The 56351-nt window shown below is 68.0% G+C and carries 50 protein-coding genes and 1 pseudogene (1 of these 51 running past the window's edge); 23 read left to right on the top strand and 28 right to left on the bottom strand.

The annotated features are described in order from the left end of the window. Positions 1 to 1337 carry the final stretch of a ribonuclease E gene (rne, locus tag HOP52_RS08730; RefSeq protein ID WP_238976990.1) on the top strand. The gene continues 1867 nt to the left of window position 1, outside the view, so only the last 1337 of its 3204 coding nucleotides appear in the window; its start codon lies off the left edge, out of view; it ends in the stop codon at positions 1335 to 1337. Positions 1338 to 1479: 142 nt separating this feature from the next. Here rne and murB read toward each other — a convergent pair whose 3' ends face one another. From murB to HOP52_RS08685, 9 genes are read right to left on the bottom strand one after another with little or no spacing between them, the layout of a single operon-like run. Next, positions 1480 to 2493, bottom strand: a complete 1014-nt coding sequence (murB, locus tag HOP52_RS08725; protein WP_238976989.1) for a UDP-N-acetylmuramate dehydrogenase — start codon at positions 2491 to 2493, stop codon at positions 1480 to 1482. Then, positions 2490 to 2969 (bottom strand): low molecular weight protein-tyrosine-phosphatase, encoded by a 480-nt coding sequence (locus HOP52_RS08720; RefSeq protein ID WP_238976988.1) that lies wholly within the window; start codon positions 2967 to 2969, stop codon positions 2490 to 2492. Before HOP52_RS08720 ends, murB begins: the two co-directional genes overlap by 4 nt. Positions 2970 to 2971: 2 nt before the next feature. After that, positions 2972 to 3787 carry a 3-deoxy-manno-octulosonate cytidylyltransferase gene (gene kdsB / locus HOP52_RS08715; RefSeq protein ID WP_238976987.1) on the bottom strand — a complete coding sequence of 272 codons (816 nt, stop codon included), beginning with the start codon at positions 3785 to 3787 and terminating at the stop codon, positions 2972 to 2974. Continuing rightward, on the bottom strand, positions 3784 to 3993 hold the full coding sequence (locus HOP52_RS08710; RefSeq protein ID WP_238976986.1) for a Trm112 family protein: 210 nt from the start codon (positions 3991 to 3993) through the stop codon (positions 3784 to 3786). The genes kdsB and HOP52_RS08710 overlap by 4 nt, the downstream gene beginning before the upstream one ends. Before the next feature lie 56 nt (positions 3994 to 4049). Then, complete coding sequence (gene lpxK / locus HOP52_RS08705) at positions 4050 to 5063, bottom strand: tetraacyldisaccharide 4'-kinase (RefSeq protein WP_238976985.1); 1014 nt, start codon at positions 5061 to 5063, stop codon at positions 4050 to 4052. Then, positions 5063 to 6811: a lipid A export permease/ATP-binding protein MsbA gene (msbA, locus tag HOP52_RS08700; protein WP_238976984.1), complete on the bottom strand. Its 1749-nt coding sequence runs from the start codon at positions 6809 to 6811 to the stop codon at positions 5063 to 5065. The genes lpxK and msbA overlap by 1 nt, the downstream gene beginning before the upstream one ends. Next, entirely contained in the window at positions 6808 to 7236 is a 429-nt protein-coding gene (locus HOP52_RS08695) for an ExbD/TolR family protein (RefSeq protein WP_238976983.1), read from the bottom strand. The genes msbA and HOP52_RS08695 overlap by 4 nt, the downstream gene beginning before the upstream one ends. Beyond that, positions 7233 to 7946 carry a MotA/TolQ/ExbB proton channel family protein gene (locus tag HOP52_RS08690; RefSeq protein ID WP_238976982.1) on the bottom strand — a complete coding sequence of 238 codons (714 nt, stop codon included), beginning with the start codon at positions 7944 to 7946 and terminating at the stop codon, positions 7233 to 7235. Before HOP52_RS08690 ends, HOP52_RS08695 begins: the two co-directional genes overlap by 4 nt. A gap of 44 nt (positions 7947 to 7990) precedes the next feature. Beyond that, complete coding sequence (locus tag HOP52_RS08685; RefSeq protein ID WP_238976981.1) at positions 7991 to 10276, bottom strand: DNA internalization-related competence protein ComEC/Rec2; 2286 nt, start codon at positions 10274 to 10276, stop codon at positions 7991 to 7993. A 162-nt stretch (positions 10277 to 10438) separates the two neighbouring features. On the opposite strand from HOP52_RS08685, the gene HOP52_RS08680 reads away from it, so the two are divergent. Continuing rightward, a complete protein-coding gene (locus tag HOP52_RS08680; RefSeq protein ID WP_238976980.1) occupies positions 10439 to 10978 on the top strand; it encodes a DUF2062 domain-containing protein in 540 nt (179 codons plus the stop codon). A gap of 22 nt (positions 10979 to 11000) precedes the next feature. Here HOP52_RS08680 and HOP52_RS08675 read toward each other — a convergent pair whose 3' ends face one another. Next, positions 11001 to 11714: an ABC transporter ATP-binding protein gene (locus tag HOP52_RS08675; protein ID WP_238976979.1), complete on the bottom strand. Its 714-nt coding sequence runs from the start codon at positions 11712 to 11714 to the stop codon at positions 11001 to 11003. A gap of 28 nt (positions 11715 to 11742) precedes the next feature. Beyond that, positions 11743 to 12984 (bottom strand): lipoprotein-releasing ABC transporter permease subunit, encoded by a 1242-nt coding sequence (locus tag HOP52_RS08670; RefSeq protein WP_238977170.1) that lies wholly within the window; start codon positions 12982 to 12984, stop codon positions 11743 to 11745. A 175-nt stretch (positions 12985 to 13159) separates the two neighbouring features. Here HOP52_RS08670 and HOP52_RS08665 point away from each other — a divergent pair, with 175 nt between their 5' ends. The 3 genes from HOP52_RS08665 to HOP52_RS08655 all read left to right on the top strand — a co-directional run bounded on the left by HOP52_RS08665 (position 13160) and on the right by HOP52_RS08655 (position 16100). Next, a complete protein-coding gene (locus HOP52_RS08665) occupies positions 13160 to 13780 on the top strand; it encodes a hypothetical protein (protein ID WP_238976978.1) in 621 nt (206 codons plus the stop codon). Positions 13781 to 13924: 144 nt separating this feature from the next. Further along, positions 13925 to 14968: an agmatine deiminase family protein gene (locus tag HOP52_RS08660; protein WP_238976977.1), complete on the top strand. Its 1044-nt coding sequence runs from the start codon at positions 13925 to 13927 to the stop codon at positions 14966 to 14968. A gap of 229 nt (positions 14969 to 15197) precedes the next feature. Further along, positions 15198 to 16100 carry a carbon-nitrogen hydrolase gene (locus HOP52_RS08655; protein ID WP_238976976.1) on the top strand — a complete coding sequence of 301 codons (903 nt, stop codon included), beginning with the start codon at positions 15198 to 15200 and terminating at the stop codon, positions 16098 to 16100. Between the two features lie 168 nt (positions 16101 to 16268). On the opposite strand, the gene HOP52_RS08650 is transcribed toward HOP52_RS08655, so the two are convergent. From HOP52_RS08650 to HOP52_RS08635, 4 genes are all read right to left on the bottom strand, one after another. Beyond that, entirely contained in the window at positions 16269 to 17216 is a 948-nt protein-coding gene (locus HOP52_RS08650) for a Nudix family hydrolase (RefSeq protein WP_238977169.1), read from the bottom strand. A 76-nt stretch (positions 17217 to 17292) separates the two neighbouring features. Next, positions 17293 to 18522, bottom strand: a complete 1230-nt coding sequence (argJ, locus tag HOP52_RS08645) for a bifunctional glutamate N-acetyltransferase/amino-acid acetyltransferase ArgJ (protein ID WP_238976975.1) — start codon at positions 18520 to 18522, stop codon at positions 17293 to 17295. A gap of 52 nt (positions 18523 to 18574) precedes the next feature. Beyond that, the gene (gene secA, locus HOP52_RS08640) at positions 18575 to 21316 is read right to left on the bottom strand and encodes a preprotein translocase subunit SecA (RefSeq protein ID WP_238976974.1); all 2742 of its coding nucleotides are present in this window, start codon (positions 21314 to 21316) and stop codon (positions 18575 to 18577) included. A gap of 95 nt (positions 21317 to 21411) precedes the next feature. Then, positions 21412 to 21780 carry a hypothetical protein gene (locus HOP52_RS08635; protein WP_238976973.1) on the bottom strand — a complete coding sequence of 123 codons (369 nt, stop codon included), beginning with the start codon at positions 21778 to 21780 and terminating at the stop codon, positions 21412 to 21414. Positions 21781 to 21962: 182 nt separating this feature from the next. Between HOP52_RS08635 and HOP52_RS08630 the strand changes: the two genes are divergently transcribed. Continuing rightward, positions 21963 to 22424, top strand: coding sequence for a DUF721 domain-containing protein (locus HOP52_RS08630; protein ID WP_238976972.1), 462 nt, complete (start codon positions 21963 to 21965; stop codon positions 22422 to 22424). A gap of 24 nt (positions 22425 to 22448) precedes the next feature. Here HOP52_RS08630 and HOP52_RS08625 read toward each other — a convergent pair whose 3' ends face one another. Both HOP52_RS08625 and HOP52_RS08620 read right to left on the bottom strand, forming a co-directional pair. Next, positions 22449 to 24473: a CocE/NonD family hydrolase gene (locus tag HOP52_RS08625; protein ID WP_238976971.1), complete on the bottom strand. Its 2025-nt coding sequence runs from the start codon at positions 24471 to 24473 to the stop codon at positions 22449 to 22451. Positions 24474 to 24501: 28 nt separating this feature from the next. Then, on the bottom strand, positions 24502 to 25806 hold the full coding sequence (locus HOP52_RS08620) for an ATP-grasp domain-containing protein (protein ID WP_238976970.1): 1305 nt from the start codon (positions 25804 to 25806) through the stop codon (positions 24502 to 24504). Positions 25807 to 26020: 214 nt separating this feature from the next. Between HOP52_RS08620 and HOP52_RS08615 the strand changes: the two genes are divergently transcribed. The 4 genes from HOP52_RS08615 (at position 26021) to HOP52_RS08600 (ending at position 29211) form a co-directional block, all read left to right on the top strand. Then, positions 26021 to 26323 carry a winged helix-turn-helix domain-containing protein gene (locus tag HOP52_RS08615; RefSeq protein ID WP_238976969.1) on the top strand — a complete coding sequence of 101 codons (303 nt, stop codon included), beginning with the start codon at positions 26021 to 26023 and terminating at the stop codon, positions 26321 to 26323. Further along, entirely contained in the window at positions 26320 to 27390 is a 1071-nt protein-coding gene (locus HOP52_RS08610) for an alpha/beta hydrolase (protein WP_238976968.1), read from the top strand. Before HOP52_RS08615 ends, HOP52_RS08610 begins: the two co-directional genes overlap by 4 nt. A 102-nt stretch (positions 27391 to 27492) precedes the next feature. Next, entirely contained in the window at positions 27493 to 27774 is a 282-nt protein-coding gene (locus HOP52_RS08605; RefSeq protein ID WP_238976967.1) for a hypothetical protein, read from the top strand. Positions 27775 to 27963: 189 nt separating this feature from the next. Beyond that, entirely contained in the window at positions 27964 to 29211 is a 1248-nt protein-coding gene (locus HOP52_RS08600) for an ATP-grasp domain-containing protein (protein ID WP_238977168.1), read from the top strand. 92 nt (positions 29212 to 29303) lie between these two features. Here the strand turns inward: HOP52_RS08600 and HOP52_RS08595 are convergent, their stop codons facing one another. From HOP52_RS08595 to HOP52_RS08585, 3 genes are all read right to left on the bottom strand, one after another. After that, positions 29304 to 30269: a zinc-binding metallopeptidase family protein gene (locus HOP52_RS08595; protein ID WP_238976966.1), complete on the bottom strand. Its 966-nt coding sequence runs from the start codon at positions 30267 to 30269 to the stop codon at positions 29304 to 29306. A 176-nt stretch (positions 30270 to 30445) separates the two neighbouring features. Next, the gene (locus tag HOP52_RS08590) at positions 30446 to 32464 is read right to left on the bottom strand and encodes a site-specific recombinase (protein ID WP_238976965.1); all 2019 of its coding nucleotides are present in this window, start codon (positions 32462 to 32464) and stop codon (positions 30446 to 30448) included. 186 nt (positions 32465 to 32650) lie between these two features. Beyond that, entirely contained in the window at positions 32651 to 34462 is a 1812-nt protein-coding gene (locus tag HOP52_RS08585; RefSeq protein WP_238976964.1) for an acyl-CoA dehydrogenase C-terminal domain-containing protein, read from the bottom strand. 416 nt (positions 34463 to 34878) lie between these two features. On the opposite strand from HOP52_RS08585, the gene HOP52_RS08580 reads away from it, so the two are divergent. Next, positions 34879 to 36516 (top strand): tetratricopeptide repeat protein, encoded by a 1638-nt coding sequence (locus HOP52_RS08580; RefSeq protein WP_238976963.1) that lies wholly within the window; start codon positions 34879 to 34881, stop codon positions 36514 to 36516. Positions 36517 to 36594: 78 nt separating this feature from the next. On the opposite strand, the gene HOP52_RS08575 is transcribed toward HOP52_RS08580, so the two are convergent. The 3 genes from HOP52_RS08575 to HOP52_RS08565 form a co-directional block, all read right to left on the bottom strand. Continuing rightward, the gene (locus HOP52_RS08575) at positions 36595 to 37362 is read right to left on the bottom strand and encodes an SDR family NAD(P)-dependent oxidoreductase (protein WP_238976962.1); all 768 of its coding nucleotides are present in this window, start codon (positions 37360 to 37362) and stop codon (positions 36595 to 36597) included. A 20-nt stretch (positions 37363 to 37382) separates the two neighbouring features. Then, positions 37383 to 39056, bottom strand: coding sequence for an AMP-binding protein (locus HOP52_RS08570; RefSeq protein WP_238976961.1), 1674 nt, complete (start codon positions 39054 to 39056; stop codon positions 37383 to 37385). A 195-nt stretch (positions 39057 to 39251) separates the two neighbouring features. Beyond that, positions 39252 to 39854: a TetR/AcrR family transcriptional regulator gene (locus HOP52_RS08565; protein WP_238976960.1), complete on the bottom strand. Its 603-nt coding sequence runs from the start codon at positions 39852 to 39854 to the stop codon at positions 39252 to 39254. Positions 39855 to 40038: 184 nt separating this feature from the next. On the opposite strand from HOP52_RS08565, the gene HOP52_RS08560 reads away from it, so the two are divergent. Both HOP52_RS08560 and HOP52_RS08555 read left to right on the top strand, forming a co-directional pair. After that, positions 40039 to 41226 (top strand): acetyl-CoA C-acyltransferase, encoded by a 1188-nt coding sequence (locus HOP52_RS08560; protein WP_238976959.1) that lies wholly within the window; start codon positions 40039 to 40041, stop codon positions 41224 to 41226. Continuing rightward, the gene (locus tag HOP52_RS08555) at positions 41226 to 42014 is read left to right on the top strand and encodes an alpha/beta fold hydrolase (protein ID WP_238976958.1); all 789 of its coding nucleotides are present in this window, start codon (positions 41226 to 41228) and stop codon (positions 42012 to 42014) included. The genes HOP52_RS08560 and HOP52_RS08555 overlap by 1 nt, the downstream gene beginning before the upstream one ends. Positions 42015 to 42056: 42 nt before the next feature. On the opposite strand, the gene HOP52_RS08550 is transcribed toward HOP52_RS08555, so the two are convergent. Further along, positions 42057 to 42860 carry an ABC transporter permease gene (locus tag HOP52_RS08550; RefSeq protein ID WP_238976957.1) on the bottom strand — a complete coding sequence of 268 codons (804 nt, stop codon included), beginning with the start codon at positions 42858 to 42860 and terminating at the stop codon, positions 42057 to 42059. Continuing rightward, entirely contained in the window at positions 42851 to 43468 is a 618-nt protein-coding gene (locus tag HOP52_RS08545) for an ABC transporter ATP-binding protein (protein ID WP_238976956.1), read from the bottom strand. The genes HOP52_RS08550 and HOP52_RS08545 overlap by 10 nt, the downstream gene beginning before the upstream one ends. A gap of 105 nt (positions 43469 to 43573) precedes the next feature. Between HOP52_RS08545 and HOP52_RS08540 the strand changes: the two genes are divergently transcribed. The 4 genes from HOP52_RS08540 (at position 43574) to HOP52_RS08525 (ending at position 47594) form a co-directional block, all read left to right on the top strand. Beyond that, on the top strand, positions 43574 to 44233 hold the full coding sequence (locus HOP52_RS08540; RefSeq protein WP_238976955.1) for an NADPH-dependent FMN reductase: 660 nt from the start codon (positions 43574 to 43576) through the stop codon (positions 44231 to 44233). A gap of 127 nt (positions 44234 to 44360) precedes the next feature. Further along, positions 44361 to 45461, top strand: coding sequence for an ACR3 family arsenite efflux transporter (gene arsB, locus HOP52_RS08535; RefSeq protein ID WP_238976954.1), 1101 nt, complete (start codon positions 44361 to 44363; stop codon positions 45459 to 45461). A gap of 22 nt (positions 45462 to 45483) precedes the next feature. Further along, on the top strand, positions 45484 to 46290 hold the full coding sequence (locus tag HOP52_RS08530) for a universal stress protein (protein ID WP_238976953.1): 807 nt from the start codon (positions 45484 to 45486) through the stop codon (positions 46288 to 46290). A 119-nt stretch (positions 46291 to 46409) separates the two neighbouring features. Beyond that, positions 46410 to 47594 (top strand): thiolase family protein, encoded by a 1185-nt coding sequence (locus HOP52_RS08525; RefSeq protein ID WP_238976952.1) that lies wholly within the window; start codon positions 46410 to 46412, stop codon positions 47592 to 47594. A gap of 36 nt (positions 47595 to 47630) precedes the next feature. Here HOP52_RS08525 and HOP52_RS08520 read toward each other — a convergent pair whose 3' ends face one another. Then, on the bottom strand, positions 47631 to 48080 hold the full coding sequence (locus HOP52_RS08520; RefSeq protein WP_238976951.1) for a hypothetical protein: 450 nt from the start codon (positions 48078 to 48080) through the stop codon (positions 47631 to 47633). Positions 48081 to 48267: 187 nt separating this feature from the next. On the opposite strand from HOP52_RS08520, the gene HOP52_RS08515 reads away from it, so the two are divergent. The 6 genes from HOP52_RS08515 to HOP52_RS08490 all read left to right on the top strand — a co-directional run bounded on the left by HOP52_RS08515 (position 48268) and on the right by HOP52_RS08490 (position 55418). Continuing rightward, positions 48268 to 49305 carry a 4Fe-4S dicluster domain-containing protein gene (locus HOP52_RS08515; protein ID WP_238976950.1) on the top strand — a complete coding sequence of 346 codons (1038 nt, stop codon included), beginning with the start codon at positions 48268 to 48270 and terminating at the stop codon, positions 49303 to 49305. Positions 49306 to 49394: 89 nt separating this feature from the next. Beyond that, positions 49395 to 51881: a molybdopterin-dependent oxidoreductase gene (locus HOP52_RS08510; protein ID WP_238976949.1), complete on the top strand. Its 2487-nt coding sequence runs from the start codon at positions 49395 to 49397 to the stop codon at positions 51879 to 51881. 34 nt (positions 51882 to 51915) lie between these two features. Next, complete coding sequence (locus tag HOP52_RS08505; RefSeq protein WP_238976948.1) at positions 51916 to 52677, top strand: 4Fe-4S dicluster domain-containing protein; 762 nt, start codon at positions 51916 to 51918, stop codon at positions 52675 to 52677. After that, entirely contained in the window at positions 52674 to 53879 is a 1206-nt protein-coding gene (gene nrfD / locus HOP52_RS08500) for an NrfD/PsrC family molybdoenzyme membrane anchor subunit (RefSeq protein ID WP_238976947.1), read from the top strand. The genes HOP52_RS08505 and nrfD overlap by 4 nt, the downstream gene beginning before the upstream one ends. Before the next feature lie 67 nt (positions 53880 to 53946). Next, complete coding sequence (locus tag HOP52_RS08495; protein ID WP_238976946.1) at positions 53947 to 54936, top strand: TorD/DmsD family molecular chaperone; 990 nt, start codon at positions 53947 to 53949, stop codon at positions 54934 to 54936. Then, positions 54933 to 55418 carry an FKBP-type peptidyl-prolyl cis-trans isomerase gene (locus HOP52_RS08490; RefSeq protein WP_238976945.1) on the top strand — a complete coding sequence of 162 codons (486 nt, stop codon included), beginning with the start codon at positions 54933 to 54935 and terminating at the stop codon, positions 55416 to 55418. The genes HOP52_RS08495 and HOP52_RS08490 overlap by 4 nt, the downstream gene beginning before the upstream one ends. 45 nt (positions 55419 to 55463) lie before the next feature. Here HOP52_RS08490 and HOP52_RS08485 read toward each other — a convergent pair whose 3' ends face one another. Continuing rightward, positions 55464 to 55808 carry a metalloregulator ArsR/SmtB family transcription factor gene (locus HOP52_RS08485; RefSeq protein WP_238977167.1) on the bottom strand — a complete coding sequence of 115 codons (345 nt, stop codon included), beginning with the start codon at positions 55806 to 55808 and terminating at the stop codon, positions 55464 to 55466. 106 nt (positions 55809 to 55914) lie between these two features. After that, positions 55915 to 56298, bottom strand: a pseudogene (locus HOP52_RS08480) (phosphate ABC transporter ATP-binding protein); the annotation flags it as partial. Positions 56299 to 56351: the final 53 nt, after the last annotated feature.

Raw genomic sequence — 56351 nt, 5'->3', positions numbered from 1 at the left:
GTACCGACACACGCGACGACGGCCGCGGCCAGCGAGGCCAGGGGCGTCAGCAGGAGCGCGGCGACGCCCGCCAGGACAGCGACAGCCGCGGCGGTCGCCAGACCCGCGGCGGCCGTGGCCAGCGCCCGGACAGAAGCCCGCAGCAGGAGGACAGCGGCCGTCAGGGTGGCCGCAGTCAGCAGGGCCGCAGCCAGCAGGATAGCGGCGGCCGTCAGGCCAGCCAGCCGTCCGCCCGGGACAGCGGTCGCGACACGGCGCCTAGCCGCCAGCGGCCGGAAAGCACCGACAAGGTCGCCGACAAGGCCAGCGAGAAGACGGCCGAGGTCGCCGGCGACAAGGCGGAGAGCGGCAAGCCCAAGCGCACCCGCAACAACCCGCGCAACCGCTCGCGCCAACATGCCATCAATCCCCAGGCCGAAGCCGAGCAGCAGCGGCTGCAGGCGCAAGCCGCCACGGCGCAGCCGGTAGAGGGGGCCGAGAAGGCCGCCGAGGCGCCCAAGGCCGAGACCAAGCCTGAAGCGAAGCCGGCCGAGAAGGCCGCCGAGGCGCCCAAGGCCGACGCGAAGCCCGAGACCAAGCCCGAGACCAAGCCTGAAGCGAAGCCGGCCGAGAAAGCCGCCGAGGCGCCCAAGGCCGAGCCGAAGCCCGAGGCCAAGCCCGACGCCAAGCCGGCCGAGAAGGCCGCCGAAGCGCCCAAGGCCGAGACCAAGCCTGAAGCGAAGCCGGCCGAGAAAGCCGCCGAGGCGCCCAAGGCCGAGCCGAAGCCCGAGGCCAAGCCTGAAGCGAAGCCGGCCGAGAAGGCCGCCGAAGCGCCCAAGGCCGAGTCGAAGCCCGAGGCCAAGCCTGAAGCGAAGCCGGCCGAGAAGGCCGCCGAAGCGCCCAAGGCCGAGTCGAAGCCCGAGGCCAAGCCCGACGCCAAGCCGGCCGAGAAGGCCGCCGAGGCGCCCAAGGCCGAGTCGAAGCCCGAGGCCAAGCCTGAAGCGAAGCCGGCCGAGAAGGCCGCCGAAGCGCCCAAGGCCGAGTCGAAGCCCGAGACCAAGCCCGACGCCAAGCCGGCCGAGAAAGCCGCCGAAGCGCCCAAGGCCGACGTGAAGCCCGAGCCGAAGCCGGCAGAAAAAGCCGCCGAGGCCAAGCCTGAAGCCAAGCCGGCCGAGAAAGCCGCCGAAGCGCCCAAGGCCGAGTCGAAGCCCGACGCCAAGCCGGCTGCCTCCGATAGCGACAACGGTGGCAAGGAGTCGGCGGCGTCCCGCCGCCGCCGGCGTCGCGCCCACAACGACCCGCGGGAGATCCGCCGGCGTGAGCAGGAAGCCAAGGCCCAGGACGGCAAGCAGGGCTGAAGCCCCGCCCGACGAAAACGCCCGCGCATTTGCGCGGGCGTTTTCATTTTGCTGGCTATCTTTCGATGGCCGGCTACTTTCGGAGGCCGGCTACTTTCGGAGGCGATCCATTGATCGGCTGCCCCTGGCGGAGCTCTGGCAATCAACCCGCCAGGCGTGGCTCACGCTCCAGCTCGACACCAAAGCGTTCCGTCACCCGGCCAGCCACCGCTGCGGCGAAGGCAAGCAGCTCGGCGGCACTGCCACCACCGAAGTGCACCAGTACCAGGGCCTGGCGCTCATGCACGCCGAAGTGGCCCTCACGCCAGCCCTTGAGGCCACAGCGGTCGATCAGCCAGCCGGCGGCCAGCTTGACCCGCCCATCGGGCTGCACGAAGTGGGGCATCCCGGGATGGTCGGCCAGCAGCCGCTCGGCCAGTTCTCCCCGCACCAGCGGATTCTTGAAGAAGCTGCCGGCATTGCCGAGGTGCCGCGGGTCGGGCAGCTTCTCGCGGCGAATCGCGCATACCGCCTCGGCCACCGCCAGCGGTGTGGGCCCTCCCCTCACCCGGCTCGCCAGATCACCGTAATCGAGCCGTGGCCGCGGGGCTTGCGATAGCCTAAGCACCAGGCGGGTGATCACCACGCGCCCCTCCAGCTCACCCTTGAAGACGCTGTCGCGATAGCCGAAGGCGCAGTCGGCGGGCGTGAATACCGCCTCGCGCCCATCCGCCAGGTAGCGCAGATGCACCGCCTCCAGCACCTCGCAGAGCTCCACGCCGTAGGCGCCGATATTCTGGATCGGCGCGGCACCGCAGCGGCCGGGAATCAGCGCCAGGTTCTCGACGCCCCACAGCCCGCGGCCGGCCAGCGCCATCACCAGTTCGTGCCAGTTGACGCCGGCCTCGACGTGCACGCGCACGCTGTCAGCATCGCCCTCCTCCAGCCACCAGTCGGCCATGGCCGGCTGTACCACCAGCCCGGGCAGCCGCTCGGGCAGGATCAGATTGCTCCCCCCGCCCAGCAGCGTCAGCGGCCAGCCCCGCTCGGCCGCCAGCCGCAGCGTCGCGCAGAGCTGGGCATCGCTGACCGCTGCCGCGAGGCGCTCGGCCACACAGGGCAATCCCAGGGTGTTGGCGCGCGACAGGTCGTGTTCGGTCAGGATCGTCGCACTCAATGGCGCCCCGCTTCGAGGCGCCGGTGCAGTTCCGCCACCAGCCCCCGGGAGGCCGCCTCGATCAGGTCGAGCACCTCCTCGAAGCCCTGCTCGCCGCCGTAGTAGGGATCGGGCACCGCCCGGTCCGGCTCGCCGGCGAAGGCCAGGAACAGCCCGAGGTGGGCCGTGCAATCCGCCGGCCGGCGCGCTTGCAGCGCCGCCAGGTTGTCGTGATCCATGGCCAGCAGATAGTCGAAACGCTGAAAATCCGCGTCACACAGCTGGCGGGCACGCAGCTCGCCCAGCTCGATGCCACGCTGGGCCGCGGCCTGCTGGGCCCGGGAATCGGGCGCCTTGTCCACGTGCCAAGAGCCGATACCGCAGGAGTCGACCGCCACCCGCTCGGCCAGGCCGGCGGCCGCCAGCTGCCGGCGAAACACCCCCTCGGCGGTGGGCGAGCGGCAGATGTTTCCAAGACAGACAAAGAGCACACGCATGGTCAGCCTCCTCGCTTGATAGTGCCCAACAGCGCCCGCACGCGCTCCAGGTCCTCGAGCGTATCGACGCCGGCGGGATTGGGTTCGCTGGCCAGCGCCACCTGGATGGCATGGCCGTGGTGCAGCGCGCGCAGCTGCTCCAGCTGCTCCCGCTGCTCCAGGGGCGATGGCGGCCAGCGGCGGTAGTCGGAAAGAAAGCCGGCCCGATAGGCGTAGAGTCCGATATGGCGCAGCCAGGCATCGCCCTCGAGGCGCGCGGGCCGGGTGGCCAAGGCCTCCCTGTCCCAGGCCTCTCTATCCCAGGGCACGGGGGCGCGGGAGAAATAGAGCGCCCGGCCGGAGTGCGCCCGGACCACCTTGACCACATTGGGATTGAACAGCGACTCGACGTCGGCGATCGGTTCGGCCAGGGTGGCGATGGAGGCCACCGGGTCGTCGAACAGCCGGGCCGCCACCTGGTCGATCAGGCCGGGGGGAATCAGCGGCTCGTCGCCCTGGACGTTGACCAGCACCGCCTCGTCGGCCAGGCCCAGCCGCTCGGCCACTTCGGCCAGGCGATCGGTGCCCGAGGGGTGGTCGGCGCGGGTCATCACCACCTCGGCGCCCCATGGCGCCAGCGCCTCGCGGATGCGCGCGTCATCGGTGGCCACCACCACCCGCGAGGCCGAGCTCTCGCAGGCCCGCCGCCAGACATGGGCGACCATCGGCGCACCGCCAATGTCGAGCAGCGGCTTGCCCGGCAGCCGCGACGCGCCATAGCGCGCCGGAATCACCGCGATAAAGGCGTTCGTGTCGGTTGTTGCCGCCGCCCGGCTCATGGCTCGCCCGTGCGCCCCGGCGAAGCCGGCAGCTTCTCGTCGACGTCCATCTGGCGCGCCTCCTCGGGCAGCATCACCGGAATGCCGTCGCGAATCGGGTAGGCCAGGCCGTCATAATGGCAGCACAGCTCCTGGCGCTCCCGGTTGTACTTCAGCTTGCCCTTGCACAGCGGGCAGACCAGCATCGCCAGCAGTTCCTTGTCCATCGTTGCACCTCCACACACTGGGAATCGTTCGCCGCCGGCTTGGGCCTGCGGGGTCACTAAGAAATCATTTCTGCCCGCCGCAACGCCTCCACGCGACCGCTAAGCCAGGCCGCGAAGCCGGGGGCGGGTTCGGCTTCCACCTCCAGCACCCAGCCATTGGCCGGCGCGACGTCTCGGCACTTCTCGGCATCCTTGGCGGTCATCACCACCGGCCGCTGATCGCCGAAATCGAGATCGCCGCCGCTGAAGGGGTGATGATCGGCGAAGGGATGCTCTATCACCTCCAGGCCCAACCCCTCCAGGGTGGCGAAGAAGCGGCGCGGATTGCCGATGCCGGCCACCGCGTGTACCGACCCCGCAAACGGCGGCGGCGAAAGCCCATGCGCCGAGCCGTCGGCCAGCGAGCGCCAGCACCGCGGCGCCAGGCGAAACCCCCAGGCGCCCTCGGGCGGGGGGAAGGCCGGTTCGCCGTTGATCAGCAGTGCATCGACCCGCGCCAGGCGCGTCAGCGGCTCACGCAGCGGCCCGGCGGGCAGGCAGTGTCCGTTGCCGAAACCGCGGGCGCCGTCGACCACCACCAGTTCGATGTCGCGCCCCAGCGCCAGGTGCTGCAGGCCGTCGTCACTGATCAGGATATCGCAGCCCAGTTCGCGCAGCATCCGCGCTCCGCGCGGTCGGTCCGGGTCCACCACCACCGGCAGGCCAGTCTGACGGGCCAGCATGCGCGGCTCGTCGCCGCACTGGACCACCGGGGTGTCCTCGGCCACCCGCAGCGGGTAGTCGGCGCCCTTGCCGCCATAGCCGCGGGAGACGATGCCCGGCCGCCAGCCATGTTCGCTGAGCCAGCGCGCCAACCAGGCCACCAGCGGCGACTTGCCGGTACCGCCCAGGGTCAGGTTGCCGACCACGATCACCGGCACCTCGGCCCGCCACACCTCGCGCCGCCCGTCGCGGTAGGCCGCGGCGCGGCGCGCCACTGCCAGGCGGTAGAGCGCGGCCAGGGGACGCAGCGCCACAAGCCAGGGAGCGCCGCGGTAGGCGGCATCCAACCAGCGCTCGCCGAGGCCCATCATGCCTCCTGGAACTGCAGTCGATGCAGGGCGGCATAGGCGCCGTCGCGGGCCAACAGTTCGGCATGGGAGCCCTGCTCGACGATCCGCCCCTGCTCCATGACCAGGATGCGGTCGGCGCGCTCGATGGTGGAGAGCCGATGAGCGATGACGAAGGTGGTACGACCGCGGCATACCTCTTCCAGGGCCGCCTGGATATAGCGCTCCGACTCGGTATCCAGAGCCGAGGTGGCCTCGTCGAGAATCAGCAGCGGCGCGTCCTTGAAGATCGCCCGGGCGATGGCCAGGCGCTGGCGCTGGCCGCCGGAGAGCATCACCCCGTTATCCCCCACCACCGTGTCATAGCCCTCGGGCAGCGGCTCGATGAACTCATGAGCGTGGGCGGCCCGGGCGGCCGCTTCCACCGCCGCCGGATCGGCGTCGGGCTCGCCGTAGGCGATGTTGTCGGCAATGCTGGCATTGAACAGAGTGACCTGCTGGGAGACCAGGGCGATCTGGCGACGTAGCGGGGCCAGGCGGTAGTCGTCCAGCGGCACGTTATCGATCAGCAGCCGCCCCTGGGTGGGGCGGTAGAAACGCGGCAGCAGGCCCACCAGGGTCGACTTGCCGCTTCCCGAGCGGCCGACGATGGCGATCATCTCCCCGGCCTGCACGTTCAGGTTGATCCCTCTGAGCACCTCGGGCTGATTGTCACCGTAGCGGAAGTGCACGCCCTCGAAGACCACCCGGCCTTTCAGGCGTCCCGGCTCCACGCTGCCCTCATCGGGCTCGGCGGGCACTTCGAGCAGGCCGAACAGCTCGGCGGAGGCGGCGATCCCCTTCTGGATCTCGCTGTTGACCTCGGTGAGCTGGCGCACCGGCTTGGCCATCAGCGAGGCCGCCGTGATGAAGGCCACGAACTCCCCCGGGGTCATGTCCGCCATCAGCGCCGGCGACATCGCCAGCCACACCAGCACCGCCAGCGACAGCGCCACCAGCAGCTGGATCACCGGGGTACTGATCGCCTTGGTCAGCGCCTCCTTCATGCTCTGCTGGCGGTTGTAGTCGCTGGCCGCGGCGAAGCGGGCCTTTTCGAAGGCCTCGGCGCCGTGTGTGCGCACCACTCGGTAGCCGGTCAGCGCCTCGGAGGCCACGTGGGTGACGTCACCCATGGAGTGCTGAATGCGCCGCGAGATGCGCCGGAAGCGCTTGCTGGCATAGCTGACCACGCCGCCGATCAGCGGGGTCACCGCTACGAACAGCAGCGTCAGCATCCAGTTGGTCCACAGCAGGTAGGCCAGCAGGCCCAGCACGAAGAGCCCCTCGCGCAGCACGATGGTCACCGCCTTGGTGGCCGCGCCGGTGACCTGCTCCACGTGATAGGTGACCCGGGAGATGAGATGGCCGCTGGAGTGGGCATCGAAGAAGCGTCCCGGCAGGTGCAGCATATGATCGAAGACGTTGCAGCGCAGCGCATGGACCACGTTGCGCGCCACGTTGCTCATGAAGTAGGTGCCGAGAAAGGTGCCCAGCCCCCGGGCGGCGAACATGCCCACCACGAACATCGGCAGAAAGAGCCGAAAGCTGGCGGTGGGGTCCTGTATGCCGTCGATCAGGCGCTTCATCATCTCTGCCAGGGCGGTACTGGAGGCGGCATAAATGGTATAGCCGAGAATCGCCAGCAGGAAGGAAACCCAGTGGGGTTTCACATAGCCCAGCAGGCGCCGGTAGAGCGTCCAGCCCGAGTGTTGGTTGCCGTCTTGAGTCACGGTGTCTCCGTTGGCTGCGGTGGCGGCGAAGCCTCCCGGGTGGCGATGCGTACCCGCTGAATGCCCAGCGCGCCCGCTTGGTCGAGCGCCCTGACCACGTCGGCATGGGCGGCGCGGGCATCGGCTTCCACCACCAGCCCGTGCTGGCGGGCCAGGTCGGCCTCGGCCGCCAGCGCCTCGCCCAGACCCGCGGCGGCAAGTTCACGCTCCCCGAGCCGATAGCCCCCCTGCTCGGTGACCACCAGGGTCACCGGCGAGCGCTCCAGGTCGGTGCCGGTAACGCTCTCCGGCAGGGTGAGCTCCAGCGCCTGGCGGGTCTCGAAGGTGGTGGAGACCATGAAAAAGATCAGCAGCAGGAAGACGACGTCGATCAGCGGCGTGAGGTTGACCTCCACCGGGTCGCGGCGCCGACGCACGAACCTCACGAGCGCTTCACCTCCGGCGCGATGCGCCCGTCGGCCTCGCGCCGGTCGTCATCGGTCCTGGCGCCGCGGCGCTCGCCCTCCTGCCCTTCGGCAAAGCCCAGCTCGCCCTGATAGTGGGCGAGAAACTCCACCACCTGGCCGGCCTGCTCCTCCATGCGCACGGTGATGTCCTCGACCCGGCGCTGGAAGTAGCGGTGAAACATCAGCGCCGGGATGGCCACGGTGAGGCCGGCGGCAGTGGTCACCAGGGCCCGCGAAATCCCGCCGGCCAGGTCGGCGGTGCGGCTCGCCCCATCGCCGGCGACGATCACCGAGAACACCTCGATCATGCCCACCACCGTGCCCAGCAGGCCGATCAGCGGAGTGATGGCGGCGATGGTGCCGAGCGGGCTGAGGAAGCGCTCCATGTCGTGGATCACCGCGGTGGCGGCCTCCTGTAGCCGGGCGCGCACCTGCTCATGACCCAGCCGCGCGTTGCGCAGCCCGGCGGCCAGCACCCCTCCCAGCGGCGAGTGGGCCTCCAGCCAGTAGAGATTGACCTGGCCACGCACCACCAGGCCGCAGACCTCCTGGCCCAGGCCGTAGGGGGCGATGCGCTTGGCACGCAGGGTCCACAGGCGCTCGATGACGATCACCGTGGCCACCAGCGAGCAGCCGAGCAGCGGCAGCATCAGCCATCCCCCGGCGACGAGCGCGTCCATCACGTCCATCCTCACCTCTCCTTACGCGGCCCGGACGGCATCCAGGCTGGCCATCAGTGGGGCGATTCTACCGCATGGCACCCCCCTTCGACACCGCTGCGGCGCCAGGGGGCCGCACGCGCGGTGGTCGGGGTGATCTTGCCGTCGCCGCCCAGCCACAGGGTCACCGCGCCATCCTCGGCGGTGCTCCACTGACAGCTCCCGGCGCGTCGGAAGCGTCGCACCACCTCGGCGTGGGGGTGGCCGAAGGCATTGTGGCGGCCGGCGCTGTAGATCACGTGCTCGGGCGAGAGTCGCTGCACCAGCTGCGGACCCGAGCTGGTACGGCTGCCGTGGTGGCCGGCGACCAGCGCGGTGAGAGGCCTCTCGACATCCAGCAGGAAGGCCCGCTCGATCCGGCGGCCCACGTCGCCGGTGATCAGCAGGCGATGCTCGCCGGCGGTCACTTCCAGCACACAGGAGCGGTCGTTACTGGAAAGCTCGGCGGTGTCCCGGGGCGGCCACAGCACCCGGTAGCGGACCCCGTCGCGCTCCCAGCGCTGGCCGCGAAGGCAAGGCGCGAAGGGTACGCCGATCGACTCGCCCGGCGGGGCCAGAAACTCGCCGACACGGTGCTGTTCGGCCAACAGCGGCACGCCGCCGGCATGGTCGAGGTCGTCATGGCTGACCAGCACCGTATCGAAACGCTGCCCCGCCGGCCACAGCGACGCCAGCGGCGCAAAGCCGGAGCGGTAGCGCGGCCCGGTATCGTAGAGCAGCCGATAGCCGGCGCTGCGCAGCTCCACCAGTTGCCCCTGCCCCACGTCCTGCACTCGAACCCGCAGCGCACCGGGCTCCGGCTCGGGGGGCGCCAGGGTCAGCATGGCCAGCGCCAGCAAGGCACTGCCGCCGAGGCGCAGCCCCGCCACCAGCCCGGGCAGCGCCCAGAGTAGCGCCACGAGGCCCAGCATCAGCGCCAGCGGCAGCACTGTCTCCGGTACGGGCCACCAGGGCGGCAGCCAGCTCACGGCGAACTCGAGCAGCGCGATCAACGCCAGGGCGAGGCGCTCGAAGAGCCACCAGCACAGCGCCGACAGGGGTGGCAGCGGCGCCAGCAGCCATCCCGCCAACCCCAGCGGCACCAGCAGCGAGCTGACCAGCGGCACCGCCACCAGGTTGACCAGCGGTGCGGCCGGCGCCAGCCGGGCGAAGGCCAGCAGCACGGCGGCCGCCATCAAGGGTGCCAGCAGCAGCTGAGTGCGCACCAGGGCCCAGACCCAGCCGCCCACACCCCGCGGCCGCGCACGCCCCTGCCAGATCAGGATCAGTAGCGCCACCGCCACGAAGGAGAGCCATAGCCCCGGTCGCCACACCGACAGCGGATCGACCAGCACCACCAGCCCCAGCGCCAGCCACCAGGCCTGCCAGGGCCCAGGGGCGTGGCGCCCGCTGGCCACCCACAGCCCCACCAGGGTCATGAGCATGGCGCGCATGGCCGGCGGCTGGAGCCCCGACAGCCAGGCGTAGCCGATGGCCGCGGCACCGGCCAGCCACCAGGGCCAGGTCGCCAGGCGCCAGCGGCCGGGCGTCACTAGCCGGGCCACGCCGCGCGTCACCAGCAGGGTGAAGGCGGCCACCAGGCCCACGTGCAGCCCCGAGATCACCATCAGGTGGGTCGTGCCACTGGCATTGAGCAGATCCCAGTCCTCGCGCTCGAGACGCTCGCCGGCGCCCAGGGTCAGCGCCGCCAGCCAGCGGTAGGCCGTCGGCGACAGATCGCGTTCGTGGAGATGGGTCAGTGCCAGACGCCGCGGCGAGGCCCCCGGGGCCGCCAGCCTTTTCGGTGACGGCTCGTCACGCACGTAGCCGGTGGCCTGGATGCCTTCGCGCCATAGCCAGGCGCGGTAGTCGAAGGCGCCGGGGTTGGCGAAGCCCGCCGGAGGCCGCAGCCGCACGGTCAGCGCCCAGCGCTCGCCGGGCTGCATGGGCGGGGCCTGGAAGTGACTGATACGAATGCGGCGCAGGTCGTCACAGGGCAGCCGGCCGGGTGCCAGCGGGCGGCAGTCGTCGACTCGCAACAGCAGTCGCGTCAGCGCCCCCTGCGTCGCCACCGACTCCAGCCGGCCCTCCACCGCCAGATCGGCGCGCAGCAGGCCGTCCGGCAGGTCAGCCCCCCGGGCCAGCAGCAGCTGTCCCGCCGTCAGCGCCACCACCGCGACCAGGCCCAGCTGTCGCCAGCGCCCCGCCGCGGCGAAGCCCAGCAGCGCAAGCCCCCAGGCCTCCACCACCCCCGGCGGCGCCAGCCAGCCCAGCGCCACGCCGCCAAGGCTCGCCAGCGCCAGCGGTATCGCCACCCCCATACGCACTCCCTTGCCCAGCGGCCGCCGCCCGAGCGCACTGGAACGACGGCAAGCTCTCCCTGGCATCGCCTGCGGCGTCCGTCGTATTCATGCCAACGGCATGGCGACACCCTCGCCTTCCATGGATAATAGCCCGGTCTTCAAGCAGCGAGCCAAGTCGACATGCCGCGCCGATTCCTGCAGCGCTACATGCCCAAGCCCGAGACGCTCAGGCGCCAGCGCTCCCTGCGCTTCATGAGCCGCCTGATCGCCGACCCCGGCCTGTGGATACTCTCGCGGCGCAGCGTCGCCAACGCCTTCTCGGTGGGGCTGTTCAGCGCCATGCTGCCGATCCCCTTCCAGATGGTGGTGGCCGCCTTCGGCGCCTGGCTGCTGCGCTGCAACCTGCCGCTGTCGGTGGGACTGGTGTGGATCACCAACCCGCTGACCATGCCACTGATCTTCTACGGCAACTACCGGCTCGGCGCCTGGCTGATGCAGACCCCGGCCCGCGAGGCGCCGGAGCGGGTCTCGACGCGCTGGATCGCCGAGCAGATGGCCGACCTCCTGCCGGTCCTGGCGGTCGGCTCGGTCGCCTCGGCGATCATCGCGGGCATCCTTGGCAACGTGGTGATTCGCCTGATCTGGCGCTGGCAGGTATCGCGCAGCTGGAAACGGCGCAACCTGCAGCGCCGTATCCGGCGAGGACAGCTCGAGAAGTGACCCCGGCCCGCGGCCGGGGCGCTCAGGCGGGCTCGATCTGCTCGTTCAGGCGTCCGCCGTCCAGGCGCATCACGCGGTCCTGGTGGGCGGCCACGGCGGGGTCGTGGGTGACCACCACGAAGGCGCAGGCGGTGGTGCGGGCCAGGTCGTCCATCAGCGCGAGAATGCTCGCGGCGGTGGCCTGATCCAGGTTGCCGGTGGGCTCGTCCATCAGCACCAGGCTCGGGTCGGTGACCAGTGCCCGTGCGATCGCCACCCGCTGACGCTCGCCGCCGGAGAGCTCACCGGGCTTGTGGGCGGCGCGCTCGGCGATGCCCACCTTGGCCAGCAGCTCCCGGGCCCGACTCTCCGCCGCCTTCTTGCGCTGACCGCGCACGATCAACGGCAGCGCGGCGTTCTCCAGGGCGGTGAACTCGGCCAGCAGATGATGGAACTGGTAGACGAAGCCGATGTGTCGGTTGCGAAAGCGCCCCAGGGCGGCTTCGCCGAGCGCCAGCAATGACTCTCCGGCGATGAGCACCTCCCCGCGGCTGGGCCGGTCCAGCCCCCCCAGCAGATTGAGCAGGGTGGTCTTGCCGGAGCCGGAGCTGCCGACGATGGCGACCCGCTCGCCGGCGCGCACCTCCAGGGAGAGGCCGTCGAGCACGGTGACGTCCTGGGGCCCCTCGCGGTAGATCCGCGTCAGATCGTGGCACGCCAACATCACCTTGCCGCTGGGGCCTGTCGCTTGGCTCATGGCGCTCTCCTGGTTGACGGTAGCCGAATCATTCATAGCGCAGCACCTCGGCAGGCTGGACCCGCGCCGCTCGCCAGGCGGGATAGAGGGTCGAGAGGAAGGTCAGGCCGAAGGCGGCGGCGACGATATTGCGCACGTCCTCCCAGTGCAGCCGGGACGGCAGGTCGCTGATGAAATACACGCCGGCATCCAGGAACTGGATCCCCAGCGCTGACTCCACCCAGCCGATCAGATCCGAGATGGTCAACGCCAGCAGTATGCCAAGCCCCACCCCCACGGCGATACCGATCACCCCGATCGCCATGCCCTGCACCATGAAGATGCCCATGATCGAGCGCGGCGTGGCCCCGATGGTGCGCAGGATGGCGATATCGGCGTGCTTGTCGGTGACCACCATCACCAGGGTCGAGACGATGTTGAAGGCCGCCACCGCGATGATCACCGTGAGCAGCAGACCGATCATGCGCTTCTCCATCTGGATCGCCTGGAAGAGGTTGCCATGCGAGAAGGTCCAGTCCACGCCGCGATAGCCCGGCCCCAGCTCGTTGACGATGGCCCGGGTCTCGCTGGCCGCGGCGAAGAGGTCGTCGAGCTCGAGGCGCAGCCCTCCCACGGCGTCGCCCAGGCGCGCCAGGGTCTGCATGTCCTCGAGGTTGGCATAGGCCAGATTGGCATCGAGGTCGGCGCCAACGCTGAAGATCCCGCTGACCGTGAAGCGCTTGAGCCGCGGGAAGACCCCCGCCGGGGTAATCGAGGCCTCGGGCACCAGCAGCGTGACCCGGTCGCCGACACCAACGCCCAGATGGCGCGCCAACATGGAACCCAGCACCACATTCCATTCGCCCGGCACCAGATCGTCCAGGCTACCCTGGCGCATATGCTGGCCGATGATCGAGACGCGATCCTCCCACTCGGGATGGATGCCGTTGACCATGGCCCCCTCGTTGCGTCCCGCCACCGAGAACATGCCCTGCTGCTGGATGTAGGGCGCCGCGCCGATCACCCGCTCGCGCTGGGTGAGCTGCTCGGCCAGGGCCTCCCACTCCACCAGGCCGGTTCGCGACTCGATCTTGGCGTGCGGCACCATCCCGAGAATTCGGGTGCGCAGCTCGTGATCGAAGCCGTTCATCACCGACAGCACCAGGATCAGCACCGCCACGCCGAGCATCAGCCCCAGCATGGAGGTCAACGAGATGAAGGAGATAAAGTGGTTACGGCGTTTGGCGCGCACATAGCGCAGCCCGATCAGCAGTGGCAGGCGGTCTAGCATCATGGCGTTCCTTGTCAGCGGGGGATCATGGTACGGTTTTTTGGCCTTGGCTGCACCGGGCGGGCCGCGCGTTTCCGCGATCCTTGCAACTTTGACGGGCACGCCCGGCGCGAGCCTTGATAGACTGGACGCCTACCGAGGTCTCACCGCCTTCCCAGACCACTCGAGAGCCGAGATGTTTCGTACGCTTGCCATGCTGCGCTCGCTGCAGAGCGCCCACGATTCACTGCAGGATACCCGGGAGACCATCCAGCGCGCCTGCGACTACCGCTGGCTGCGCCGGGCCTTTCCCGGCGGGGTGCTGACCGCCAGGTCGCGCCGCCTGCACGACGGCACGCCCGCGGTGACGATTACCCTGCCGTTTGTGGCCACGGCGGAGCGCATGCGCGGCGGCAACTGGCCCAGCGCAGCGGCCGAGCGGGAGGGCTGCCGGGTCGACGGGGCTCACGCCTGCCGGGCCGCCGGCGCGCCGACCTACCGCACCCTGGAAAGCCTCTCCCAGGGACTGGCCCACGGCGCCGTCGGCGTGCTGCCCGACGCCGCCCGCTTCGACTACCTGCTCCGCCAGCGGGCCCTGACCCTGACCTGGCGACGCGTCGCCAGCCTGTCCATCGAGCAGGCCCGTGCGCTGCTGGAGACGCTTGGCGATGACGCAGAGGCGGCCAAACGCGACGGCCTGCTGCTGCTCGAGGTCAGCGTGCCCTGCGCGGATGACGGGGTCCAGGCCAGCGGCGAATGGCTCGACGGCCGGCTCGACCAGTACCGCCGCCTGCTGCCCAGCGCCAAGCGCTCCTGAATGCCAGAGCGCCCCTCGTAGACCTGTCACCGGAAGAGGCTCGAGCGATTCAGCCATCTGCGCTTGCATACCGCGCATACGCCGCCTACATTTCGCCAGCGCCAAGCGCGCAACTCACCAGACTCTCGACGAGGGCTTCGCCTCATGGCCCACCGCCTACTCCCCGAATGGCATCCCCAGGACGCCGTACAGCTCACCTGGCCGGCTCCGACCGGCGACTGGGCGCCCCTGCTCGAACGCATCGAGGCCACCCTGGAAGCCATGGTGGTCGCTATTGCCCGCTATCAGCGGGTGCTGATCAGCGTGCCCGATGCCGCCACCCGGCGCCATCTCGCCCACCGTCTGGCCTGCCTCGGCGTCGCCGCCGACCGACTGATCCTGGTCGTCGCCGACAGCGACGACACCTGGACCCGGGATCACGGCCCCATCGCCGTGGAGCACGATGGCAAGCTCACCCTGCTCGACTATGTCTTCACCGGCTGGGGCGGCAAGTTCGAGGCGGGCCGCGACAACACCCTGACCCGACGCCTGACCGATGCCGGCGTCTACGCCTGCTCTGTCAGCTCTCGGGAACTGGTGCTGGAAGGGGGCGCCATCGACAGCGACGGTGAAGGCACCCTGCTCACCACCGAGGCCTGCCTGCTCAACCCCAACCGCAACCCGACGCAGAACCGGGACGCCATGGAGCGCACGCTGCAGGCGGAGCTCGGTGTCACGCGGGTGCTGTGGCTGGCCAACGGCCACTTGGAAGGCGACGACACCGACAGCCACGTGGACACCCTGGCGCGCTTCTGCGACCCGGGCACCATCGCCTACGTGCGCTGCGACGACGAGGCCGACCCCCACTACCCGGCGCTCGCCGCCATGGAGGCGGAGCTCAAGGCCCTGCGGCGAGCCGACGGCGAACCCTACCGCCTGTTGCCGCTGCCCTGGCCGCGCCCCTGCTTCGACCCGGAGGACGGCCACCGCCTGCCGGCCACCTATGCCAACTTCCTGATCATCAACGGCGCGGTGCTGGTGCCCACCTACGGCGACGCCGCCGACAGTCGAGCGCTGACCGCCCTGGCCGGCGCCTTCCCGGGGCGCGATATCATCCCCATCGACTGCCTGAGCGTGATCCGCCAGCACGGCAGCCTGCACTGCCTGACCATGCAGCTGCCTAAGGGCAGCCTGGCGACACACACCTAAATCAAAGGCGACGATCAGGCCTTGGGTTGTTGCATAGGCACGAAGCGAGGGGTGCCGGAGTCAAGTCGTCGAGGAGGTCCTACGCCAGGGAAGGCGTCGGTAGCGTACAGGGAAGTATTCACAGCGCCTCCTCGCAGACTTGACGCAAGGCCAACCCGAGCGGTTGGTGCGATCTGCGATAGCCTTGGAGTTAAGCCTGGCGCGTTGACACACGAGGAGAGTTTTCATCATGGCCCGTCATCTGAAGGTCGGCCTGGTCCAGCAGCCCGCCTGGCCCGACAAGGCCAGAAGCCTCGCCGAGAGCGAGGCCGGCATCCGCGAGCTGGCCGCCGCCGGCGCCGAGCTGGTGATGCTGCAGGAACTGCACGCCACCCACTACTTCTGCCAGTACGAGGACACCGCGCTGTTCGACCTGGCCGAGCCCCTGGACGGCCCCACCGGCACGCGCTTGGCGGCACTGGCCGCCGAGCTGGATATCGTCCTGGTGGGCTCGCTGTTCGAGCGCCGCGCCCCGGGGCTCTATCACAACACCGCCGTGGTCTACGACCGCCAGCTTGGCGCCGTGGGCCACTACCGCAAGATGCACATCCCCGACGATCCGGGCTTCTATGAGAAGTTCTACTTCACGCCGGGCGATATCGACCCCGGACGCCGCCAGGGCTTCGAGCCCATCGACACCTCGGTGGGTCGGCTCGGCCTGCTGGTGTGCTGGGACCAGTGGTACCCGGAGGCCGCGCGGCTGATGGCCCTGGCCGGGGCGGAGCTCTTGCTCTATCCCACCGCCATCGGCTGGGACCCGGCGGATGACGAAGCCGAGCAGGCCCGCCAGAAGGACGCCTGGACGCTGATCCAGCGCAGCCACGGCGTGGCCAACGGCCTGCCGGTGATCGTCGCCAACCGGGTCGGCCACGAGCCCGACCACTCGGGGGTGGGCCGGGGCATCGACTTCTGGGGCGGCAGCTTCATCTGCGGCCCCCAGGGGGAGCTGCTGGCCCACGCCGGGGTGCAGGCCGAGCGGCTGCTGGTGACCCTGGACATGGCACGCGGCGAAGAGGTGCGGCGAATCTGGCCCTACCTCAGGGACCGCCGCATCGACGCCTACGGCGACCTGACCCGGCGCTACCGAGACTGAAGGCTTAGCGGCTGTAAACGCGGCTGATCCGTCGACTGGCCTGCGCGGAGGCGCTGTAGACCCTTCCCTGGGCGCTACATCCTTCATCCCTGAAGGCTGACCTCCGCTACGGCCAGTCCCCGGCGCCGCTCACGACGGCACTGCCGCCAGGGACTGAGCGTCGGCGTATCACTTCCAGAAGTCGCGAATCGAGGCGATTCCCTGGGCGCCCACCGCTCGGGCGTGATTGGCGTCGAAGCGGGTCATGCCGCCCAGTGCGAAGACCGGCATGGCGGCCCGCTCGACCATTTGCTGGAAGTCGTGCCAGCCCATCGGCGCCACTTCCGGATGCGACGGCGTGGTGCGCAGCGGCGACAGGGTGACGAAGTCGCAGCCGATGCGGGCGGCCTGGGTCAGCTGCTGGCAATCATGGGTCGACGCCGACAGCCACTTGTCTTCGGTGATGGGTCGCCGCTCCAGCGCACCGAGCCGTTCGCTGGTCAGGTGGATGCCATCGGCATCGACCCGGTCAAGCAGCTCGGGGTCGGCATTGAGCAGCAGCCGCGCCCCGTGCTCGCGGCACAGCGCCAGCGCCCGCTCGGCGCGGGCCAGGTAGGCCGCCTCATCCAGGCCCTTGGCACGCAGCTGCACCAGGCGCACACTGTCCTCGGTCAGGGCCCGCGCCAGGCAGGCATCGAAGCGTGCCTCGTCCTGCTCCTCCCCGGTGATCAGATACTCGGTGGGCAGCATCACCGCCCGCAGGATCGGCAGGTTGGCCGCCGGGAAGGGATAGTTGACCAGCTCCTTCATCGGCACCCAGCGCACCGCCTGGCCCTCGCGCCCGAAGGGCTCACCGGTGAACTCGTGCACCTGCCACACATCCAGCAGGATATGCTTGTCGGGGTACTCATGGTGGATGCGGATCAGCGGCTGGGCGCGCTGTATCTCCACCCCCAACTCCTCGTGGAGCTCGCGCTTGAGGCCCTCGAGCCCGGTTTCATAGGGTGCCAGCTTGCCGCCGGGGAATTCCCACAGGCCGCCATGGTCGACGTTGGACGGCCGCCGGGCGAGCAGCACCTCGCGCCCGTCGTTGCTGATGATGGCGGCGGCCGCCACGTGCACCCTTCTTTTCACCATTGCGTTCATTCACCCTTTACCCGCTTGGCCCGCGCCGCTCGCTCGGCGCAGGCATGTTGGTCTGCCGCTACCGCCCTCAGCTGCGGTAATCGGCGTTGATGCTGACATAGTCGTGGGAGAGGTCGGACGTCCACACCGTGGCCCCCTCGCCGCCGCGGCCCAGCGCGATGCGGATGGTGATCTCCTCCCGCGCCATCACCGCGCTGCCGGCCGCCTCGGTATAGCCCGGAGCGCGGCCACCGTGCTCCACCAGGCGCACATCGTCCAGGTCGATGACCACCCGTTCCACGTCGAAATCCGCCAGCGGGGCTCGCCCCACCGCGGCCAGGATGCGCCCCCAGTTGGCGTCCGAGGCGTACAGCGCCGTCTTGACCAGCGGGGAGTGGGCCACCGTGAAGGCCACCTCCAGGGCCTCCTCGCGACTGGCTGCCTCGCTCACCTGCAGGGTCACGAACTTGGTGGCGCCCTCGGCGTCGCGGATGACCGCCTGGGCCAGCTCGGTCATCACCCGCTGCAGGCCGTTGCGGAACACCGCCACCTGCTCGTCGCTGACCACCTCGGCGCCGCGGCCGGTGCTGACCAGCATGCAGGCGTCATTGGTGGAGGTGTCGCCGTCCACGGTGATGCAGTTGAAGGAGCGATCCACCGTCTCGCGCAGCAGGGTCTCGAGCAGCGGCTGCTCGATGGCCGCATCGGTGACCACGAAGGCCAGCATGGTGGCCATATTGGGCTTGATCATGCCCGACCCCTTGCTGATGCCGTTGATGGTCACCGTGCGCTCGCCCATTTCCAGGGTCACGCTTGCCCCCTTGGGACGGGTGTCGGTGGTCAGGATCCCTTCGCCCGCCTGATGCCATGCCTCGGCGCCACCGTCCAGCGCATTGAGCGCCGGCGGCAGGCCGCCCAGCAGCCGCTCCATGGGCAGCGGCTCGCCGATCACCCCAGTGGAGAACGGCAGTACGCTGTCCTGGGGCACGCCGGTCAGCCGCGCCAGCTCGGCACAGGCGGCATAGGCGTCGCGCAGCCCCACCTCGCCGGTACCGGCGTTGGCATTGCCGGTGTTGATCACCAGGAAGCGCGGCGCTTCCTGACGGCCCACGCAGGCCGCCAGATGCGCCTTGGCCACCGTCACCGGCGCCGCACAGAAGGCATTGCGGGTGAAGCTTCCCGCTACCCGGGCGCCCGGCGGGATCTCGATCACCACCAGGTCGCGGCGCCCGGGTTTCTTGATACCCGCCATGGCGGTACCCAGGCGCAGCCCGTCTATCGCCGGCATCACCGGAAAGGTCTCGTCACCCACTGCCATCTCAGGTCTCCTGTCTAAAATCCGCTTCGAGGATCGAGGTACTCGGCCCTCTTCAGTTCAGTTTGCCGCAGCACTGCTTGTACTTCTTGCCCGACCCGCAGGGACAGGGATCGTTGCGGCCGACCTTGGGTCCCTCGCGACGCATCGGACGGCCGTCGGCGCCCGGCGGCAGCGGCGCCCGCTCCCGCCCCTCGGCCGCGGCCAGGTCCGGGGTGTCATGGCGGCTGGCCGCCGCGGCCTTCTCCCGCTCCAGGGCTTCGCGGCGCTGGCGCTCGAGCTCGTCTACCTCCTCGGGCTGGCGCACCTGCACATGGCTGGTGATGCGGGTAATATCGGACTTGATGTTGGTCAGCAGAGTCTGGAACAGCTCGAAGGATTCGCGCTTGTACTCCTGCTTGGGGTTCTTCTGAGCATAGCCGCGCAGGTGGATCCCGCGGCGCAGATGGTCCATGGACTGCAGGTGTTCCTTCCAGCGGGTGTCGAGCACCTGCAGCATGATCTGCTTCTCGAAGCGGCGCATCAGCGCTTCCCCGGCCACCTCGACCTTCTTCTGGTAGGTGTCGCGATGCATCTCCTGCAGGCGCTCGCGCAGTTGCTCCTCGTGGAAGCGGTCATCCTGTTCGGCCCACTCGACGACCGGCGCCTCCAGGTTGAACTCGGTCTTGAGGTGCTCCTGCAGCCCCGGCAGATCCCACTGCTCAGGCAGGCTCTGGGGCGGCACATAGTCGCTGATGGCGAGGTCCAGCACCTCCTCGCGAATCCCCAGCACGTTCTGGGAGACGTCCTCCGCGGCGAGGATCTCGTTGCGCTGCTCGTAGATCACGCGGCGCTGGTCGTTGGCCACGTCGTCGTATTCCAGCAGCTGCTTGCGGATATCGAAGTTGCGGCTCTCGACCTTCTTCTGGGCGCGCTCCACGGCGTTGGAGACCATCTTGTGCTCGATCGCCTCGCCGCGCTCCAGCCCCAGCGCCTTCATCATGCGCTGGACCCGGTCGGAGCCGAACAGCCGCATCAGGCTGTCTTCCAGGGAGAGGAAGAAGCGGGTCGAGCCCGGATCGCCCTGACGGCCGGCACGACCGCGCAGCTGGTTGTCGATGCGCCGCGACTCGTGGCGCTCGGAGCCGACGACATGCAAGCCGCCGGCGGCCAGCACCGCCTCGTGGCGCGCCCGCCACTCCTCGCGCAGCGCCTCGATCTGCGCCTCGCTGGGATTCTCCAGCTTGGCGGCCTCGGCCTCCCAGTTACCCCCGAGCACGATGTCGGTACCGCGACCGGCCATGTTGGTGGCGATGGTCACCGCCCCCGGACGCCCCGCCTGGGCGATGATCTCGGCCTCGCTCTGGTGCTGCTTGGCGTTGAGCACGTTGAAGGCGATCCCCGCCTTCTTCATCAAGTCCGCCAGGTACTCGGAGGTCTCGATGGAGGCGGTACCCACCAGCACCGGACGCCCGGCCTCGGTCTGCTCCTTGACATCCTCGATGATCGCCTCGTACTTCTCCTCGGCGGTCAGGTAGACCAGATCATTGAGATCCTTGCGAATCAGCGGCCGGTTGGTGGGAATGACGATCACGTCCAGGCCGTAGATCTGGCGGAACTCGAAGGCCTCGGTGTCGGCGGTGCCGGTCATTCCGGCGAGCTTGTCGTAGAGGCGGAAGTAGTTCTGGAAGGTGGTGGAGGCGAGCGTCTGGCTCTCGCGCTGAACGGTGACCCCCTCCTTGGCCTCCACCGCCTGGTGCAGGCCTTCCGACCAGCGCCGCCCAGGCATGGTGCGTCCGGTGTGCTCATCGACGATCACCACCTGGCCGTCGTTGACGATATAGTCGACGTCGCGGTGATAGAGGTGACGGGCACGCAGCGCCGAGTGCATATGCTGCAGCAGGTTGAGGTTGCCGGCGGCATACAGCGAGTCGTGCTCGCCGAGCAGGCCCTCGCCGCGCATCAGCTCCTCGACCTTGTTGTGGCCCGCCTCGGTGATCTCCACCTGCTTCTGCTTCTCGTCGAGCAGGAAGTCGCCTTCCACCGGCACCTCCGGGTCTTCGGAGACCTCGCCCTTGACCAGGTGCGTGGCCAGGCGGTCGACCACCTTGTAGAGCTCGGTGTTCTCATCCACCGCCCCGGAGATGATCAAGGGCGTGCGCGCCTCGTCGATCAGGATGGAGTCGACCTCGTCGACGATGGCGTAGTGCAGGCCGCGCTGTACCTTGTCGTCCAGCGAGAAGGCCATGTTGTCGCGCAGGTAGTCGAAGCCGTACTCGTTGTTGGTGCCGTAGGTGATGTCGCAGCCATAAGCGGCGCGCTTCTCCTCGGCGGTCTGGCCGGCGTAGACGGTGCCCACCGTCAGACCGAGGAACTCATAAAGCGGGCGCATCCACTCGGCGTCGCGGCGGGCCAGGTAGTCGTTGACGGTGACCACATGCACGCCCTTGCCGGGCAGCGCATTGAGATAAACGGCGAGCGTGGCCACCAGGGTCTTGCCCTCACCGGTCTTCATCTCGGCGATACGCCCCCGGTGCAGGGTGATGCCGCCGACCATCTGCACGTCGAAGTGGCGCATGCCCATCACCCGTTTGCTGGCTTCGCGCACCGTGGCGAAGGCGTCGGGGAGCAGCGCGTCCAGGCTCTCGCCGCCCGCCAGGCGCTCGCGCAGCTCGTCGGTGCGCGCCTTGATGGCGGCATCATCGGCCGACTCTAGCTGGGGCTCCAGGGCGCTGATCTGAGCGACCTGTCGCTGCATGCGTTTGACTTCGCGATCGTTCTTGGAGCCGACGACCTTGCGTAACAAAGAGTTGATCATGAAACGTCCAGTATCTGCGTGTGGCAATCGGCCGGCGGCAAGGCGCAGAGAGGGGTAGAAGGCCCCGCCGGCGGCTGTCGAAATGTTCCTTGGCGCTACCGCCTGCCAGGCGGGCCACGACGCGTCAGGACATCATGGGCGGCAGTCCAGCGCGGCCGGGGAATGACACGCCAGGGAGGCCGGCGAAGCAGGCCCGGCATCGCCAGGGGGCGCGGCGGCCAGCGGCGCAGCGCCCGCCGACGGGCCACGCAGCGACAGCGAGCCCGCATCAGCGCCGGCGCCAGGATGCAGACCTGGACAATCCGCTCGGAGAGCCTTTGCGTCTCGACCTGACTCAGCCCCGCCGGCAGCAGACAGCTGACCAGCAGCCCCGCCAGCCACCAGCGCGAGCCCAGCCCACGACGCGCCACGCCTGCGGTAGACGAAGGCGTGGCGGAGGGCGCTTGGGCGGCGGCGGCAGGCATGCTGTAGAGGATCTCCCGAGCGTGCTAGGCTCTTGATGAAACACGTGTGCTGAAACACGGACAGAATCCGCGGGTATCGGCTATATCGGCCCCGGCGCCAGGCCCCGCCGGCATCCAAACGCGGGGCGGTCGCGCCGGACGACCGTGCGGATGCCGGCCCGCCGCCCCCGAGAATTAAGCTCATGAGTATAAAGGTTAAGCGCTCACGCGCACAGCCCATGTCGAGACTGCTCGGCGGACGCGGCGAGCTGGCCCCGCTGATGCGCACGGCCAGGGTGATCGATCGCGCCCAGCAGCACCTGCGCGCCCACCTTCCGGAAGAGGTGCGCGAGCACGTCTTCGTGGGCGGCTTTCGCCAGGGCAAGCTGACCCTGATCACCGACCGCGCCGTCTGGCTGACCTGGCTGCGCTATGAACAGCCGCGCCTGCTCGAGCTGCTGCATCAACTGCCGGAGCTGGCAGCGGTCAGCGGCTTCACCCTCAAGGTCCGCCCAGTGCGCCCGATCAAGGCACCGCCGCGCACGGTGCGACGGCTCTCGGCCCCGGCCGGCCGGGAGCTGGAAGAGTGCGCCGCCGATACCGAGGACCCGCGCCTCAAGCGCGCCCTGGAGCGCCTGGCCGCCCATGCTCGCCCGGCGGAATAGGCAGGCAGCCTTCGAACGGTTCGGCTATACCAACCGACGCGGAATGGTGAGGTCCCAGCAGCGACAGAAGACCCGTCGTTCGCCCTCGTAGGCATCCAGGGTCGCATGCAGCAGGAACACCTCGGCGCTGGAGGTCAGTACGGTGCGCGTTACCGTGCTCACCTCCCAGTCCCCCCGCTTCAGCGAACGCTCCCAGCGCGTCTCGCCCTTGATCGAGGCGAAGTCGTCGGCTCGAGAAACATAGCGTTCCACTGCCCGAGTCTGCACCTCGATCCCGCTGTCCTCCAGGCGGATGCGGCCGTTATCGTTGATCACCTCCAGGGTCGAGAGATCCTCGGCGAGATCGCGATGCACATACCAGTTGTGGTGCTCGGGCTCAAGCCGGGTCGCCGCAATGCTCGATGCACCCTCCGACTCGCCGAAGGTGACCAGCGCGGCATCCTCCTCCCGCGACGAACGCACGGGCAGGTGCAGAGCGCTGCCACTGTCGAAGATCGTCAGCCTCACCGGTTCGGGGGGCGGCCAGGCCAGCGGCCAATAGGAAGTCGAAAGCGACAGCCGCAGCCGATGGCCGCAGGGGAAGACCTGGGCCGCATCGTTCAGCTTCACCCGGACCCGATAGCGACGCCCCGGCTCCAGTGGCGTGGGCGCCTCGTGACTCTCCCGGTGGGTCAGGTTGAGCAGCCCATAGGTGACCCGGGTGGCCTTGTCGTCCGGCGCCACGTCGGAGAGCCGCACCGCCAGCATGGCCACGGGACGATCGGCGGCGACCTCCAGCTCCAGCTCCGGCGCGCCCATCATCTCCAGGGCCTCGTCGAGGGGCGGCGTGTCGAAGATCAGGGCCCCGCCATCCTCCTCCCGCTGGTCGTGGGCCAGGTCGGGTCCGGCGGCGTAGGAACACCACTTGCCGGCGAACAGTCCGCAGCTCAGCGGCGACTGCACGTTCAGGGCGCTCTCCTCGCGACGCCGCTTGCCGTCCAGGGTCAGCCGCCCCGGCGCCAACGGCAGCCGCCAGTACTGGACGTTGGGTGACGGCCAGGCCGGTTCCGCCACCCAGCGGCCGGGGCGACAGCCGGGGCGGGTGGTCGGCGGCATGCTGTCCTGCATCCACACCCGGATCACTGGATCCGCCTCCACGCCCCGCTCCAGCCCCTTCAACCAATGATCCCACCAGCGCAGGCACTCCTGCAGGAAACCGATGGCCGGCCCCGGCTCGCCCAGGTGGGGGTACTTGTGGCTCCAGGGACCGATCAGCCCCTTGCAGCACTGAGGAAGCGCCGCCACCAGCCGCTTCACCGCATTGGAGTAGCCGTCGGCCCAGCCGCTGGCAGCCAGCACTGGCACTTCGATCCGCGAGAAGTCCTCGCAGATGGAGCCGTGCCGCCAGTAGGCATCGCGATGCGGGTGTTCAAGCCAAGTGGCCAGCCACAGACCGCTGCCCTCGAGCCGCTGATGCCACAGTTCTCGCCACTCGTCGCCCACCACGTCGGGGTCCGGCGGTAGAGAGTTATAGGCGAACATGGTGGAGGCCCAGGAGAGGTTATCCCCCAGCAGACAGCCGCCCATGTAGTGCACATCGTCTGCGTAGCGGTCGTCGGTGGAGCAGACGCTGACTACGGCCTTGAGCGCCGGCGGGCGGCGCGCGGCCAGCTGCAGGCCATTGAAGCCCCCCCAGGAGATGCCGATCATGCCCACCCGGCCGTCGCACCAGGGCTGAGCGGCGAGCCAGCGCAGTATCGCCTCGCCGTCGACCAGCTCCTGCTCCAGGTATTCGTCCTTCAGGACGCCCCCGGAATCACCGCTGCCGCGCAGGTCGACGCGCAGCGCCGCGTAGCCGTGACCGGCGAAGTAGCGGTGGTGAATGGCATCGCGTCGGGCGGAGCCATCCCGCAGGCGATAGGGAATGTACTCGAGGATCGCCGGCACCGGGCGCTGAGCGGCACCTTCGGGGAGCCAGAGACGCGCGCACAGGCGCACGCCGTCTGGCATGGGAATCCAGACCGGGTCGTGGCACTCGACACCATAGGGAAAAACGTTCACCACTTTCATGCCGTTACCCCCCCCTATCCGGCCCGGCTCAAGCGCTTGAGTTGACGACCAGCGGCTCGATATCGAACGGCAGCATCTCGCGGCACAGCGCGATACGGGCCAGCAGCTCGTCGTGGCTTTCGGCACCCACGAACAGGGTGGCTAACTCCCAGGAGAAGGCATCCTGGTGGCGCATATCGGATAGCCGCATCCCCTCATCGACATTGATCTCGACCTGGGTACCGGGAAAGGTCTGCTCGACCAGCCGAACCTCTTCGACCGTCGGCACCCGACGCACGATGCCGTCCTCGAAGACCCGCAGCATCTGCTTGGCGGCAACGGCATATAGCCCCTCCCGGTGCGGCATGCGCGGTGCGACGCCCAGCGCCACGTCCACCATCACCTGAAAATGCGGTGCGCCGTCGACCAGTTGGAAGATCGCCGCATGGGAGCGGGAGACCCGCGCATTGATTTCCAGCAGCCAGATGCGGTCCTGCTCTGGATCGTGGTAGAACTCTATGTTGAACGGCGCATCGTCATAGCCAATCCACTCGATGAAGCGCCGGGTAGCATCGAACATGCGCTGCTGAACCGCCGCGGGCAGCATCGAGGGATATTCGTAGCGCATCAGCACCGAGCGATACCGATGATCCCGAACGCTATCCACAACGCCCGTCAGGTGCACCATGCCATGCTGTACGTAGCCTTCCAGTGTGCACTGCCGACCGTGTGAGATGATCGACTCGGCGATACAGTGGTGCCCGGTCACCGCTGCTACTTCCTCGGGCAGCTCGGCCTGCGCCATCACCTCGTCGAAAGGCCGGCCGAAACGGCCGATACCCGCGCGGATCTGCGGCAGCACCTCGCGCAGCTGCACCGCATCGGCGACATGGAAGCCCAGATGAGATGAGTGCGCCTTCACCGGCTTGATCCAGAAAGGATAGTCGATACGAATGCTGTCCACTGCGCGCTCATCGAAGGGATCGACGGCCTGGAAGGCCGGAATGCACTCCGGCACCGAGCGCAGCTGCTCGAGCCGGCTCCAGACCTTATGCTCGCACTTGAGCACCGCCTCCAGGGAGGGGCCGGGCAGCCCGAGGTGGCGACGCAGCACCGGGAGCAGTGCACTGGTTGGGAAGTCCCAGTAGCCGACGATGGCGTCCACCGAGCCGGGAAAGCGCTCCAGCTGCACCAGCGCATCCTGCACGAGACGATTGAAGGGGTACTGCCTGGCTCGCACCACCTCATCCAGCGACAGCAGGCCATAGAAGGCATAATCGTCGGCGTGTCGCAGCTGCGGCAGCAGCCGCTGGCTGAGCGCATCGAGCCCGATTACGAACACGTTCCAGGACATCGCTCCTGCCTCCACGCTTATGCCCGACAGCTGGGGCAACCCGACTGACGACGGGAACCCAGCACTTCTTTCAGCATGGTAGATTTCCACAGGAACGACTTGATCTCGAACAAGGGTGCGGCGTGCTTTGACTGGCGATCGCTCCTGTTGCCCGCCCCCACCGACTCGCCTACCCTGGCGGGAAAAGCCCCAGCGCGCCCCTCAGGAAGCCCTCATGCCGCTCAGCAAGACCCAGTCCAGTTTCTATCGTCGCCTCTATGTGACACACCTGATCCGGATCGGCATCGCCAGCGTCCCCGCCATCACGGCCGCCACCGGCATGCCGCGTCGCACGGCCCAGGACACCCTCAAGGCACTGGGCGAACTCGATATCCACTGCGCGTTCGTGCATCAGGCGGGCGAACCACACAACAGTGGCCACTATGTGATCCGCGACTGGGGGCCTATCGATCCCGACTGGGTATCAGCCCATGCGGACCGAATCCGCCTGGCCCTTGGCTATCCCCGAGTGCCATGAATCCCAGGCCTTATCCTCGCGTACGACCACCAGCGCTCAGGCGCAGCGTTGCGCTGTTGGCGCTGGGCGCCAGCCTGGCACTCAGCATCGCCGGCTGCGTCAGCCGCGCCAGCCTGCAGGCCCCCGGCCCCGGCACCGAGCAGCCCCATCTCACCCCCTTTCATGTCATCGCCGATGACGGCTACCGCCTGCCGCTGCGGCACTGGCCCGCCGAGGGGGACCCGCGTGCCGTGGCCCTGGCGGTGCACGGCTTCAACGACCATGGCGGCAGCTTCGAGGTGCTCGCCAGGGCGCTGGCGCCCCACGGGATCCGCGTCTATGCCCATGACCAGCGCGGCTTCGGCACCACCGCGCAGCGCCGGATCTGGCCCGGCCATGGGCGGCTGGTTAAGGACGTGGAACTGCTCGTAGGGCTGCTGCAGGAGCGCTATCCGGAGACCCCGCTCTACCTGATCGGCAAGAGCATGGGGGCGGCGGTGGTCATGCTGGCGATGACCGATGACGCCCCGCCGCCGGTGGCCGGCAGCGTACTGATCGCCCCGGCGACCTGGGGCCAGACCGCCATGCCCTGGTACCAGCGGCTTGGCCTCTGGCTGGGGGTCCGGCTGTTCCCCTCGGTCTCGTTCTCGGTACAGACCGCGCGGCAGCTGGGCATCGAGCCCACCGACGACCCCGAGATACGCCGGATGCTGGCCGAGGACCCGCTGATCCTGCGCCGGGCCCGGATGGACACCCTGCACGGGGTGACCGACACCATGGACCGGGCGCTGGACGCCGCCCCGGACCTGCCCGGCCCCGCCCTTATCCTGTACGGCGACGAGGATCAGGTGATCCCGCCCGAGGCCTTCTGCGCCCTGCTCGAACGCCTCCCTTCACCACAGGAGACGCAGGGCGAGCCGCCCTGGCGCCTGGCGCTCTACCCCGATGGCTACCATATGCTGACCCGCTACAGCGGCCGGGAACAGGTCGAGGCGGACATCGCTGCCTGGCTGCTGGACACCGCCGCCGACCTGCCCTCCGGCCACGAGACGCGCCGCGACCAGGCCCACGAGGCGCTTTGCCACTGACATGGGCGCCACGGCAATCGACCCGGCGAAGGGCAAAATGCCCTAAGCATGGCCCCGGCAAATCAGATTGACATCCGGCGAGATTGGGCAGAGTGTGAATGTATGAGCGCAGATTTTCGCGGTTCCGCCCACCATGACAATGGCTCCCCAGACGAGCTTGCCAAGCCGCTCGACGCCGCCATCGGGCGGCTTGCCGTCGCGAATGCCGTTGCAGACGCCTCCCCCCTGATGTTCGATGCCAGAGGACTGGATACCCTCTTACTACGGCAAATTCCGGTGATCAATCCGCAACCGGCGACCCAGTTCGCACCCCGACTCCATGTCTTTCACTATGATCCGCTCATAAAACGGGCGAGCCGGCCGATATTCCCGCCGTTGAAATAGGTCGTGCCATGCGTCTGGCCCGAGAGAACCGGGCGTCGGGGCGCTAGCCTCAGATACCTGGCACTTGAGCTCGATGAGACCGCTTGCCATCGAGCGCCAATTCTGCCCAGGGCAGAAGGAGAACAACATATGTCGACCGCATCAGAAACCCCGACCTCCAAAGACGTTTCAGGCTGGCTCGACCCGACAATGGATTCGGTCAAAGGAACCGAAACGCCCAAGGACCCCAGCAAGGGGTATATCGCGCTGCTGGGTTGGAGCGTTAATGCCATCAAGGCCGCACAGAAGTTTGACCGCCGCTACCTGGTGGTGGCGCCCGACTGGGCCGCCGATTTCTGTGAAGCCAACAAGATCCCGTACATGCAGTGGGACTTCCTGCGCCTGAATGATCGCTCCGTGGAGATTGCGCAGCGGCTCAAGGAAGAAGGCGTTGACGTGGCCATACCGCTGTTCGAGGAAACCGTCGAATGGTCCGGCGCGATCAACTCCGTCCTGATGGACAACCCCCGCATGTTCGGACAGTCCATCCTGTTCCGGGACAAGGCACTGATGAAGCGACGCGCCCAGCTGGGCGGCATTCGCGTGGGTATCTTCGAGGAAGCCCACGAGAAAGATGACATCATCCGCTTCATGAAGCGGGTCAACCAGACGCTGCTCAAGCTCGACGGCGACCCCGATGACCCGATTCATGTCAAGGCCTTCGACAAGGCCGGCTGCCTTGGACACCGCATGATCCGCAAGATTGATGAGATCGACAGCATTCCGCCCGAAGAGTACCCCTTGCTGATGGAAAGCCACCTCGATGGCTGGGAATTTGCCGTCGAGGCCTGGATCCATGATGGCAAGATCAAGTTCCTCAATATCTCCGAGTACGTGACCCTGGGGTATTCGGTATTCGTTCCCGCCACACGGGAGCTCGAGAGCTGGCGTCCCGCCATCACCAAGCAGATCGAGAAGCTGATCAAGACGTTCGACATCCAGTTTGGCCTGATCCACCCCGAGTACTTCGTGGCGGCGGACGGCGAAATGTACTTCGGTGAGGTCGCCTATCGCCCACCCGGCTTCAAGGCCTTCGAGCTCATCGAGCGCGCCTACGGGTTCAGCGCCTATCAGGCATCGATGCTGGTTTTCGACCCCAAGAGCACCCAGGAGGAGGTCGATGCGTTCTTCCCTCGGGAAGTGGTCGACGCGAAAGGCTACGCGGGTTGCTTTGGCGTCTACCCCAGGCGCCGCGTTGTCAGCAAGCTGGAGATGCCGAAGGAAACCATCGAGCACCCGTACTTCGAGTCCCACGAGCTAGTGGCGCCGACCGAAGAAACGGTGCCGGACCGCTCGGCTTTTGGCACACACTGGGGCCTGTTGTTCTTCTTCGGTGACGACCCGATCACGATGCGGGACCTGCTCAAGGCTCAAGAGGAGCTGGACTTCTACGTCTAGCGCTGCAACAACCCTCCGAGCCCAGTGGACTTCGGTTAGCTGCGTGCCAGACTCCAACGAGGAGCGAAGCGTTGCCGACATCGCCTGTGCGTTCAAAGGCCCTGGGCACCCCTGCGCAGCCAGCTGTGCATGAAGACGAGTTTGCGGCGCACCGCTTGGGAAAGCACAAAGGGGTAGAGATCCGAAAGCCCCATCGCACGATTGATGTGATTGACCGCCATGACCTGATGCGTCGCCACGTGGATCAAATGCTCGGCATCCGCCTCCATGTAGGGGTCCCATCCGGGGTGCGGCAGATCGGCAGAGGAGAGACCTGCGGCAACGAAACTATCGGCGATATCGGTGAGATGTAGCAGGTGGGAAGCGGTTTCAGCCCAGTCCTCGTGGGGGTGAGCGGAGGCATAGGTGCTGACGAAGTTTGAGCGCCAATCAAGCGGTGGCCCTTCGTGATAGTGTCGCGTGAGCGCCGCGGGATAGTCCTGCCGCTCGTCGCCGAACGTGGTTCGGAAGGCGTCGAGAAAATCGTCCCGTAGGCTGAGTCGCCACCAGAGCATATGCGCAATCTCGTGACGCATATGGCCGATCATGGTGCGATAGGGCTCTTCCAGGGCCTCGCGGCGGGTAGTACTCAAGATCGGGTCTGCCTCCGCCACACTGATCGTCACCACGCCCCCGACATGCCCCATGGGCACCGGGGTGTGGCCCTCAGCCAGCATGTGAAATACGGGGCGAGCACCGGGATCCTCTGGTCGAAACCAGTTCCAGCGCCCCAGGTTGTCGAGCACCCAACGCTTGGCGGCTTCGGTCTTGGCCCAGTGAGGAACGGCATTGGGAATGGAGGTATCCGGGGCCAGCTCAGTCATGGCGCAGGCCCGACAGAAGGCGCCCTGCTTGGGGGCGATCCAGTTGCAGCCGATTACATCGCGATTGGCGCAGAAAGGCGGCATGGTAATGAAGGCCCTGGCCTGAGGATCATAGGCAACCGGCGTACCGGTGGCAGTGGCAAGGTTGTCGAACCACAGAGACCCAGAACCGACCGGGTTGGCAAAGACGCGCATGGCAGTGGCTCCTGAACGATGATCGGAGCGGCAGGCCCCGGGGAGCGATAGAGCTGTATGCTGCTACCTCTGGCAGCTTATCATTGATCCAGTCGACACCCCGCCAGCCATCGCTGCCCAACGGAACAGCGACAGGCCCCTGGGCTCATGCTCCCTGCACCACCTCACCGGCAGGTTCACTGCCGTTCCTGATGCCCTGCCCCGGCGCCGCCCTTCCTGCTGGAACGAACTGTCGGCAGGAAGAACCGCAGGGGCTCGCGGCGAAACTCCTCCTTGACGCCGCTCAGCAGGGTGCTCGACTCGATCCGACAGCCCCGCGAGCGCAACGCCACCATCAGCGCCAGCGCGAAGCTCACCCAGAGGTTGACGAAGCCGATCATCATCACGAACAGCAGCCCGACCAGGAAGCTCCCCCAGCCCTGGAAATCGCTGAAGCTGGCAAAGCCCAGGTTGGCCGAGGCAAAGGCCACATGGCGGATGTCCAGCGGCAGGCCCAGCAGATACCCCAGATACCCCGTCATGCCGAGCAGCACGCCAAACAGGAAGTTGCCGGCCAGGGCGCCGTAGTTGTGGTGCAGATAGTGCGCCAACCGCTCCCGTCGCGTCGGCGACAGCCGCTGCAAGGCGGGATGCCCGACCAGCCGCCGCTCCAGGCGGATATGGTCGGCGCGGTTGTCGAAGAAACCGGCCATGATGCCGGCGCAGAACAGCCAGACACCGGCAATGGCCGCGTAGAACAGCGCCAGGCTGTGCAGCGGCGAAATCGCCCTGAGCTGATAGGCGATCTGCTCGCTTGAGAACAGCGCCTGGCCGCTGACCGCCAGCGTGGCCGCCGTGATGGCGAAGGCGGTCGCCAGTGCCGCGGCGACATTCCCCCAGACGGCGCCCCACTGGGAGCGGTTCACGTCCCGCAGCAGCCTCGCCAGCTTGCGACCCAGGGCCTTGCCGTGTCGATTGCGCTCCACCTCGGCGGCAAAGCTGGCCGCGGTCATGGCGGGCTGCTTGGTGGCGATGGTGAAGTGCAGCAGGTGGATCAGCACGAAGCCCAGCCCATAGTTCAGGCTGACCAGCACCGCCTGGGGCAGCGGCGCCAGCCCCCATGACTCGATGGTGATCTTGATCAGCGCCATCACGGCGATGATCACCCCGGCGCCGGCCGCGGTGGCGAACAGCCGCAGGTAGCTGGGCAGATCGCGGGAGATGTAGCGCTCGCCGTGGTCGCTCTTGTTCTGGGTGACGCTGCGCGACACCATTCGCGTGCTCTTCTTCCATACGGCGCGGATGCTGTCCTTCTCCGCCGTCGCCAGCAGCAGCTCCTGCCAGAGCTGCAGCGCAGTTCTCGGGCCGGCCACCCGGTACTGCGGGCCGATCAGCACGACCAGCTTCTCGATGCGCTTGAGCGTCTCTTCCAGGCGCTCGATCAGGTGGGAGGCATTGGCGGACGACCCCAGGCTGCCGGCCCCGCGCCGCCGGAAGCGGGCGACCTGCTCGCGGCATTGATCCAGCATCACCCAGAGGTGGTCGAGGGCCTCGGTTTCATCGCTGCCGATTCCATCTTGCGGTGCGGAGCGCCGCTCCACGAAGGCGTGGACCTCCCGCTGCAGGGCGATCAGGGGGGAGTCGATGCGGGTCAGGCGCGCATCGATGCGCATCAGTTCCGGGTCGAGCTCCTCCGCAGCCACCCAGATGGCCAGCATCTCCAGGGCGTAGAGGCACTCGTCTTCCAGGTGCACGCGAGCCTGGTGACGGGTGTCGGGACCCAGGGCCGCCAACAGGACCCGGGCCAGCCGCAGCCAGGCGACGGCGGGCAGGGCTTCGAGCCAGGGCTTGTCGTGGCGGGTGATCAGGCTGGCCAGCAGGTCGCTGGAGTCCTCACGATCCACCGGCGGCGGGTTGAGTCGATCGTAGAGCCGGGTGGTGATCTCCCGCAACAGGCCCTCCCGGGAGAGGATCCCCAGCCGCACCAGCGCCGGGTAGATCTCCAACCGGGAGAAGCGGCCGAAGATGCCTTCCGCCAGCCGGCGGGCCTGCTCCGGTCGATCGCGCAGATGCCGCACCAGCGTATCCATCCGCTCGCTGGCCCGCTCGGGGCTGCCGGCACGCAAGTAGTGGAACAGGCTCCCCAGGCAGGCCTGCAGGCCTGCCCCTTCGGCAAGGGAGGCCAGGGCGTTTTCAGGGCGGAAAAAGGCAGTCATTCAGGCGTGAGGTCCATGCTGTCTCGGGCTTCACCGCGCGGCCGAGCCAGGCGGTGAAGCGTTCGGGGCGACCATGATGCCTCCCGGCCACCCCCGGTGCCAGCGATAGCCCATTAAAAAAGCGGCGGGCAAGGCCCGCCGCGAAACGATCAGAACAGCGCTGACCGAGAGAGATGCTCGAGGCGTTCAGAGCTCGAAGCCGCGGCCGAAGTCCTCGCTGGAGAGCGCCATCAGCGATTCGGCGCCGGCCTCGATGGCCTGCTTGTGGGCGCGGGTGCGCGGCAGCAGGCGCTGATAGAAGAAGCGCGCGGTGTTGAGCTTGGCGCGATAGAAGGCCGCATCGTCAGTGCCCTCGACCAGGGTCGTCTGGGCCTGCTTGGCGGCGCGGGCGAACAGGTAGGCCAGGGTCGCGTAGCCCGAGTACATCAGGTAGTCGACGCTGGCCGCCCCCACTTCCTCGCGATCGTTCATGGCCTTCATGCCGATGCCCATGGTCAGCTCGCCCCACTCGGCGTTGAGCTTAGCCAGCGGACGCACGAATTCGGCCAGTTCGGTGTTGCCCTCCTCCGCCTGGCAGAACTTGTGGATCTGCTTGGTAAAGACCTTGAGACTCTCGCCCTGGCTCATCAGCACCTTGCGGCCCAGCAGGTCGAGGGCCTGGATGCCGGTGGTGCCCTCGTAGAGGCGGGTGATGCGAGCATCGCGCACCAGCTGCTCCATGCCCCACTCCTGGATGAAGCCGTGGCCGCCGAAAACCTGGACCCCTTCGTTGGTGGCCTCGAAGCCCACCTCGGTGAGGAACGCCTTGACGATGGGGGTCAGCAGACCCAGCAGGGTCTCGGCCTGCTCACGCTCGGCGGCGTCCTGACCGTGCTCGACGACATCGATCATCTGGGCGGTGTAGAGCACCAGCATCCGGCCGCCCTCGGCGAAGGCCTTCTGGGTCAGCAGCATGCGCCGCACGTCCGGATGAACGATGATCGGGTCGGCGGGCTTCTCGGGCGCCTTCGGGCCGGCAAGCGCGCGCATCTGCAGGCGGTCACGGGCATAGGCCAGGGCGTTCTGGAAGCTCGCCTCGGTGAGCCCCAGGCCCTGGATGCCCACGCCGATGCGCGCGGCGTTCATCATGGTGAACATGCAGGCCAGGCCCTTGTTGGGCGCGCCCACCAGGAAACCCTTGGCGCCATCGAAGTTCATCACGCAGGTGGCGTTGCCGTGGATGCCCATCTTGTGCTCCAGGGAGCCACATACCACACCGTTGCGCTCGCCGGGCTCCCCCGCCTCGTTGGGCAGGAACTTGGGTACTACGAACAGCGAGATCCCTTTCGAGCCCTCCGGGGCGTCCGGCAACTTGGCCAGCACCAGGTGGACGATGTTCTCGGCCATGTCGTGCTCGCCGGCGGAGATAAAGATCTTGGTGCCGGTGATCTCAAAGGCGCCATCGTCGGTGGGTACGGCGCGGGTCTTGATCAGGCCGAGGTCGGTGCCGCAGTGGGGCTCGGTGAGACACATGGTGCCAGTCCAGGTGCCCTCGACCAGTTTGGTCAGGTAGGTGGCCTGCTGCTCATCGGTGCCGTGGTGACGCAGGGCGTCGGCGGCGCCGTGGGAGAGCCCCGGGTACATGCCCCAGGCCAGGTTGGTGGCGCAGACCATCTCGTTGAGCACCATGGCGAGCGACGGCGGCAGCCCCTGTCCGCCGTGGGCGGGGTCGGCGGCGAGGCTCGGCCAGCCGCCCTCCACGTACTGGGCGTAGGCCGCCTTGAAGCCCTTGGGCGCCTTGACCTCGCCGCCCTCCAGCAGGCAGCCCTCCTGGTCGCCGCTCTGGTTCAGCGGCAGCAGCACCTCGCGGGCGAAACGCGCGCCCTCCTCCAGGATGGCGGCCACCACGTCGGGAGAAGCCTCCTCGCCGCCGGGTAGGCGTGCGTAGTGGGCCGGGTAGTCCAGCAGCTCATCCATCACGAAGCGAAGGTCACGCAGGGGGGCCTGATAGTCGGGCATCTCGAACTCTCCAAATCCACAATCGCGCCGCAGAGGGGCACCTGAAGTCGGGCGTGTGAAATCGACGCCGGCCGATTTCAAACATGTGTTTGAAACTAGCCGCCACGAGACAACAAGTCAAGCGTTCGTTTGATCTCAACCTGCACCGCGGCATGTGACTTGGCTGGCGGCCGAGCCTGAACCTGACCGCCAGGCCTCGTCCGCTTGACTCCGGCCTCTTCTGCTAAACTGAGGCCTAAATGAGAACGGGCAAGTCATGACACCGCTCATGGTGACCCGCACGCTGGCCTCTCCCCTACTGGTGGCGTGTGAGCCCCGCAGCTACCGCTAAGTGGGCTCCTCGGACACCCCGGCCTTTCGCGACGTCGCCATGCCGGCCTCACTGTCGCAACGCCAGTGTCAGGAGGAGTGTCTCGATGAGCGACTACCAGCTGGGCAACTACTCTCGGCCAGTCACCACCTCCTCGGATCAGGCACAACGCTGGTTCGATCAGGGGCTGATCTGGCTCTACGGCTTCAACCACGAAGCGGCCATCGGCTGCTTTCGCCGGGCGCTCGCGGCGGACCCGGACTGCGCGATGGCGCAGTGGGGCATTGCCCATGCGGCCGGCCCCAACTATAACCAGCAATGGGAAACCCTCGAGCCGGAGGAGCAGCGCGAGGCCATGGCGCTGGCGCGTCCGGCGGCGAAGGCGGCCGCGTCACTCGTCGAGCGGGTCTCGCCGGTGGAGCGCGCACTGATACAGGCCGTGCAGCACCGTGCGCCCGCAGAGACGGTCGAGGATTTCAGCCCCTGCCTCGACGGCTATGCCGACGCCATGCGCGAGGCCTATCGCAGCTACCCTGACGACCTCGATGTCGCGGCGCTCTTCGCCGAGGCCCTGCTGAACCGCACCCCCTGGCAACTCTGGGACCTGCCTACCGGTGAACCCGCCGCAGGTGCGGACACGCTCGAGGCGAAGGCGGTCCTCGAGCGGGCCTTTGCCGAGGTCGAGGACGCCTGGGAGCATCCGGGCCTGCTGCACATGTACATCCATCTGATGGAGATGTCGCCGCATCCCGAACTGGCGCTACGCCACGGTGACCGCCTCAGCACCCTGGTGCCCGATGCGGGCCATCTGATCCACATGGCGACCCATATCGATGTGCTCTGCGGGGACTATCATAACGTGGTCAGCCGCAACGCCCTGGCGATCGCCGCGGACCGACGCTTCCTCGAGCGGGAGGGGGCGGAAAACTTCTACACGGTGTATCGCTGCCACAACTACCACTTCAAGATCTACGGCGCGATGTTCCTGGCCCAACCGACCCCGGCGCTGGAGGCGGCGGACGAGCTGGTCGCCACGCTGCCCGAATCCCTGCTGCGCCAGATGGCCGACTGGTTCGAGGCCTTCGTGCCCATGAAGCAGCATGTACTGATCCGCTTCGGGATGTGGGAAGCCATTCTGGCCCAGCCGCTGCCCGAGGATGCGACGCTCTACGCCACCACGCTGGCGATGATGCGCTACGCCCGAACGGTGGCCCTGGCCAATACCGGCGACATCGAGGAGGCCGAGGTGGAACGGGACAGGTTCTTTGCCGCCCAGGCGGCGGTGCCCCAAAGCCGCCTGCTGTTCAACAACACGGCCGAGGACATCCTGAAGGTGGCCGAGCAGATGATGCTGGGCGAGCTGGCCTACCACAGCGGCCACCACGATGCCGCCTTCGCGCATCTCTACACGGCCGTCGAGCTCGACGACACCCTGCCCTACGACGAGCCCTGGGCCTGGATGCAGCCGACCCGGCACGCGCTGGGGGCATTGCTGCTGGATCAGGGGCGAGTGGACGAGGCGGAGGCGGTCTACCGTGCCGACCTCGGCCTCGACGACACCCTGAGCCGCGCCTGCCAGCACCCGCAGAACGTCTGGAGCCTGCACGGACTGTACGAGTGCCTCACCCGGCGCGGTGAAACCCTGGAGGCGCGGCACATCAAGGCCCAGTTGGAACGCGCAGCGGCCCGCGCCGAGGTCTCGGTGCGGGCCTCCTGCTACTGTCGCCGCAGGGTGGCGACCTGACCGCCGCCACTCAGGGAAGGCGTTGCAGAGCGCGAGGGGCGGGCAACGCCCATCGCCCCTTGCCCCTGCCCGAAGGGCCTACTGCATGCGGATACCGCCGTCGAGGCGGATCGTCTCGCCGTTGAGCATGGCGTTGGTGATGATCTGCTCGGCCAGCCGGGCGAACTCGTCGGGCTTGCCCAGCCGCTTGGGGAAGGGCACCGAGGCGGCCAGCGCCGCGGCGGCCTCGTCGGGGATCTCGCTCATCATCGGCGTCTCGAAGACCCCGGGCGCAATGGCCATGACGCGGATGCCGTGGCGCGACAGCTCCCGGGCCGCCGGCAGGCTCATGCCCACCACTCCGGCCTTGGAGGCGCTGTAGGCGCACTGCCCTACCTGACCGTCGAAGGCGGCCACCGAGGCGGTGTTGATGATCACCCCGCGCTCGCCGTCCTCGCCGGGGGCGTTGCCGGCCATGGCGGCGGCGGCCAGGCGCATGACGTTGAAGGTGCCCACCAGGTTGATCTGGACGGTACGGGCGTAGGCGTCCAGGTCGGCGGGGTTACCCTCCCGGTCGACCAGCTTGGCCACGCTGACGATACCCGCGCAGTGCACCACGCCAGCAAGGCCCCGGTCGCCGCTTAAGGCGACGGCGGCGTCCACGGCGGCCTGGATGTCGTCGCCTGAGGTGACATCGCCACGGCAGGCCCGGGCGGCCTCGCCCAGGCGCTCGGCATGGGCGTCCACCGCGTCGCTGAGATCGCAGAGCACCACGCGGCCACCGCCGGCGACGATGCGTTCGGCGGTGGCCGCCCCCAGCCCGGAGGCGGCACCGGTAATCAGAAAGGTGTTGTCCTTCAGTTGCATCTAGCCTGTCTCCACAGTGTTCATTTGGCGGCTTGCGCCTCGGCCTTCTCGCTGGCATCGGCGCGCAGCTTGAAGCGCTGGATCTTGCCGCTGGGTGTCTTGGGCAGTGTCTCGACGAACTCGATCACCCGCGGGAAGGCGTGGGTGGAGAGCCGCTCGCGCACCTGCTGGCGGATCTCGTCGGCGAGCGCGTCGCTGGCCTCGAAGCCCTCGCGCAGCACGACATAGGACTTGATGATCTCGCCGCGAATCTCGTCGGGCTGGCCCACGGCGGCGGACTCGGCCACGGCCGGATGGGTCAGCACGCTGTTCTCCACGTCGGTCGGACCGACACGGTAGCCGGCAGTGGTGATGATATCGTCGTCACGACCGGCGAACTGGAAGGTGCCGTCCTCGTTGCGAATCACCACGTCGCCGGTCAGGTAGTAGCCATTGGCAAAGGGGTGCTTCTCCTGCCAAGTGTAGCCGGCGAAGAAGTGTGCCGGGGAGTTCTCGATGTCCACCGCCAGCACACCGGGCTCGCCCGGGGGCAGCTCATTGTACTCGGCGTCGAGGATCGCCAGCCGATAGCCGGGCATCGGCACGCCCATGGCGCCGACATGCTTGGGATGTTCCAGGGCGTGGTGGTTGCAGCAGGTCATGCCGGTCTCGGTCTGGCCGTAGTGGTCCATCACCGGGCAGCCCAGCGAGCGCTCCACCCAGCCGACCACCTCGGTATTGAGCGGCTCGCCGGCGGAGCTCGCCACCCGCAGCTCGAGGGTCTCGTGGGCGCTGTCGAACAGCCCCGAGGCCTTCATCAACCGGTAGGCAGTGGGAGCGGCCGCGAAGTTGGTGATGCGATGGCGCTTCATGAACGCCATGGCGCCCTCGGCGCTGAAGCCGGCCTCGCAGAAGTGAGTGGTGACACCCAGCAGCAGTGGCCCGGCGATGGCGTAGTAGAGACCATAGGCCCAGCCGGGGTCGGCCATGTTCCAGAAGCGGTCACTCTCGCGCAGGTCGATGGCCAGCTCCATGTAGATGGCGAAGGCCGGCATGCCGGAGAGCGGCACCGCCACGCCCTTGGGCTTACCCACGGTGCCGGAGGTGAACATCTGCAGGAAGGGGGCCTCCGGCGACAGGCGCGGCGGCTTGCCGGTCATCGACGAGTGAGCAAGGGCATCGGCCCAGTCCAGGTCGTCGCCGTGCTCGGCGTCGGGGCCGCCCACCGCCAGCACCGGCGGGCACTGAGTGAGCCCATCGAACTTGAAGCGGTTGGCGTGATCGGTGATAACCAGCTTGGTGTCGGCGCGCCCCAGGCGGTAGTCGACGGCATCCGGCCCGAAGGCGGTGAACAGCGGCTGGTAGACCGCGCCGATGCGCCAGGTGGCCAGCACCGCCACCAGCAGCTGGGGCGAGCGCGGCAGCATGCAGGCGATGCGGTCCCCCACCCCGAGGCCGCGGGACTGGAACCAGCCGGCGAGCCTGGCGCTCTCGGCGTCCAGTTCGGCGTAGGTCAGCGTATTGACGTTGCCCTGAAGATCCTCGTGCACCAACGCCTGGACATCGCCGCGCCCGGCGCGCAGGTGGGTGCCGCAGCAGGACTCGTAGGCATTGAAGCTGCCGTCCTGATGGTCGTCGAGGCGAGCGATCACCTGGTCGACGGAAAAGCCTTCGAGATATGTCGCGTAGTCGGGAAGCGTCGCTTGCGTGCTCATGAACTGCCCTCTCTGCCTGTTTGTGCTTGTTGTGAGTGGTTCGCCGTGGACGGCCGGCGCTGTTCGGAATTCCACGAGGCGCTGCCGCGCCCCTTCTGATTAGTCGCAGTTGACGTAAGCGTCAACCTAACAAGCGCTAGGTACAAGCTAGAAGCAAAGCCGGCCCGGGGCAACCCCCGGACCGGCTTTCGCAGGCTATACCTTGGTAGACAGCGGGGCGTCGGAGCTGGCGGGCGCGATCATGGCGATCAATTCATGGGCCAGGTCCTCGGGCTTGCGCGGGCCCTCCGGGTCGTACCAGCGCACGGTCCAGTTCAAGGCGCCCATCACGAAGCGCGACACCAGGAAGCGGTCGCCGCGGATCAGGCCGGCCTCCAGGGCCTCGTCGATGACTCGCTCCCACAGGGCCTCATAGGCGTCGCGCAGGTGGCTCAGGTGGTCGCGGGCCTCGGCATCCAGGCGCCGCCACTCGTAGAGCGCCACCACGTGGGCGTTGCGGTCGGTGAGCAGGGTCTCCAGGTGCGCCCGAGCCATGGCGTGCAGCCGCGCCTCGGCGGAATCCTCGCAGCCCTCCAGCGCTTGGCGGGCGATGCTCAGGGCATTCTGGGTACCCTCCTCGATTACCGCGGCGAGGATCTCCTGCTTGTCGCGGAAATGGTGGAAGAGGCTGCCGGACTTGATGCCCATCTCCTGGGCGAGCATGCGCACCGTCGTCCGATCGAAGCCCTCCTGCACGAACAACTGGGCGGCCAGGCGGGTCAATTCCTTACGGCGGGGGGACTCGTTAACGACATTCATCGGGTTTACACTAGCGCTTGCTTGGTTGATCTTGAGAGAAACACAGCCCCGTCGACAGGTCAACGCAAGGTGTGCCGAGGCCACCCCGTCCCCTACCGGGACGAAGCCGGCCAGACCGGACCACAATCACAACAGCAGGGCGGCCATGCGCCACCCACTACACGCCATACCGGGAGATCACACAATGAGCAGCCCCAACGATATCGTCTTTCTGTCCGCGACCCGCACCCCCATGGGCGGCATGCTGGGCAGCCTCTCCAGCATGACGGCGCCGGAGCTCGCCGCCGTGGCCATCCGCGCCGCCATCGAGCGCGCCGGCATCGAGGCCGCCAGCATCGATGAAGGCATCATGGGCTGCGTGCTGCCCGGCGGCGTCAAGCAGGGCCCGGCCCGCCAGGCCATGCGCCAGGCCGGTATTCCCGACGGCATCGGCGCCACCACCGTCAACAAGCTGTGCGGCTCGGGCATGAAGGCCACCATGCTGGCCCACGACCTGATTCGCGCCGGCAGCGGCGAGGTGATGCTGGCCGGCGGCATGGAGTCCATGTCCAACGCGCCCCACGTGCTGACCAAGGCGCGCACCGGCTATCGCCTGGGCCACGGCGAGCTCAAGGATCACATGTTCCTGGACGGCCTGGAAGACGCCGAGACCGGCAAGCTGATGGGCGTGTTCGCCCAGGATGTCGCCAGCGCCCGGGACTACAGCCGCGAGCGCCTGGACGACTTCGCCATCGCCTCCCTGGAGCGCGCCATGGCGGCCACCAACGACGGCCATCTGAACGCCGAGATGGCAGCGGTCACCGTGACCAGCCGCAAGGGCGAAACGCTGGTCGAGCATGACGAGCAGCCCTTCCAGGCCAATCTCGACAAGATCCGCTCGCTGCGGCCGGCCTTCGCCAAGGAGGGCACCATCACCGCCGCCAACTCGAGCTCCATCTCCGACGGCGCCTCGGCGCTGATCCTGGCCAGCCAGGCGGCGGCGGACCGCCTGGGGGCCAAGCCGCTGGCGCGCATGCTGGGTCACAGCACCCACTCCCAGCATCCCAGCGAGTTCACCATCGCCCCGGTGGGCGCCATCGACAAGCTGCTGAAGAAACTCGACTGGAGCGTCTCCGACGTCGACCTGTTCGAGATCAACGAAGCCTTCGCGGTAGTCACCCTGCTGGCCATGGACGGGCTCGACATCCCCCACGACAAGGTCAACGTCTACGGCGGCGCCTGCGCCCAGGGCCACCCCATCGGCTCCACCGGCTCGCGGATCATCGCCACCCTGATCCATGCCCTGCGCACCAAGGGCGGCAAGCGCGGCATCGCCAGCCTGTGCATCGGCGGCGGCGAAGCCACCGCAGTGGCGGTCGAGCTGATCGACTGATGGAGGCCTGGCTCCTCGACACCCCGGCGGGCGGCCTCCATGTCGCCCGCTGGCGGCCCTCGCCGGCCCCCGGGGCAGGCAGTCCCATCGTGCTGCTGCACGATTCGCTGGGCTGCGTGGCGCTGTGGCGGGACTTCCCGGCGCAGCTGGCCGAGGCAACCGGGCGTGAGGTGATCGCCTACGACCGCCTCGGCTACGGGCGCTCGGCGCCCTTCCCGGGGCCGCAGCCGACCAGCTTTATTGCCGACGAGGCCGCGGGCGCCTTCGCCGCCGTTCGCGAGCGGCTGGGGCTCGCACGCTTCGTGCTGCTCGGCCATAGCGTGGGCGGCGGCATGGCCGCCTACGCGGCCGGGCACCACGGTGACGGCTGCGAGGCGCTGATCACGGTGGCGGCCCAGGCCTTCACCGAGCCGCGCACCCTGGCCGGCATTCGCGAGGCGGAGCAGGCCCTGGCCGAACCGGGCGGCCTGTCACGCCTGGCCAGGTACCACGGCGACAAGGCCGAGTGGGCGCTGCGCAGCTGGGTCGACAACTGGCACTCCGAGGCCTTCCGCCACTGGCGACTGGACGATGCCCTCGCCCGGGTGCGCTGCCCCACGCTGGCCATTCACGGCGAGCAGGACGAGTACGGCTCGACGGAGCAGGCGGCGCGCATCGCCGCGCTGACGGCCGGCCCCGCCGAGACACGGATATTCAGCGGCTGCGGGCATGTGCCGCACCGCGAATGCCCGGAGCGGCTGATCGCGGCCGTGGCGGCCTTTCTCGAGGCGCTACGCCACCCACGGTAAGGACTGTCAGCCTCAATTTGGCTTGCCCCCTTGTGATACCCCTCATCCCCGGGGCGGCGCCAGCCGGTCCAGACGCAGCCGCTCACGGGAATCGAACAGCCGTCGGCTACCCGCCGCCACCGCCGCCAGGGTGCCGAAGCCGGTGCCCAGGGTGATGGTGAACATGATCAGGATCTGATATTTCACCGCCAGCCCCGGCGCGGTGCCGGCGAGTATCTGGCCGGTCATCATGCCCGGCAGGCTCACCACGCCGGCGGCGGCCATGGCGTTGATCGTCGGCATCAGACCGCTGCGCATCGCCTCGCGGCGGATATCGCCGATCGCCTGCTGCCAGGGCTGACCCAGCATCAGGCGATTTTCGATCACGCCCCGCTGCCGCCAGGCGGTATCGGTGAGACGGTCCATGGCCAGGGCAACCCCGGTCATGGTGTTGCCGAGCATCATGCCGAGCAGCGGTATGGCGTACTGGGGCAGATACCAGGGCTCGGGGCCGATGATCACGGTGAGGGTGAGCACCGCCACCGTGAACGACGACAGAAACATCGACAGGGTGCCGATGCCGAAGGCCCAGCCGCCCAGCAGCCGGCGTTTCTGGCGGGCCATCACCTCGCGCCCGGCGATCAACAGCATCGCCAGCGCCATCAGCGCCACCCACAGCAGCCGTTCGGCGGCGAACAGCGCCTCGAGAACCAGGCCGACCAGCGCCAGCTGGATCACGGTACGCGCCGCGGCAATCAGCAGGCTCTGCGTCATGCCCAGCCGGGCCCAGGCCGTACAGCCGGCCAGCGCCACCACCAGCAGCGCGGCGGCGGCCAGCTGCCACCAGCCGAGTTCGATCACGTCCATGGGGCGCGCTCCTCTGTCAGCCGGCCTTCCACCAAACGGCAGTGCCAGTCCGCCACGCGGCGGATCTGGGCCATGTCGTGGGCGACCCACAGGGTCGGCCAGCCGCGCTGGCGAATCCGCTCCGTGAGCCAGGCCTCGACGCGGCGTGCCGTGGCATCGTCCAGGTTGGCCGTGGGCTCGTCGAGCAGCAGCGCGGAAGGGGCCCGACTGACCGTCCGTAGCAGCGCCAGCCGCTGCTTCTCGCCGGAGGAGAGATGCGCGACCGACCAGTCGAGCACGGCGCGCTCGAACCCCAGCGCCGCGAGATCGGCCGTCTCGGGCTCGAGCAGATGCTCGCCGACCCGCTCGGCCCACCAGTGGCTTTCAGCCGGCACCAGCATCACGGCCCGCCGCCAGACATGGCCGGGGGTGGCCGACTGGGCCTGCTCGCCCAACCAGACCTCGCCCTCGTGGGGCTCCAGGTCGGCAATGGCGCGCAGCAGCCGGCTCTTGCCGGAGCCGCTGGCGCCGGAGAGGCACAGTATCTCACCCGGGGCAACGGTCTGGCGCACCGGCGCCACATCGCCGATGGCCAGGCCCTCGAGTCGCAGGGAATCAGTGCGGATCACGGGGTCTCCTCGTCAAGGGGCAGCATCGCCGGGTACGATAGCGCAGCCGTCATGCCCCGGTCGCCCGACGATACTATCGCCCTGGCATTGATAAGGAGAAACACCATGCCCCGCTTCCTGGTCTTCCTGGGCTCCGCCCGGGACAGCACGCCCCCCTCTCCCGCCCGCCTCGGCCTGCGAGTGGCCCGGGCCTGCACCAGCCTGCTCGAGGCCGACGGCGCCGCGGTGGAGCTGATCGACCCGCTTGAGATCGAACTCGGGTCCGTCTTCAAGCCCCACTTCGCCTACGCCAAGACCCGAGCGCCGGAAGCGCTGGATGCCCTGGCCGCAAAGATCGAGGCCGCCGACGGCTATGTGATGGTCAGCCCCGAGTACAACCACTCCATGAGCCCTGCGCTCGCCCACCTGCTCAACCACTTCGGCAGCTCGCTGTTTGCCTTCAAGCCCAGCGCCATCGTCACCTACTCCGCCGGCCAGTGGGGCGGCGCCCGGGCGGCCGTGGCGATGCGCACCTTCCTTGCGGAACTCGGTTGCCTGCCGGTATCGGCGATGATCCACGTGCCGAAGGCTCAGGAAGCGCTCGACGAGGATGGCCGTTTTTTCGAGGAACCCGACCGCTGGGCCGGCTACTTCGGCCGTACCCTGGCCCAGCTCGCCTGGTGGAGCGAGGCCGCCGCCCGCCAGCGCGATGTGCAGGACCCGAACCGGGTCTCACCGGCATTTCAGCGGGCTCCCTCGCAGCGCAACGCACCGGCTGGCGACTGACGCCCGCGCGGCACAAACCTCGCCCGGGGTCGCGCCCTTTGAGTGCGATGGTAGTCACCCTGCCCCATCCCGCGTATCATATATGCCAATCCATATATAATCGATTTCCCGAATTCAGGAGTCGTGCATGACCGCACACCAGGATACCCAGGCCCCCAGCACCTCCGAAGGAATGGGACTGTTTGAGCGCTTCCTCTCGGTCTGGGTGGCGCTGGCCATCGTCGTCGGGGTGCTGCTCGGTCAGTTCGCCCCGGCGGTGCCCGAAACGCTATCGCGCTTCGAATATGCCCAGGTGTCGATCCCGGTGGCGATCCTGATCTGGGCGATGATCTTTCCCATGATGGCGCAGATCGACTTTACCGCCGTGCTCGGCGTGCGCCGCCAGCCCAAGGGGCTGGTCATTACCACCTCGGTGAACTGGCTGATCAAGCCCTTCACCATGTTCGCCATCGCCTGGTTCTTCCTGATGGTGGTGTTCGCTCCGCTGATTCCCGAGGATCGTGCCAGTGAATACCTGGCCGGGGCCATCCTGCTGGGAGCGGCGCCCTGTACTGCCATGGTCTTCGTCTGGAGCTACCTGACCCGAGGCGACGCCGCCTACACCCTGGTGCAGGTCGCCCTCAATGACCTGATCATGCTGTTCGCCTTCGCGCCCATCGTGGTCTTCCTGCTCGGCGTCTCCAATATCCAGGTCCCCTGGGACACGGTCGCCCTGTCGGTCTTGCTGTATATCGTGATTCCGCTGGCCGCCGGCTACCTGACACGGCGCACCCTGATCGCCCGCCGCGGCATCGAGTGGTACGACAACGTCTTCATGAAACGCCTGGCACCGGTCACCCCGATCGGGCTGATCATCACCCTGGTGCTGCTGTTCGCCTTCCAGGGCGAGGTGATCATCGCCAACCCGCTGCACATCGTGCTGATCGCCATCCCGCTGATCATCCAGACCTTCCTGATCTTCTTTATCGCCTATGGCTGGGCCAAGGCGTGGAAGGTGCCCCACAACGTCGCCGCCCCCGGGGCGATGATCGGCGCCAGCAACTTCTTCGAGCTGGCCGTTGCCGCCGCCATCGCCCTGTTCGGCCTGCAGTCCGGCGCGGCGCTGGCCACGGTGGTGGGGGTGCTGGTAGAGGTGCCGCTGATGCTGGCGCTGGTGCGCATCGCCAACAAGACCCGGCACCACTTCCCCGAGGCCGAGGCCCCGGCGGCCGCCGGGGCAAAAGGCTAAGTCATGGCCAAGGAGTAACACCATGTTCAAGCATATTGTGGTCGCCGTGGACTTCTCGTCCGCCTGGCCGCTGCTGCAGGCCCGGCTGAAGACGCTGACCGCCTGGGGGGCGGAGCGGGTAACGCTGATCCATGTGCTCAGCACGCGCTACCCCGCCACTCCCGAAGAGACCCACCGTCCCCACTATGAGGCCAAGCTGGCCGAACTTGCAGGCGATCTGGCCGCCCCGGGACTGACCATCGACCATGAGGTGCGCAGCGGCGAGCCCGGCGCGGTGCTGACCGAAGCCGCTAGTGAGCTCGACGCCGACCTGCTGCTGATGGGCTGTCGTGGCCACAGCCGCCTGCACGAGTTCTTCCTGGGCAGCACGGCCCTGGATGCCGCCCGCCTGACCCAGCAGCCGCTATGGCTGGAACCGGTGGCCGAGGCGCTGGTCGGCGCCGACTCACGCCTTGTGATGCTGGCCACGGATGGCTCAGAGGCAGTGGCCGGCGCGGAGGCACTGGCGGTGCGGCTCGCCCCGCACTTCCGGCGCCGCCTGGCGCTCACCGTCACCTGCGCCTCCGACGGCTGCGACCGCGAGATCGCCGACGCCCAACACCATCTGGACGCCATCGCCGAGCGCACCGAGGGTCTCGAGACTCGGGTGCTGGATGGCGATCCACGCCATGCCATCGTCGAGGAGGCCAGGGGCGAGCAGGCCGACCTGATCGTGATGGGCAAGCGCGGACGCAACCGCATCCAGGAATTCCTGCTGGGCAGCACTGCCGAGGCCATCGCCCGCGACGCCCACTGCCCCGTGCTGGTGGTGCCCGGCGAAGCTTCCTGACACCGGAGCCCACTGTTTGATATCAAACAGGGCCTGATCGCCAACCACGTGCTATAGATGAGGGGTGCCAATGGGTGGCCATCCCGGTCGCCTGAAAGCCCGACACCCGGAGAATGCCCATGTCATCTCGCGACGTCGTCATCTGCCACCCCGTTCGTACCGCCATCGGCACCTACGGTGGCAGCCTCAAAGACACCCCCGCCACGGATCTGGGCGCGCGAGTCATCCAGGAAACCCTATCTCGATCCGGCCTGGCCGCCGACAAGATACAGTCGCTGATCATGGGCCACGTCATCCAGGCCGGCTGCCGCATGAACTCCGCCCGACAGGCCGGCATCGCCGGCGGGCTGCCGGTGGAAGTACCGGCGCTCACCATCAACCGCGTCTGTGGCTCCGGCGCCCAGGCCGTGGCCAATGCCGCCATGGAGATCTGGAGCGGTATGGCCGACTGCGCCATCGCCGGCGGCATGGAGAACATGGACCGCGCCCCCTATGTGCTGCCCCAGGGCCGCTGGGGAGCCCGCATGGGCGATGTGACCATGCACGACACCATGCTCTTCGACGGCCTCAACGATGCCTTCAGCGGCAAGCACGCCGGCTGGCACACCGAGGATCTGGTCACCCGCTACGGCGTCTCCCGGGATGATCAGGACGCCTGGGCGCTGCGCTCCCAGCTGAACTTCTCCAAGGCCCAGGAGGCCGGCCATTTTGACGCCGAGGTCGCCGGGGTGGAGCTGACCAGTCGCAAGGGCACCACGACCTTCGCCCGCGACGAGCACAACCGCGGCGATACCACCGCCGAGTCCCTGGCCAGGCTCAAGCCCGCCTTCCGCAAGGAGGGCACCATCACGGCGGGTAATGCGCCGGGGCTCAACAGCGGCGCGGCGGCGATGATCGTCGCCGAGCGCGACTGGGCCGACAAGCAGGGCCTCGCCCCCATGGCCCGGCTGGTGGCCTTCGGCGTCGGCGCCGTGGAGCCCGACTACTTCGGCATCGGCCCGGTGCCGGCGGTCAAGCAGGCGCTCGAGCGGGCCGGCTGGTCGGTGGGCGATCTGGACCGGGTCGAGATCAACGAGGCCTTCGCCGCCATCGCCCTGGCCTGCCAGCGCGAGCTGGGCCTGCCGGAAGCGATCGTCAACGTGGAGGGCGGCGCCATCGCCCACGGCCATCCCATCGGTGCCACCGGCGCGGTGCTGACCACCCGCCTGCTGCATGCCATGCAGCGCAACGGTGAGCGTCGCGGCATCGTCACCCTGTGCATCGGCGGCGGCCAAGGCATCGCCCTGGCGCTGGAAATGCTCTAGTCCCACGCTGGCCGCGTCGCCCCTGCCCGACCTCCCTCAGAACGACGCGGCCGGTCCGCTGCCCTCCGCCCCAAAGGCCTCGCTGAGCGAGCCCTGATAGCGCCAGCCTTCTGGCGCGCGCAGCTCATGGGAGTGGCTGCCCGTCCGCCGGCAGATCGCCACGGCCGGCGGTGTGCCGCCGATCCCGATATTGACGGTCTCGAAGCTCACCCAGTCACAGGGAGTGATCAATCCCCGCTTCTGATCGGCAAAGGCGATGTCCTCGAAGGGACCTTCCCAGCGAAAGCGTAGGCCCAGCTCGGCCAGCCGGTTGGCAAAACGGGTGACCGCATCGGGGTCCACCAGACAGACACTGACCAGCTCATCGTCCGAGCAGAAGGACGCCGTGGGCACGCTATCGCGAAACGTGGTCCAGCCCCCCTCAAGGCGCTTTTCGATGGCCTCGGCCTTGATGATCACCGCCGTGGCTTCGACCAGAACCGGCATCCTAACCTCCTGGAAAATTGATCTAGGGCAAATTGCCGCACCCTCGTCGTTGCACTTTCGGCTAGTTCGGCCGGGAGGGCGCTGGCACGCGGCCAGCTTATCTGCAACGCTGCAAAATATACATAGATGCATATATAACTATAAGAACTAAACCTGAGCACCCTTCATGCCAAACCGTGACAGTGCAATGTTGACCCAAGCCACTACCCCGCAGCCGCTGCGTAAATCGCGGCTGGGAATCGGCTGGTTGGCACCGCGCTGCCTCGAAGCCCCGCCCCACCCTCTGGCCTGTACGCACTGCCGCAACGCCTGCCCGGCCGAGGCTCTCGCCTTCCATGAGGACGTCGACGGCGGCTTTTCCCTCCTGGCCAGTGACGCCTGCCACGGTTGCGCACAGTGCGTGGCCGCCTGTCCGACCGAGGCGCTGGTCAGCGCGGAGATTCAGTCGCTGCTCGACGCAGGCCCCGCCGGGGCGCCGCTGCGGCTGGGCTGTCACCGGACGGTGGATGCCCCGGACCAGACACGGCTGCACTGCCTGCGTGCCCTGGGGCCCGACCTGCTCGCCTGGCTTAGCGCCCGGGCAACGCCCGGGGAGCTGGAGCTACGCCTTCCCGATGCCTGCCGGGGCTGCCTGGCGGCGCCGAAGCGAGAGCATGACGCCTGGCTCGAGCAGGCCCGGGCGATCTGCACCCTCCGGGAGAGCGAGGCTAAGCGCGACTATACCGCCGCCGGGGCCGCCGTGAGCCGGCGCGGTTTCCTGCTGGGCCAGGGCAGCCCGCGGCTGGCGACCATCGCCGACGACGACACCGCGCCCCGGGCACGCCGCCTGGCACGCCAGGCGGCCGCCGCCGAGGCGCTCGACGGGCGCTTCGCCCCTCCTCTGCCCGGCCTCTCGCTACAAACCGATGCCTGCCGCGCCCACGGCGTCTGTGCCCGGGTCTGCCCTACCGAGGCCCTGCAGGAGACACCCGAGGGCGAACTGCGCTTCGACCCGCTGGCCTGCCTCGACTGCGGCCACTGCCTGACCGCCTGTCCCGAACAGGCGTTGAGCATGACCGGCAACACCTCCGGCGACACCCGAACGCTGCGCCATGACGAGACGGCCCGGTGCTTCCGCTGCCGCCGCCCCTTCACGCGCCGCAGCGCCGACCAAAGCAGCGAGTGCCCCGCTTGCCGGCGCGAGAACGCCCTGATGAAGGAGAGTTTTCACGACCTGTTCGAATAACCCAGCAACGCCATGACAGCGAGAAAAGCCAACAACAACGGATCGAACCGATCCACGACCGACGCGATGTGCATCCCGAGGGAGACTCCATGAAACTGTTCCAGTCATTGATCAATCGGCGCCGATTTTTGCAATCGACCGCTGCGGTGGGCGCTTCGGCCGGCGCCGTGACGGCGGGCATCACCGGGCTGACCGGGCTCACCCCCGTCAAGGAGGCCCGCGCCCAGACGGTGCGGGGCGACACCGTAGTGACCAAGAACATCTGCGCCCAGTGCCCGGCGCGCTGCGGCATCGACGTCTACACCACCGACGGGCGCGTACACGCCATCTACGGCGACAGCGGCAACCCCATCGCCAACGGCAAGCTCTGCCCCAAGGGGCACCTGGGCAGCTACTTCCTCTACGACCCGGACCGCTTCAAGGGGCCCATGAAGCGCACCAACCCCAACAAGGGGCGCGACGAGGACCCCGGCTTCGTGCCGATCTCCTGGGACGAGGCGCTGGACATGGTCGCCGAGCGACTCAACGGGCTGCGCGACCGGGGGGAATCCCATCGCTTCGCGCATTTCTACGGGCGCGGCTGGGGGGCGTCCGATGCGGGCCTCTACGGCGACTTCGGCAAACTCTACGGCACGCCCAACTCCGCCATCGGCCACGCCTCCATGTGTGCCGAGGGCTCCAAGCGGGCCAAGCGCGCCACCGACGGCAACGACTCCTACAACTCCTACGATTACCGCAACACCAACTACCTGTTGATCATGGGGGCAAGCTTCCTCGAGGCCTTCCGTCCCTATAACAACGTGATGCAGATGTGGGGCCATATGCGCAGCAAGAGCCCCAAGACCCGGGTCACCTGTGTCGACGTGCGCATGAACCCCACCATGGCGGCCGCCGACCGGGCGCTCTATATCAAGCCCGGCACCGACGGCGCCTTCGCCCTGGCGGTGGCCCATGTGATCCTCACCGAGGGGCTGTGGGACAAGGAGTTCGTCGGCGATTTTTACCAGGCCTCGCGCCGCTTCGTCAGCGGCGAGGACATTCCCGAGGATTCCTTCGAGGAGAACTGGGTCCACGGCCTGACCGAGTGGTGGAACCAGGAGCTCAAAGATCGCACGCCGGAATGGGCCGAGACGATTACCACCATTCCCGCCCGCCACATTCGCCAAACCGCCATCGAGTTCGGTTCGACCCGCCCCGCCGTGGCGCTGTTCGAGCGCGGTCCCACCGGCCACACCAACGGCACCTACAACGGCATGGCCATTCACGCCCTCAATGCCCTGGTGGGCTCACTGTTCGCCAAGGGCGGGCTCGGCTACCAGATGGGCGTGCCCTACGGCGACCTGCCGGTGAGCGCCGACGACTATCTGGACGACTATGCCCGCAACGGCGCCTGGAAGGAGCAGCCGCGCATCGACATGGCGCGCACCGAACGCTGGCCCATGACCAGCCACATGATGCAGGAGACGGGCCCCAACCACCTGGCGGGCGACCCCTACAAGCTCGACACCGCCATGTTCTTCTACACCAACCCGATCTGGACCGCACCGGATCCCAAGGTGTGGGAAGAGGCCTTCAAGGATGTCTTCATCATCGACACCTCGCCGTTCCCCGGCGAGACCGCCATGTATGCCGACCTGATCCTGCCGGATTCGACCTACCTGGAGCGGCTGCAGGACTCCCCCACCTACCCCTTCGAGGGCTGGCCGATGACCGCCCTGCGCGTGCCGGCGGTGGAACCGATCTACGACACCCGCCACTTCGGCGACATCCTGATCGGTATCGGCAAGCGGCTGAACGGCCCGGCGGGCGAATACTACCGGGAGCTCGACAGCGTCGAGAACGTGCTGCGCCACCGGGCCGCCGGCTTCGCCGATAATCCCGGTGACAACGGCGTGAACGACTTCGAGAGCTGGAAGGAGAAAGGCGTCTGGTACAAGAAACCCTACCACTGGCGCTTGGAGCGCGGGCGCTTCTATGAGTGGGACGGCCTCGACTACAACCTTCAGATGCCCCCCGAGGAGGTAAAGGCCAAGCTGCTCAGGACCCCCTCTGGCAAGTTCGAGTTCAAGTCCGGCTTCCTGGAGGCCCATGCCGACTATATCGAGACGGAGATGGGCATTCCCCGCGAACGCGTGGGGCTGATCCAGTGGGTCGAGCCGGTGCACAGCGGCGGCGACGGCGATCTCTATTTCGTGACTCCCAAGACCCCGCTGCACGCCGAAGGGCGCGGCGCCAACATTCCCCACAACATCGCCATCCACCAGCCCATCGTCGGCGGCCGCGACACCGTCTACCTGGAGGTGCATCCGCGCACGGCCCGGGAGCGCGGCATCCGCAACGGCGACCGGGTCAGGATCACCTCGGACCTGGGCAGCATCGAGGCCGAATGCCGTTTCGTGGCCGCCCACCGCCCGGACACTTTGGTCCTGCCCTTCGAGTTCGGCCATTGGGCCCAGGGGCGCTGGGCCGCCGGCCGCGGCCCGGGCCACTCCGGCGAGGTGACGGCCAATGTGTCCGACCCGATCTCGGGACTCGCCAGCTACTACACCGGCAAGGTCAGGCTCGAGCGCGCCTGATCCACGGACACAGAATTCTTGAGGAGTCATCACCATGGCAAAATGGGGAATGGTCATCGACCTGGACAAGTGCACGGGCTGCCAGGCCTGTACCACGGCTTGCTCCATGGAAAACAACACCCTGCCGGGCGAGAGCTGGCAGGACGTGCTCTTCTACCACGAGGGCGAATATCCCAGCGCCCAGATGAAGTGGCTGCCGCGGCCCTGCATGCAGTGCGAGAACCCCTCCTGCGTGCATGTCTGCCCGACCCGGGCCACCTACAAGGACCCGGATGCCGGCGGCATCGTCTTCGTCGACTGGAACAAGTGCATCGGCTGCAAGTACTGCATGATCGCCTGTCCCTACGGCGTGCGCTTCTATGCCGACGAGAAACCGCTGATCGAGCCGGACGTCCGCGAGGCCTTCCCGGGCGAGAATGGCCAGCTGTGGAGCCCGCCCTACCAGAACCCCGAGGAGGACTGGCGACGCGGCATCGGCATCCAGCCGCCGGGCGTGGTCTCCAAGTGCACCTTCTGTTACCACAAGGTCAAGCACGCCCCTGAGGGAGTGGCCGACCTCGACGAGGACAACCCCGCGGTCAAGGAGTATGTGCCGGCCTGCGTGCGTACCTGCGCCCCCAAGGCGCGCTACTTCGGCGACCTGGACAACCCCGAGAGCCAGGTCAACCAGCTGATCGGCGACAAGCACGGGGTACGTCTCAAGGACCATACCGGCAACCGCCCCCAGGTCTACTATCTTGGCGCCGGCGCCGCGGTACCGGCCTTCACCCCCGCTGACAGGGAGAATGACGCATGAGTGCCAACACCCAACCCAATGCGCTGCAGGGCAAGCTGGGCTCGCTGCTGCTGCTGGTCGCCTCGCTGGTGTTCCTGGCAAGCCTCGGCTATGGCGTGGTGCAACTGGCGACCCAGGGCCACACCTCCTTCAATACCAGCTCCACCCTGCCCTGGGGCCAGCCCATCGCTACCTATCTCTACTTCGCCCTGGCCTCCTCGGGGCTCGGCCTGATCGCCTCGCTGCCGCTGGTGTTCGGCTTCAAGCAGTACTACCCCATCGCCAAGCGCTGCATCTTCCTGGCCTTCATCGTGCTGATCTCGGGGATGGCGGTCCTCGCGCTGGAACTCGGCAATGTCTTCCGCATGCTGTGGGCCATCCCGCTGAACCTGCAGATACAGTCGGCGATGTTCTGGATGGGGGTCTTCTATGCCCTCGACCTGCTGTTCCTGCTGTGGAAATTCAGTAAGCTGCAGAACGGCGAGTGGGACAGCAAGACCAGCAAGCAGGTGGGCATCGCCTCGTTCATCGGTGTGCTGCTGGCCAGCGGCAACCTGGCGCTGATCTTCGGCATGATGAGCATGCGTCCCTTCTGGTTCGATGCCCTGCTGCCAATCTACTTCTACTTCACCGGCGTCACCAGCGGCGTGGCCGCCCTGGTGTTCTTCGTCTACCTGGCCTACGGCTTCCAGCGCGAGCGGATGCCCCGAGCGCTGCAGTCGCTGCTCACCGGGGCGCTGCCCAAGCTGTTCGCCGCGCTGATCGGCGGCACCCTGCTGTTCATCGCCGCCCGCGCCATCACCGGGCTGTACAGCAACAATCCGGAAATCAGCCTGGTGTGGACCGACTACCTGTTCGCCTCGCCGCTCTATAACCTCTCGCTGATCGTCGGCCTGCTGGTGCCCTTCGCGCTGATGCTGGGCGCGCAATGGCGCAGCCGCATGGATATCCAGGTGCTGGTCGCCTGCCTGGTGTTCCTGGGGCTGTTTGCCGAGCGCTTCTACTTCGTGGTGGGCGGCCAGGTGGTGCCGCTGTTCCAGGGCACCTGGGTCCCCAACCTGATCAGCTATACGCCCTCCGCCACCGAGTGGGCACTGACCATCGCCGGCTGGTCGCTGTTCTTCGTGCTCTATCTGCTTGGCGAGAAGTTCCTCGACCTGGGCGACATGCCCAAGCAGCTGGCCGATTCGCCACAGGCCGCAGCGCAGCCGGCCGGGACCTGATGCCATCGGCACCTCCCGACGCCTCACCGGCCCGCCCCCAGGGGCGGGCCACCGCCTTGGAGTGACCATGAACCGAGACATCGACCCATTGGCCTCGGCCGAGCTCTATCTCTGCCTGTCGCGGGCCTTCTTGACCCCGCTCAGCCGGGTCACCCTGCCGTCGCTTCGCGAGGGCCTGCTGCCCGACCTCCAGGAACTCGCCGAGGGGCTGCCGGCGATCGACGCCGAGTGGCTGGCCACGTTCCGCGAAACGCTCGAGGCCATTCCCACTTCCGAGCGGCTGCTGGTTGGCTACAGCCGGCTGTTTCTGACCCCGCCGGCGCCGGCACCGCTGAACCTCGGCGGCTACCTGGACGGCGGACTCATGGGCCAGAGCAGCCGGCTGATCGAGGCCCTCTATCATCGCCATCGACTGGACCGGGACGCCGGCTTCCACGACCTGCCCGACCACCTGGCCTTGAACCTGGAGTGGTTCGCCTGGGTGCTGAGCCGCTTGGAGCAGGAGCGCACGGCGCCTTCCGGCGATGATGCGACAGCAGCCACCTGCCTGGCCGACCTGCGGCACATGGCCGGCGAGATCACCCTGCCCGCCGTCACCCGGATGCAGCAGAAGCTCGCCGCCATGGCCGATGACGCCCCGCCCGAACAGCGGCTCTGGCACCTGCTGGTGGGGCTGACCCGCCGACAGCTGCAGCGCGATCTCGCCGACTGGGCGCCGCTGGTCCGGCAGCTGGGCACCCCGTCGGAGCAGCCGTTTCACGAGGTATCCAGCGAACAAGCCCCAGAGCAGGCGGCGAGCGTCTCAGCGGACGACGGCGCCTACGGCAGGCAAAGCATCGCGGCTTCGCCGCTGGCCTGCCGGGTCTGCGGGGGCCACTTCACGCCGGATGCCACCCTGGCCGAAATGCACCAACGCCTGAAGGCCGCCGGGCTGAGCGCCGCCCATTTGGCGGTCTGCCCGCGATGCAGCGAGGTGGATACCTCGCGCCCCGCCATGCCGGGTGCGACGCACGCACCACCGGCGACAGCGCAGCCGGCACGGAGGAATGAGGGATGAAGATTCACGATCTGTGCGAGGTCAGCGCCGACTACCGCCTGACCGACGAGGCGGGTGGGCTGATCGCCGCATCGACGCCGGAGACGCCGCTGCGCTACGTGCACGGTACCGGCCAGATGCTCCCGACGCTGGAGACACAGCTGCTGGGTCGACAGGCCGGCGATACGCTGTCAGTGACCCTGACCCCGGAGCAGGCCTACGGGCCCCACCGGCCGGAGCTGGTCTTCGAGGCGGTACGGGACAACCTGCCGACGGATCGGGAGATCGAGGTGGGCATGACGCTGACGCCGGGCGGCCAGCGGGGAAAGTTCTCGCTCAAGGTGGTGGCCCTGACCGACAGAGGCGCCATGCTGGACGGCAATCACCCGCTGGCCGGCAAGACGGTGACCTGGCAGCTGCAGATCCTCAGCGTTCGACCGGCCCCCTCAATGCCACAGAGCGATTTCGACTACCAGCCGATCCGCTGGGTGGAAGTGGAATAGCGCCGAAGCGCCCGTCGGATTCGCCCGACCGGATCCCGCAGTGGATCAGCACATGGCCAGGCGCCGCTCGGGGCGATTGCCCATGCACGACAGCCGCTGCTGCAGCTCGCTCAGCCGCTCGTCCTGCCCCTTGTCGGCTGCCACGAGCACTTCCAGCACCCACTCCGGCAGCTCGTCGGACAAGCGGTAGTAGACCCACTGGCCGTCGCGGCGGTCGCTGAGCAGCCCGCAGGTGCGCAGCTGGGCCAGATGGCGCGACACCTTGGGCTGGGACTCCTCCAGGGTGTGGGTCATTTCACAGACGCACAGCTCCTCCTCACGCTGAATCAGCAGGATCAGCGTCAGGCGGGTCTCATCGCCCAGACACTTGAAGAAACGAGCGGGTTCCAACCTCAAGCGAGCCCCCAAAACAAGCAGTGGAAAGTCATCATTCTACGCCAATCGGGGACAGGCGCACAGTTGGCGGCCGTATCGGCTCGTCTCGCGTCGACGCGGCTCAACCATAGCGCCCGGTGATATAGTCCTCGGTCTGTTTCTTGTCGGGCTCGGTGAAGATCTTGGTGGTGTCGTCGAACTCCACCAAATCGCCCAGGTACATGAAGGCGGTGTAGTCGGACACCCGCGCCGCCTGCTGCATGTTGTGGGTAACGATCAGGATGGTGTACTGCTTCTTGAGCTCATGGATCAGCTCCTCGATCTTGAGCGTCGAGATGGGGTCCAGCGCCGAGGCCGGCTCATCGAGCAGGATCACCTCGGGCTCGATGGCAATGGCCCGGGCGATCACCAGGCGCTGCTGCTGGCCGCCGGACATGGTCGGGTAGACCGGGCGATTGCTCGACCCGGCCCCCCACAGATCCGAGCGTGCGCGATTGACGCACTCGGCTCCTCAATCATCAGTTTCGCTGTCAGGTGAACCGGTGAACAATCCTGGCA

It is taken from the genome of Billgrantia campisalis (assembly GCF_022341425.1).
Lineage (GTDB): Bacteria > Pseudomonadota > Gammaproteobacteria > Pseudomonadales > Halomonadaceae > Halomonas > Halomonas campisalis.
This window is presented reverse-complemented; position numbering and strand designations above follow the sequence as displayed.

Excerpts from the sequence above, each read along its gene's own strand:
- HOP52_RS08560 (WP_238976959.1), top strand. The coding sequence starts at position 40,039 with ATGAGCAGCCCCAACGATATCGTCTTTCTGTCCGCGACCCGCACCCCC.
- arsB (WP_238976954.1), top strand. The coding sequence starts at position 44,361 with ATGACCGCACACCAGGATACCCAGGCCCCCAGCACCTCCGAAGGAATG.
- HOP52_RS08505 (WP_238976948.1), top strand. The coding sequence starts at position 51,916 with ATGGCAAAATGGGGAATGGTCATCGACCTGGACAAGTGCACGGGCTGC.
- HOP52_RS08530 (WP_238976953.1), top strand. The coding sequence starts at position 45,484 with ATGTTCAAGCATATTGTGGTCGCCGTGGACTTCTCGTCCGCCTGGCCG.
- HOP52_RS08655 (WP_238976976.1), top strand. The coding sequence starts at position 15,198 with ATGGCCCGTCATCTGAAGGTCGGCCTGGTCCAGCAGCCCGCCTGGCCC.
- HOP52_RS08610 (WP_238976968.1), top strand. The coding sequence starts at position 26,320 with ATGAATCCCAGGCCTTATCCTCGCGTACGACCACCAGCGCTCAGGCGC.
- HOP52_RS08570 (WP_238976961.1), bottom strand. The coding sequence starts at position 39,056 with ATGAGCACGCAAGCGACGCTTCCCGACTACGCGACATATCTCGAAGGC.
- HOP52_RS08580 (WP_238976963.1), top strand. The coding sequence starts at position 34,879 with ATGAGCGACTACCAGCTGGGCAACTACTCTCGGCCAGTCACCACCTCC.
- lpxK (WP_238976985.1), bottom strand. The coding sequence starts at position 5,063 with ATGGGCCTCGGCGAGCGCTGGTTGGATGCCGCCTACCGCGGCGCTCCC.
- HOP52_RS08605 (WP_238976967.1), top strand. The coding sequence starts at position 27,493 with ATGAGCGCAGATTTTCGCGGTTCCGCCCACCATGACAATGGCTCCCCA.
- secA (WP_238976974.1), bottom strand. The coding sequence starts at position 21,316 with ATGATCAACTCTTTGTTACGCAAGGTCGTCGGCTCCAAGAACGATCGC.
- HOP52_RS08630 (WP_238976972.1), top strand. The coding sequence starts at position 21,963 with ATGAGTATAAAGGTTAAGCGCTCACGCGCACAGCCCATGTCGAGACTG.
- HOP52_RS08625 (WP_238976971.1), bottom strand. The coding sequence starts at position 24,473 with ATGAAAGTGGTGAACGTTTTTCCCTATGGTGTCGAGTGCCACGACCCG.
- HOP52_RS08490 (WP_238976945.1), top strand. The coding sequence starts at position 54,933 with ATGAAGATTCACGATCTGTGCGAGGTCAGCGCCGACTACCGCCTGACC.
- HOP52_RS08670 (WP_238977170.1), bottom strand. The coding sequence starts at position 12,984 with ATGCTAGACCGCCTGCCACTGCTGATCGGGCTGCGCTATGTGCGCGCC.
- HOP52_RS08525 (WP_238976952.1), top strand. The coding sequence starts at position 46,410 with ATGTCATCTCGCGACGTCGTCATCTGCCACCCCGTTCGTACCGCCATC.
- argJ (WP_238976975.1), bottom strand. The coding sequence starts at position 18,522 with ATGGCAGTGGGTGACGAGACCTTTCCGGTGATGCCGGCGATAGACGGG.
- HOP52_RS08555 (WP_238976958.1), top strand. The coding sequence starts at position 41,226 with ATGGAGGCCTGGCTCCTCGACACCCCGGCGGGCGGCCTCCATGTCGCC.
- HOP52_RS08575 (WP_238976962.1), bottom strand. The coding sequence starts at position 37,362 with ATGCAACTGAAGGACAACACCTTTCTGATTACCGGTGCCGCCTCCGGG.
- HOP52_RS08620 (WP_238976970.1), bottom strand. The coding sequence starts at position 25,806 with ATGTCCTGGAACGTGTTCGTAATCGGGCTCGATGCGCTCAGCCAGCGG.
- HOP52_RS08680 (WP_238976980.1), top strand. The coding sequence starts at position 10,439 with ATGCCGCGCCGATTCCTGCAGCGCTACATGCCCAAGCCCGAGACGCTC.
- HOP52_RS08660 (WP_238976977.1), top strand. The coding sequence starts at position 13,925 with ATGGCCCACCGCCTACTCCCCGAATGGCATCCCCAGGACGCCGTACAG.
- HOP52_RS08650 (WP_238977169.1), bottom strand. The coding sequence starts at position 17,216 with ATGGTGAAAAGAAGGGTGCACGTGGCGGCCGCCGCCATCATCAGCAAC.
- HOP52_RS08550 (WP_238976957.1), bottom strand. The coding sequence starts at position 42,860 with ATGGACGTGATCGAACTCGGCTGGTGGCAGCTGGCCGCCGCCGCGCTG.
- HOP52_RS08595 (WP_238976966.1), bottom strand. The coding sequence starts at position 30,269 with ATGCGCGTCTTTGCCAACCCGGTCGGTTCTGGGTCTCTGTGGTTCGAC.
- kdsB (WP_238976987.1), bottom strand. The coding sequence starts at position 3,787 with ATGAGCCGGGCGGCGGCAACAACCGACACGAACGCCTTTATCGCGGTG.
- HOP52_RS08685 (WP_238976981.1), bottom strand. The coding sequence starts at position 10,276 with ATGGGGGTGGCGATACCGCTGGCGCTGGCGAGCCTTGGCGGCGTGGCG.
- HOP52_RS08515 (WP_238976950.1), top strand. The coding sequence starts at position 48,268 with ATGTTGACCCAAGCCACTACCCCGCAGCCGCTGCGTAAATCGCGGCTG.
- HOP52_RS08635 (WP_238976973.1), bottom strand. The coding sequence starts at position 21,780 with ATGCCTGCCGCCGCCGCCCAAGCGCCCTCCGCCACGCCTTCGTCTACC.
- HOP52_RS08540 (WP_238976955.1), top strand. The coding sequence starts at position 43,574 with ATGCCCCGCTTCCTGGTCTTCCTGGGCTCCGCCCGGGACAGCACGCCC.
- HOP52_RS08520 (WP_238976951.1), bottom strand. The coding sequence starts at position 48,080 with ATGCCGGTTCTGGTCGAAGCCACGGCGGTGATCATCAAGGCCGAGGCC.
- HOP52_RS08585 (WP_238976964.1), bottom strand. The coding sequence starts at position 34,462 with ATGCCCGACTATCAGGCCCCCCTGCGTGACCTTCGCTTCGTGATGGAT.
- HOP52_RS08495 (WP_238976946.1), top strand. The coding sequence starts at position 53,947 with ATGAACCGAGACATCGACCCATTGGCCTCGGCCGAGCTCTATCTCTGC.
- HOP52_RS08510 (WP_238976949.1), top strand. The coding sequence starts at position 49,395 with ATGAAACTGTTCCAGTCATTGATCAATCGGCGCCGATTTTTGCAATCG.
- HOP52_RS08665 (WP_238976978.1), top strand. The coding sequence starts at position 13,160 with ATGTTTCGTACGCTTGCCATGCTGCGCTCGCTGCAGAGCGCCCACGAT.
- HOP52_RS08615 (WP_238976969.1), top strand. The coding sequence starts at position 26,021 with ATGCCGCTCAGCAAGACCCAGTCCAGTTTCTATCGTCGCCTCTATGTG.
- HOP52_RS08565 (WP_238976960.1), bottom strand. The coding sequence starts at position 39,854 with ATGAATGTCGTTAACGAGTCCCCCCGCCGTAAGGAATTGACCCGCCTG.
- HOP52_RS08600 (WP_238977168.1), top strand. The coding sequence starts at position 27,964 with ATGGATTCGGTCAAAGGAACCGAAACGCCCAAGGACCCCAGCAAGGGG.
- HOP52_RS08720 (WP_238976988.1), bottom strand. The coding sequence starts at position 2,969 with ATGCGTGTGCTCTTTGTCTGTCTTGGAAACATCTGCCGCTCGCCCACC.
- HOP52_RS08690 (WP_238976982.1), bottom strand. The coding sequence starts at position 7,946 with ATGGACGTGATGGACGCGCTCGTCGCCGGGGGATGGCTGATGCTGCCG.
- HOP52_RS08590 (WP_238976965.1), bottom strand. The coding sequence starts at position 32,464 with ATGACTGCCTTTTTCCGCCCTGAAAACGCCCTGGCCTCCCTTGCCGAA.
- HOP52_RS08710 (WP_238976986.1), bottom strand. The coding sequence starts at position 3,993 with ATGGACAAGGAACTGCTGGCGATGCTGGTCTGCCCGCTGTGCAAGGGC.
- nrfD (WP_238976947.1), top strand. The coding sequence starts at position 52,674 with ATGAGTGCCAACACCCAACCCAATGCGCTGCAGGGCAAGCTGGGCTCG.
- HOP52_RS08675 (WP_238976979.1), bottom strand. The coding sequence starts at position 11,714 with ATGAGCCAAGCGACAGGCCCCAGCGGCAAGGTGATGTTGGCGTGCCAC.